The organism is Neorhodopirellula pilleata (assembly GCF_007859915.1).
Taxonomy (GTDB): Bacteria; Planctomycetota; Planctomycetia; order Pirellulales; family Pirellulaceae; genus Rhodopirellula; species Rhodopirellula pilleata.
Map to the genome: position 1 here is coordinate 505,476 of NZ_SJPM01000003.1, position 57,671 is coordinate 563,146.

A 57,671-nucleotide genomic window follows, 5' to 3' on the forward strand; every position below is an offset into this window, starting at 1 on the left:
CCACGAACAAGCGGCCAGCGATGCGATCTCGCTCGAGTATCGTTACTGTGGCTATGACGAAATCGTGATGGCCGACGGAACCTATGATTTCGCGAGCATCGATCGTGTGCTTGACCAAATCGCCGGTCGCGGGCACCAAGCAATCTTGCGTTTTCGATTCGTTTATCCCGGCAAACCAACAACGGTTCCTGAATACGTACGTTCACAGCCAGGGTACCAAGAAACGATTGGCAAGAGCGAAGGCGAAAAAACCTGGTTTTGCGATTGGAGCCACCAGGGTTTGCAGGACTTCACACTTGAATTCTACACGCGATTTGCCGAGCGATACGATCGCGACCCGCGAATCGCGTTCTTGCAAACCGGGTTCGGGCTGTGGGCCGAATACCACATCTACGATGGTCCCCGGCAACTGGGCGCAACGTTCCCTGACAAAGCTTTTCAAGATCGGTTCCTTCGTCATCTCGATGCGACGCTGAAGTCATTGCCGTGGTCGATCAGCGTGGATGCCGCCGACAATGATTATTCCCCGATCGAAGACAATGAAACGTTATTAAAATTGAACTTTGGTGTCTTCGACGATTCGTTCCTCTGCAAAGAACATCCGAAGTACAACTCGGTGAACTGGAGAATCCTAGACATTGACCGCTGGCGGAGGGCTCCCGGCGGCGGTGAGTTCAGCTATTACAATCGCCGCGATCAAAAACTGGCGTTATCTGAGAATGGACCCAACGGTGTTTCGTTTGAAGACGCCGCAAGACAATTTCATATCAGCTACATGATCGGCAATGATCAACCGGAGTTTCAATCGATCCAACGCATTCGGGAAGCGTCCATGGCAACGGGTTACCGTTTTCGAATCAATCGGGCACAATACCGGCCAATTGGCTCTGATCAAGCGAGCGTGATGATCGAATTGACCAACGAAGGTGTCGCGCCGATTTACCGTGAAGCTTACTTGGCGGCCGGAAAGATTCGCTCGGCCCGGTCGCTACGAGGGCTATTGCCAGGCGAAACGCAAACCTTTCGAATCGATTCGGTTCCGCTGTCGGACGTCGATCAGATTACCATCCAAAGCGATTTCATCTTGCCCACGCAAACGATATCCTACTCCGCGTCAACGGAATGATGCTCATGAATCACAGACCACGGCTGGCGATCACGATGGGCGACGCCGCAGGTGTCGGACCCGAGATCGCACTGCGTGTCTGGCGTGATCCGCGAGTTCAGGCCGCCGGGGTCCCATTGCTCTTCGGTGATGCGAAGTTGTTCGCGCGAGTTGCCGACAAACTCGGTTGCGAAGTTCCTTCGGCTTTGTCGCTCGATGAACTGTCGACAAAGAACTTGAACCCATGCGGCCATGTGATCGATTGTGGATCGATCGATGCCGATACGGTTGTCGCAGGAAGTTTTTCGAAACAAACCGGCATCGCTTCTTACCAAACGGTTTGCGCGGCGATCGACGCGACGATTCGTGGTGAGGTCGACGCGATCGTGACCGGTCCGATTCAAAAGGAAGCTTGGTCGCTCGGTGGCATCGCCTATCCCGGGCACACCGAGTTGCTCGCCGACCGTGTGGCCACGCAAACGGGCGGCCAACCGGCGGACGTGCGGATGATGCTCGCCAGCGAAACGATCGCTTGCGTTTTGGAAACGATCCACGTGCCCTTGGCAGATGTGCCGGGTTTGTTGACGACCGCGTCGCTAACCCGCACGATCGAGTTGGCCGGCGAAACGATGCGTCGTCGTCGCGCCCGACGGGGCAGCCTATTGCCGCCTCGGATCGGAGTCTGCGGCCTGAATCCGCACGCGGGCGAGAACGGCTTATTCAGCCACGGTGAAGAACAACAAATCGTGATCCCAGCCATCGAGTCGGCTCGGCAGAAGGGCTGGGATGTTCAAGGACCGCTGCCCCCCGATACCGCGTTCACGCCGATGATGCGTTCGAAGATCGATATTTACGTTTGTCTGTATCATGACCAAGGATTGATTCCGCTCAAAGCGTTGTCATTCGACGACGCGGTCAATGTAACATTGGGATTGCCGATCATTCGCACGAGCGTCGATCACGGCACGGCGATGGACTTGGCTTGGCAAGGAAAAGCATCCTGCTCGAGCTTGGTCGCGGCGATCGAATTGGCATCCGAGCTGGTCGAGACCCGATGAAAGAACGTTCCGACGGTTTGATCGTGCTGACGATCGTGTCAGCGATCGTGGCTTTGTTTTTTATCGTCGCCGGCGATGCCCCGCCGGGTGTCAACGAGGCTCACTATCTCACCAAAGCAAAAAACTTTTGGGACCCCGAGTGGTGTCGCAAAGACCTATTCGTGACGTCGGGCAAGGCCCATTGGTTTTTCTACTGGACGTTCGGATGGCCGACGCTTTTTGTTTCACTGTCCACCACCGCGTGGATCGGCCGGGCAGTGGGTTGGGCGTTGATCGCATACGGATTGACTCGGCTGACTCGTAGTCTGCGTCTGCCGGTCGGCTATTCACTCATCATCGCGATCGTTTGGTTGGCCGGCATACAAAACGGCAACCTCGCCGGTGAATGGGTCGTCGGCGGAATCGAGGCCAAGGTGCCCGCCTATGGGCTGGTTCTATTGGGCCTATCGGAATTGGTTGCCCGGCGTTGGAACCGAGTTTGGATCTACTTTGGAACCGCAGCCGCGTTTCATGTTTTGACCGGTGGTTGGTCCGTCGTTGCCGGTTGGGTTGCATTCGTTTGGTTAGAACGAATCCAGCGAAATCCGAACGAACCGAAAGCCCGTTTTTTGACTCCCGCGTTGTTCGTCGGGGGCGTCATATCATTGTTGGGTTTGATCCCGGCGCTCGGGATGTCGAGCGGTGCCACGGCGGCGGAATCGGTTTCGGCGGCGAAGACTTACGCTTACTTTCGGATCTCACACCATCTGCTGCCATCCGCATTCCATTTTGATTGGTATGTCCGTCATGGGATCTTGACACTCGTAACAATCGTTTTCTTGGCGACGTATCTGCACCGCCGCAAAAAGGCGAGCCAAGAACTCACCGCAGTCGCCGCGTTCGCGGCGGGGGCGTTGTTCATCAGCATCGCCGGGTTGTTCGTCGGGATGTTACCAGCCGTTTCACCGGATTGGGGAGCGAGGCTACTGAGGTTCTATTGGTTTCGGCTGGCCGACGCGATTACACCGTTGGCACTGGCGTGTGCGGTGGCCGTTTGGATGCGGGCGGGCATCGAGGGCCGCAGTCGAAATGTGGCTCGCTCCCAATGGATCTCGCCAGCGATGATCACCTCCGTGTCTGCCGTTCTGATCTCGGTCTACCTTTTGGGTCAGAGCACTTGGCACAACGTAACCGGAGGCGTGCCGATCTCGGTCAGCAATCGATTGCTCGGACTGCATTCCGATGCGGACTATGCGACTCAGCGGCGGACGATGGCGGACTGGATCAAGGTGTGTCGTTTCGTTCGGGCCAATAGCGATCCAGATGATGTTTTCTTAACACCTCGGCACCAGCAGACGTTCAAGTGGTACGCCCACCGCGCCGAGGTGGTCAATTGGAAGGACATCCCCCAAGACGTTCTGTCATTGCGAGAATGGGGGAGACGTTTTGTCGAGGTCTACCCCGTCGAACTTTCTACGATGCGGGTCACGATCCGCTACGACCGGTTGCGGCATTTCCGAAAACGTTACGGGGTCGATTGGATGATCATCGACCGCCGCGTGGTCGGGCCTCACTTGCCGCTCGTTCAGGTTTACCCGAACGAAGACGAACGCAATTCGACCTATGCGATCTATCGATTGCCTTCGGTGTTGCCTTAATGAAAGTATCGAACGAGATTCCATACCGATTCAAACGCAAGCCACAATTCGCCCAACCTTCCGATTTCCACTTGTGCTCGCCGCTTCAAGCGGCGAGCACAAGTGGAAATCGGAAGGTTGTGAGGGCGTCGTTGTCTAGCTGGCGAACCTAATTCACCCACGAGACGAGCTCGTGGGGGTCAAAAAAATGTGACCTATCAAGAGGGTGAGAGCCTGGGATCGAGTGTCAACACGATTCACCGGCAGTTGCTAAGCGGGACGCTCGCGATAGCGTGCGGTTCCCGCGATAAGCCGCACGCTATCGCGTTGCTGGTGATGGCAGGTATGAGCTTTCAACTCGCCAAGGCGCGCGAGTCAACTGGGGTCGGCACCGCGGCGTTTGGGGCGATAGCCGGTTGAACTTCGTTCTCGCCGTTCCTTTTGCGATCCCTTCTTGGTTGGCGTGGCGATCGTGTGCACGTACTCGCCTCGGAACCTCGTGTTGGCGTCCTTGCGGCGGCGTTCGACCGCTTCCTTGGGTGGCCTGGATGGGATCAAACAATCGCAACCGTCGCCGATCAACTCGGTGCGTCCGACGCTGCGAAGGGCTTCGCGGACTTCGAAATAATTCTCCGGTTTGAAGAACTGCATCAACGCCCGTTGCATCTTGCGTTCTTTCATCGCTTTGGCAATGTAGACCGGTTCTTTGGTAAACGGATCCATCTCGGTGTAGTACATCGTCGTGGCCACATCGAGAGGTGCGGGAATGAAGTCTTGAACCGCATCGGGTTTGTAACCGTTGCGTTTGAGGAACAACGCCAGTTCGATCATGGCGTTGACGTCGCTGCCGGGATGCGAGGAGATGAAATACGGAACGATGAATTGTTTCTTGCCGACCCGCTGCGACTCTTCCTTGAAGACTTCCGTGAAGTGTTCGAAGTCGTCGTTCTTGGGTTTTCGCATCTTGTTGAGCGTTCCGGCATCGACGTGCTCCGGTGCCACTTTCAGCTTTCCGCCTACATGGTGCGCGGTCAGTTCTTTCAGATACTCCGGCGAGGTTCGCGCCAGGTCCATTCGAATGCCGCTGGCGACGAGCACTTTCTTCACGCCGGGCAATTCACGTGCTTCGCGCATCAATTCGATCACCGGGCCATGATCGACGCCGAGTAACTTGCAAATCTTGGGATGAACACAGGATTGACGCCGGCAGACCGCTTCGACTTCCGGCTTCGAACATTGCATTTGGTACATGTTGGCGGTGGGGCCGCCGATGTCACTGACGACTCCCGAAAACGATTTGTCTTCGGTCATCTTTTGGATCTCGCCCAAGATGGACGCTTTGCTTCGCGATTGAATGATCCGGCCTTGATGGGCCGTGATCGAGCAAAACGTACAACCCCCGAAGCAGCCCCGCATGATCGTCACGGAGTTCTTGATCATCTCGAACGCGGGAATTTTTTCTTTGTAACTTGGATGTGGCAATCGCGTGTAAGGCAATCCATAAATCGCATCCATTGCGGCTTCGGAAATCGGCAACTGGGGCACGTTGCAAACGATCGTTTGAGTATCGTGCCGCTGGAACAATCGCTTGGCGTTGTGCGGATTGGTTTCGTTGTGAATGATTCGTGTCGCTTCGGCAAAGGCGTACTTGTCCGCGACCACCTGTTCGTAGCTGGGCAACTCAATCGCATCGTCGGGAACCGGCTCGGAGGCGCCCAATGCGAACGCCACGCCACGCATGTCACGAAGGTCCTTGACCGATTCGCCCGCTTCGAGACGACGTGCGATTTCGACGATCGCGTTCTCCCCCATCCCGAAACCGACCAGGTCGGCTTTACTATCGAGCAGGATGCTGCGGCGGACTTTGTCGGACCAATAATCGTAGTGAGCGAGCCGTCGCAACGACGCTTCGACGCCACCGGCGATGACCGGCACACCCTTGTAGGCTTCGCGGGCACGCTGGCAATACGCCAAGGTGGCGCGGTCAGGCCGGCGACCGATCTGACCGCCCGGGGAATAGGCGTCGTCGTTGCGAACCTTCTTGTTAGCCGTGTAGTGGTTGATCATCGAGTCCATGTTGCCGGCGCTGATCGCAAAGAACAGTCGCGGGCATCCGAACGTTCGCCAAGCATCGCAATTTCGCCAATCCGGTTGGCTGACCACACCGACGCGATATCCGGCCGCTTCCAAAACGCGGCCCAAGATCGCCATCGCAAAACTCGGATGGTCGATGTAGGCGTCACCGGTGACGAACACCACGTCCAGTTCGTCCCAACCGCGTTTGTGGGCCTCTTCCATCGTCATCGGCAATGGATTGACCGCGATCGGTCCCGTGGGAACTCGCCCGCCCGCCGTCAGATTGGACAAATAATCGCGTGACATCGCCGGAGCGAGTTTTGCGGCGGCGGCGACGGCGGGGGAATCAATGACGGGCAATTGCATTGCAGAAGCGTTTCAATTCGAGCAGGCTCAACAAACAGGACACCTACATTGTAGGGTCCGTGTCGATCTGCGATAGCGAAAAACCTCGGCGATCCCGGCGGTTGTGGAAGCTTTCGCTGGGGGATGCTGCGAGATCTTCTCCGCCCACGTCTCCGAAAACGATCAACATCAGCTATTGCAGCGTTCGGTGTTTTTGAACGCAATTGATACAAGCCCGACGCGCGAGGGGCTGTCGACTTAATCGTAACCCGACGCGTGAGCGAGGGATAATTGATATCGGCTCATCCCTCGCTTACGCAGCGGGTTACGATTAGGGCTATAGCAATTAGCCGATGGGTGTTAGCCCCGGTTGGCGTCCGGTTAACCGCCGCTAACGGGCTGTTGATTTAGTCCTCATCGAAACCCGAAGCGTGAGCGAGGGATACATACAAAGGACTTAATGGTGATGAATCCCTCGCTAACGCTTCGGGTTACGATTAAATCAACACGCCGCTAACGCGGTACGGCTAATTAAATCAATGAGCCGAACCGCGTCGGGCTTGTATGTTGTCGGCGTAGCCGCCTTAAGATTTGGCGGCGAGCAAGGTGTTGTGCAGCAACATCGCGATCGTCAGCGGGCCGACTCCGCCGGGGACCGGGGTGATGGCCGAGGCGACCTTTTCGGCTTCGTCGAACGCCACGTCACCGACCAACGCGTCGCCGACCCGGTTGATCCCCACGTCGATCACCACCGCGCCTTCGCGGATCATGTCTCCGCGAATCATTTCCGGCCGGCCCACCGCCGCGATCAAAATGTCGGCCGTGCGACAGACTTCGGCGAGATTCGCCGTCCGGCTGTGGGCGAGCGTCACCGTCGCGTTGGCCGTCTCCGTGCCGCAACTTCCGTCCTTTTGAGCCAACATCATCGCCATCGGCTTGCCGACGATGTCACTACGGCCGACCACCACGGCGTGCTTGCCGTTGGTCGAGATGCCGGACCGATGAAGCAATTGAATGATCCCATGGGGCGTGCATGGCAGGAATCGAGGCCGGCCCTGCATCAACAATCCCACGTTGACCGGTGAAAACGCGTCGACGTCTTTGCGGGGATCGATCGCATCGAGCACCGCCCGCTCATCGACGCCCGTGCCGCCTCGCTGCACGCTCGGCAGCGGTAACTGAACCAAAATCCCGCTGACCGATTCGTCTCGATTGAGTTGGTCGATGCGGTCGAGCAGTTCCGCCTGGGTCGTCGAGGCGGGCATGCGGTCCAAACTGCTGGCGATTCCGGCCTTTTCACAGGCTCGCTCTTTGTTGCGAACGTAGACCTGGCTAGCCGGATCCTCGCCCACCAAAACCGCCGCCAATTTGGGGGGCGGATTGCCGGCCGCGACCCATGCCTGAACCTCTTGAGCCACCTCGTTACGAATTTCCAAGGCGATTGCCTTGCCGTCGAGTCGCGTTGCCGTCATGGGTTATCTTCGGTTGTAAAAAGGTTTAGGGGCACGCGGTTCGACGTAGTGAAAAAACCGCCTAATCGTTATAACTTCGGTGATCTCAACCGTTCGCCATTGCGAATCGTTGTTTTTTAAGCACTCACAGCAGCCCGGAGCACCCAACGACCGTTTGGGCTGCACGCAAATACACAGGATTTTCCTCTCGATGTCTACCGACGCTCAAGATTCGACTGCCCCGATCACGATCAAGCTCAGCCCGGTCGAAAAGATTAAGCAGGAAAGCCGGTTCTTGATGGGCACGATCGATCAAGAACTGGCCGATCCGATCGACCATTTCAACGACGACAATCTGCAATTGTTGAAATTTCACGGCACCTATCAACAGGACGACCGCGATCTGCGAACGGAACTGAAGAAGTCCGGAGGCGGCAAAGCGTATTCGATGATGCTGCGATGCCGCATCCCCGGAGGACGCATGACGGCGGACCAATTCGTCGCGCACTTGGATATGTGCGATGAACTCGGCAATTCGACGCTCAAGATCACGACGCGTCAAACGCTGCAACTGCACGGCATCTTGAAGCAAAACCTGCGGGAGACGATCAAACGGATCAACGACGTGGAACTGTCCACGCTGGCCGCTTGCGGTGACGTCAACCGAAACATCATGTGCTGCCCCGCCAAACGGGTCGGCGGCATCCACGCCGAACTGGAAAAGTTCACCGACGAACTGACCCAAGCGCTGGCCCCTCGCACGCCCGCTTACCACGAACTGTGGATCACCGATCCCGATACGGGCGAAAAATCACTCGCCGGCGGTGGCGAACCGGACGCCCGGCCGGTGGTCGACGAACCGCTGTACGGTCCGACCTATTTGCCCCGAAAGTTCAAATGCGGGATCGCCTTACCTGAAGACAACTGCATCGATATCTACACCCAAGATCTCGGTTTCATCGCCGTGGTCCGTGACGGGAAGATCATCGGGTACAACGTCACCGTCGGTGGCGGCATGGGACGCACGCCGTCGGCCAAGAAGACTTTCCCCGCGTTGGCGCAGCGGATGGCCTTCGTCACTCCCGAACAAGCGATCGATGTTGCCAAAGCGGTGATCATCGTTCAACGAGACAACGGCAACCGTACCGACCGCAAGACCGCTCGGATGAAATACCTGATCGCCGATTGGGGCATCGATAAATTCCGCGCTGAAGTCGAAAAGGTGTTCGGAGAGAAACTTGCCGATTGCACCGAAGACGACGTGCACGGTTTCGATGACCACATGGGCTGGCAAGAACAGGGCGATGGCAAATGGTCCTATGGGTTGAATATTGAAAACGGTCGGCTATACGACAACGATCAAATCCAACTCAAAGCCGCCCTGAGAAAAGTCTGCACAACGTTCGGCCGTGAGATCCGGTTGACGGGACATCAAAGCATCATCTTCTGCGACATCGACGAGTCGGAGAAAGAAAAGTTGATCGAGATCATCCAATCGCACGGCATTCCGACGACCGAACAAACCAGTACGGTGCGACGTTGGTCGATGGCGTGCGTGGCGTTACCCACGTGCGGTCTCGCGATCACCGAAAGTGAACGGCGACTGCCCAGCCTGATCGACGGCATCGAAGAACCGCTTGCGAAACTTGGACTTTCCAACGAACGCTTCACGATCCGCATGACCGGATGCCCCAACGGTTGTGCCCGACCTTACAACGCCGACATCGCCTTGGTCGGCAAAGCGGTCGGCAAGTACACGCTGTTCGCCGGTGGCGGATGGCTGGGCAATCGTTTGGCCTACATCTACAAAGACGCCGTCAAAGACGAAGACGTTGTCGACGAGATGATCGGCATTTTCGCCGCCTTCAAAGCCAACCGCGAAGGCGAAGAATCCGTCGGTGATTTCTGCGCCCGCGTCGGCGAAGAACGCTTAGCCGAACTCGCCGAACAGGCCCCTAAACCCTAAAGCGGCAAATCGAATTGCGTTAAGTTCTGCGGTGGTATTCGCTTCGCTCGACCACCGGCGAATGGCTAACAACGCCTTCGGCGTAAAGGCAAAGGAACGGCAGACCGGAACCACGCAACTTCTTCGGCCAAGAGCACGGAAAAGGGAGTAGACACCCGAAACGCCCCCATTCCATCTTCTTAGTTCTTTCAAATTTTACGCTAGACAAAACCGAAAACCCAGCCTGACACCGGCGCGAGCCCTCCTCCCATGATTCATTGCTGAAGTCTGAACGCAAAGTTCGCTGAGACGCAGAGGGCCGCAGATCATGATGCTCAACCTACGTCATCGAGCTCTGCGATCCTCTGCGTCTCAGCGTGCTTTGCGATCAAAAAATCAAGCGTCTGGGTGACCAGCTGCTACCGGCCGAATTGCGGTCCGGGAGGGCTCGAGCCTCCTAGTCAAAGAAAATGTGTCAGGACATTTCTCCGATGCAGGAGAGATGGAACGCACTAAAAAACAACGACACCGGTTTACCAAACGTTTGCACCAGATATTACTGACGCACTATTAGAGCGCACGCAACGGAATCGTCTTGCGACGTTGGGCTTGATTGTTTCGCGTTTCCTAGGGTTATTTTTTGGTGATTGGAACGCCAATGAATGCTCATCGGACCCTCAGAACGTCGCATTGTCTGGCAGGAAGATTGAACGCAGGAAGATGAACGGCACCCATATTCCTGCCCCTCATTTTCCTGCCAAAACGGACGCCCTCCCAAAAGTCCCAACGATTCTCTCCGGTGAACGGCACAAAAGGTGCCAGGACTCATTCCGAGAAAAGAGACCCGACACCTTTTCGGATTCCATGGTCAAAACCGAAAACCCAGCCTGACCCCGGCGCGAGCCCTCCCCCAATGCTTTCGCCGCTGGGCTTGATTGTTTCGCGTTTCCTAGGGTTATTGTTTTCTGGTGATTGGAATGCCAATGAATGCTCATCGGACCCTCAAGACGTCGCATTGTCTGGCAGGAAGATTGAGGGCAGGAAAATGTACGACCCCATATTCCTGCCCCTCATTTTCCTGCCAAAACGGACGCCCTCCCAAAAGTCCCAACGATTCTCTCCGGTGAACGGCGCAAAAGGTGTCAGGACTCATTCCGAGAAAATAGAGCCGACACCTTTTCGGCTTCCATCGTCAAAACCGAAAACCCAGCCCGACACCGGCGCGAGCCCTCCTCCAATGATGCATTGCTGAAGTCTGAACACAAAGTTCGCTGAGACGCAGAGGGCCGCAGATCATGGTGTTCAACCTACGTCATCGAACTCTGCGATCCTCTGCGTCTCAGCGTGCTTTGCGTTCAAAAAATCAAGCGTCTGGGTGACCAGCTGCTACCGGCCGAATTGCGGTCCGGGAGGGCTCGAGCCTCCTAGTCGAAGAAGATGTGTCAGGAAACTTCTCCGATGCAGGAGAGATGGAACGCACAAAAAGCAATGGTACCGGTTTACCAAACGTTTGCACCGGACGGTACTGACGCACTACTGGAACGCACGCGACGGAATCGTCTTGCGACGTTGGGCTTGATTGTTTCGCGTTTCCTAGAGTTATTGTTTTCTGGTGATTGGAACGCCGATGAATGCTCATCGGACCCTCAAAACGTCGCATTGTCTGGCAGGAAGATTGAGGGCAGGAAAATGTACGACCCCATATTCCTGCCCCTCATTTTCCTGCCAAAACGGACGCCCTCCCAAAAGTCCCAACGATTCTCTCCGGTGAACGGCACGAAAGGTGTCAGGACTCATTCCGAGAAAAGAGACTCGACACCTTTTCGGATTCCATGGTCAAAACCGAAAACCCAACCTGACCCCGGCGCGAGCCCTCCCCCAATGATTCATTGCTGAAGTCTGAACGCAAAGTTCGCTGAGACGCAGAGGGCCGCAGATCATGATGCTCGACCTACGTCATCGAGCTCTGCGATCCTCTGCGTCTCAGCGTGCTTTGCGTTCAAAAAAATCAAGCGTTTTGGTGACCAGCTGCTACCGGCCGAATTGCGGTCCGGGAGGGCTCGAGCCCCCTAGTCGAAGAAGATGTGTCAGGAAACTTCTCCGATGCAGGAGAGATGGAACGCACAAAAAGCAATGGCACTGGTTTACCAAACGTTTGCACCGGATATTACTGACACACTACTAGAGCGCACGCGATGGGATCGTCATGCGACGTTGGGCTTGATTGTTTCGCGTTAACTAAGGTTATTGTTTGCTGGTGATTGGAACCCCAATGAATGCTCATCGGACCCTCAAAACGTCGCATTTTTTGGCAGGAAGATTGAGGGCAGGAAGATGAACGGCACCCATATTCCTGCCCCTCATTTTCCTGCCATCTGCAGGGCATTTAAAAATACGCAAGAAAAAAGCCGATGACCGTTGACACCAACCCAGCGACCGGCCATCTTATTGCAAGTGGTTCGCATTAGCAGTTAGTGCAATCGCATTCGCTTGATCTAGCCAGCAAGGCATCCCGCCGCAACGCTCGCGTGCGTGGAAACCCAGCCAGCGATGAGCCGAAAGACGTCACCGACACGTGTCGATGACGTTGGACGTTTCCGTTGTCACTTTCCCCTTTGCTGAGGCTGGTCGAATGTCTTTGAGTCGTACGCGCCCCTTTCGTGGCGCCTTCACCCTGGTCGAATTGTTGGTCGTGATCGCGATCATCGGTATCTTGGTTGGTCTGCTCTTGCCCGCCGTGCAGGCCGCTCGGGCCGCCGCACGGCGAATGTCGTGCAGCAACAACATGAAGCAGTGCGGTCTGGCTCTGCACAATTACCACAGTACGTTCCAACGCTTTCCCGGAATCGGGCACGACAGCGCGTCGGCGTTTTCGATTCTCGCGCAGATCTTGCCATACGCCGAGCAGGCCGACTTGCAAGATCTGATCGATTTTTCGGCTCCGATTTACACCGGTACCGGCTACGCTTTCTCGATCCATCCGAACAACCTGCAGGCGGCGGAGACGCGGGTACCGATGTTTCGTTGCCCGAGTGATCCGCGAGAGGGCCGGTTCACCGAATTCGATTGTGACGCCGCCGCCGGTCAGAGTTACCAAGGCACTAATGTGGTTGCCTGCACCGGTTCAGGACGCGATCAATCATGGGACCTGCGAGCCAAAACAGACGGTCTTTTTTACTACGGATCCAGCACGGCGTTTCGGGATATATTGGACGGAACCAGTCACACCGTCGTGTTTGCCGAGACGCTCTTGGGTGACAATTCGACGAGTTCGACCGCGCCAATCCACGCCGAGGATAAGGTGGCCTGGACCGGTCACTTCACGGTCGACAACCCGGACGTGGAATCGTTAACCCGCGGGCCGGTATGGTCTTGGTTCGGCTATCGTGGTTACGCCTGGATCAGCGGCAAAGCTTACTCGAGTACGTTCAGCACCTACACGCCGCCCAACGCAAATCATTCCGATGTATGCCAGTTGGCATACGGTTGGTTTGGTGCCCGCAGTCATCATAGCGGCGGAGTGAACGTGACTCTGGCCGATGGCAGCGTTCGGTTCGTTAGCGAATCGGTCGACTTGGAATTGTGGCGAGATGCCGGGTCGGTGATGGACGGCGACGTCCCCGGTGAACTATGAATGTCATCACGAAAGGCCAGTCGCGTTGGCACCGGCATCGTTTCGGCGTCGGTGCCTGGGTCGTGTTGCTCGGCTTGCTGGCGGGTTGCCAGCGGAGCGACCGGACCGAGATCGTGCGGACCGAAGTGAAAGGACAAGTTTTCTTGGACGGTAAGCCTCTGACGTCCGGAGTGATCGAGTTCGAAGCCGTTGACGCGGGAGTCGCTGCCGATGCGGAAGACGCCGACTCACCCGCGGTCATTGCATTCGCGGTCGTAAGCGAGGGAGCCTATCACATTGACGCCGCCGAAGGTCCGGTTGTGGGTGTCAATCAGGTCCGCGTGCGGCCGGCACCTCTACCGCGCGAACAGCTCGAAGCGATGTTGGACGTGAAATCAACCTCCCGGCGTCGATCGCAACCGCTGGTGGTGCAAGAAATTCATCCCGACTACTGAACCGATTCCCCGATGCGGGCGGAACTTCAAGCCGAGCAAATCAACGTTCACGACGTAAGACTCAAGAGCGGGGGCCCCTGATCAAAGGGACGCTACTCAATCGGACGTTACTCAATCGGACGCAGCGAACGTTCTACCATTCCACTTCCATTACTCTCTCGTAGGTTTCAATCAGCATGACCATTCGACTTACCTTGTGTTTGTTTACCTTGATGCTAGCGTACAGCTCGCTGGCGTACGCCCATTTCCCTTTCGTCGCTACCGACTCATCGGGGCGTGCCGAGGTATGGTTCGGCGATTCGTTGACCGATCGCACCTACCCGATGCCGCAGTCGGTCGCCGGCGTTTCGCTTTACCAGGTTTCTTCAGATGAACAGCGGCCACTAACGACACAGCCAGCCGAGAGCGACGAACTCGTCGGTTTGCAGACGGCGGAGCCCGTGCTGCCTGATGGCGAGATCTTCGGATCGGTGGTCTATGGACTGTATCATGGAACCAAACTGACCTACCACGTCGAGCACTTGCCTTCGTCCAACGCACAGTCCTGGCCGACTAAGCCTCGTGACACGACGACCCCGCAGACCGTGATCACGCGACTCGACGATGGCGGTGTTCAAGTCTTGGTTCTACGCGGCGACCAACCGTTGTCGGGTGTGAATGTTCGCTCGTTGGCGACACCCGCGGGGTCAAAGGAACAAACCAAGACGAACCAAACGTTTACCACTGACAACAACGGCATCGTCTTGCTGAAAGCGAATCAAATCGCCGACGGTCTGAACGCCTTGCAGGTGCAGTTCAAATCCGATACCAAGGGGCAATGGCAGGAAGAAACCTATGAAAGCGAGACCGAAGTTTTGACCGCGACGTTCTACCATAGCGTGGTGGATGATTCGTCACCCGCCGACGAGACGGTCTCCGCCGAGGTGATCCCTTCGCAATATCCAGCATTGCCTGAAGAGTTAACTAGTTTCGGCGCGGCGGTAATCAACGATGCCGTTTACGTTTATGGCGGCCACACGGGAAGTGCTCACTCATACTCGACCGCCGAACAATCCAATCGGCTGTGGCGTTTGCAACTCGGTGATTCGCCGAATTGGGAGTTACTCAACGAAGATCAGCATCTGCAAGGTCTCGCGTTGGTTGCGCACAATGGTTCATTGATTCGCTTAGGCGGATTCACGGCGAAAAACGAGCCCGACACCGAGCACGATCTTTGGTCGCAAGATTCCGTCGTTCGGTTCGATCCAGCCAAACGCGAGTGGAACGAATTGCCGGCGCTTCCTGAACCGCGTTCGTCCTTCGACGCGGCGATGGTTGAAGACACCATTTACGTCATCGGCGGATGGCAGATGGCCGGCGAAGCCGACACGGTTTGGCACTCCACGGCGTGGTCACTGAACTTGGCCGACACGTCTCCGACTTGGCAAGCATTACCGGAACCTCCGTTTCAGCGGCGTGCACTGAGTGCTGCGACCGTTGATGGGAAGGTTTACGCGATCGGCGGTATGCAGGCGACCGGCGGCGCGACCACCCAGGTTGACGTGTACGACCCGTCAAGCCGAACTTGGACGACCGGACCGTCGCTACCCGGCGAACCCATGGCCGGTTTTGGAACTGCCGCGTTCGCTTGCGGTGATTCGTTGATCGCGACGACGATGGACGGAAAGGTATGTCGACTCAGCGGTGACAGACAGCGTTGGTCGATCATCTCGGAGCTTGAGCCGTCGCGGTTCTTCCATCGCATGTTGCCTTTGGCGGACGATCGTCTGATCGTCCTTGGAGGAGCGAACATGGAAGTCGGTAAGTTCACTGATCTACCGATCGTGCGATTGAAGCATTAACGATTGAACAGGCTTCCGCCGGACGAATGCGGATATCCCTTGATGCGTTCGCAATGACGACTTTGTCTCACGGGGATTCGTTTTGCCGTCGCAATGCCTTCCAGTACGCAGCCTGCAAGTAGATGATACCATTACTGGAAACCCGGTCCGGATCCACTCGCATCACCGCATCACGTAATGCGGTTTGCTGGGGTCTCGGGAATCTACTTGATTGGTCAATCAATTGTGCCAATGCTGCTTCGCCGGATTCGCGAATACAATACCAGACCGGTCGATACGATCCTTCGGCGGAAAGCCCTGCCGTCGATCGCCAGTCGGTGCAAAGCTTTGTGAGATCGAGCGACTCGCCGCGATTTCCGGCGGACTCAGCCCGCTTCGCCATCCGCAGGGTGATCGTCTTCATCGTGAGCGTGATCTTGGGCCCCAATGATCCTTCCTTTTCCAGACGCAGTAAAACTTCGAGAGACGCCTGCATCTGAAGGAACGCGTAGGTAGGTTGGTTTTCTTCGACGGTACACGATTGCTCGATGGCGGGTTTCACATATTCTTGATACCAGTCGTAGTACTTGCGGTCACCTGTGACATCCCATGTGGCGGCATAAATCATGGGCAGTCGTGCGGCTTCGTGACCGGCAACATTCCACATGCGGCTGATGCCGCGTGTGTCACGCGTTCCGTCCAGCCTCAATGAGTCGTAGTCGTTAGCTGCGATCACCTTGGCTCGCATGCGATCCGCAACAGCCGACATCAATTGCCTGATCTCCTGACGTGTTGCCGGATCACACAGCGGGCTGTGAAAATAGTGCCACAACCCGTGGATCGCATGCGTGTACTGATCACGAGAACTATTAGGATAAACGCTCTTGAGATCTTCGTCGCAGACGCCCCTTGCTAAAAATCCAGGGACGCCATGAGCGGTCGCGCACAATTGAACTCCCTTGAAAACTTGCTTGGCCCGTTCACGCAACCATTCCTCCTGAGTCACTGCGTGTCGATCGACGATCAACGACAACATAACCCCGGCCGAAATCATGCAATCTTCCATTCCGGTACCATACCCGCACTCATTCGGATCTTGGTTTTGAACCTCCGCTGCGGTTGGAAGATGATTCAGCTCGCGGCCCGATTCGTAGCTACTGAGGTAATCGTACACAAGGTGCGTTCGAGGTGAATAGAATCGGGACCAAGTCACCTGCCACAAACGTTCAATTCGTGTCGCAAGCTGGTTATCTAAAACCAATTCAACCGCCGTTAACTCCGTGGATTGCTGATCTGATTTCTCGTCTGAAAATACCAACGAAGGACCAGACGTTGCTACGACGCAGAGCCAAACACAAACCATATGAAAATCAGGCTTCCAACGAACAAAAAAAGGCATGGAAACGATCTCGAAACACGGTGGAGGAAGATGCGATGAGGATCCTCACATCATAACTCACGCTCTGCGTACCATGATTCACGTCACAGCGAACACTGCAACTACCGACTCCGACCGCGAAAGCGATCGGGGTCGATCGCTTGTCATGCCGGGTCGATTCTCACAACGAATACTGATATCCGAAGATCGCGTTGAAACCAGGACCGTCGACGCCACTGCCGAGAACTCGATAGTACTTATCGGTGAAGTTTTCGAGTGACAACGAAACACTGTGTTGGTTCGCATCTCCGAATGCACGCCCCGTTCGCACGTTGAGCGTCGCGTAACCGGGGGTGCCACCGGGCAAGAAACGGACATCGCCCAGGTTGGACGAGTTGTAACGATCGGCTCGATCGACCATCCATGCGAAGACGTCAACGTAGCCATGATTCGAGGGTTCGTTCCATCGCAGGCCCAAAATCCCTTGAGCAGGCGGGATCCGAGAGATCGGGTCGTCGTTCGTGGTAATCGTACCGTATGTGTAGAAGAAGTTACCGTACAGCGCGACGTTGCGACCGAGCAGGTACTCGCCCGTCAATTCGGTTCCATTGATCGAGGCTTGCTGGTTGGTTAGGAACAACTCACCACCGATTGTTTCTCGATTGATGTAGCTGTCAAACTCAGTCCAAAATTCGGTGACCTGCAGACGCAGACGATCGTAGTTGAACTTAAAACCGACTTCGTACGTTTGGCTATGTTCAGGACCAACATCGAGGTTTCCGATCAGTGGTGTGGATTGATTGTTTTGCAAGAACGTCTTGTTCGCCGTCAAGTCATCGATCGTGGGTGCTCGAAATCCTTCGTAGTAGCCACCGATCAAACGCAAGTCGTCCGTCAATTCGTATGACAAACCTATGCTGGCGATCCAATCTTGGTAGGAACGCTTGAAGAACGTGGGACCAAGCGTGTCGAAGTCCGGCGTGCCTGAGATGTTGATGTTCTCGTAGCGAACCGAAGTCGTCGCATCGAGTCGTTCGGTTAACGGCACGTACCAAGACGTATAGACGCCTACACGGTCGGCTTCAGAATCATCCGGGTACTGCGGATCGGTTGCGACAGGATTGGCTCCCGGTAGGGTCGGATTGTCAATTCGACTTCGCTGAGCATCGATCGACTCGCTATAAAAATCGCTTCCGTAGGTCAGCTTTCCGAAGTCGCTCATGTCTTTAACAAACGACATCGTGGTCCCCCATCCCCAATCATCAAACTCGCCGATTTCACGTCGCGTGGGGACGGCTCCCGGATTGTTGCTGGCGTATCGATCCACGATCGAAGCTTCCTTTGTCCGCATACCAGAGAGCGTGATCGAGTACAGGTCGGCAAAGAATACGTCGTCGGGCAGCAGTCCTTCCAAGCGACCGTACAGTAAGTCGCGTTGCTGTGGATCAAAAACCGTTGGTCGCTGCGTCGGGACGCTACCATCGGATGCCGGCCCGAGCACGAACGGCAAAAACCGGTCACTGCGTTTGAGGTCGTATTGTTCGAAGTGCTGCATTGCGACGGTCAACAGATGATCGTCACCGAGCATCCGCTGCAACTTCAAATCGCCTGCGTATTGGTTGTAGTCGGTGCCAGGTTGTCGACCAAGATCGCCACCGCGATCGATGTTACCCACATCGAGGTAGGACACACCGCCGGTCACACCGGTCGCTCCATACCAACCGCCGAAACCCGTTCGGGTATAGGATGAAGCTTCGGCAGTACTGTAAATCTGGCTGAAGTTTGGACTGAGATGGTCACCGCGTAGTGGATCGGCGCTGCGAGTGACAAAGTTGATTACGCCACCGATCGCGTCGCTTCCCCAGAGCGCCGACTCGGCACCGCGAATGACTTCGATGCGCTGGATCGAACCTGGATCGATCGTCGCCGCGTATTGGTTCGGTCCCGGTCGCAGGATACTCGTGTTCATTCGAATTCCGTCGACGAGAATCAGGATTTGCTGCCCGGTTAAACCTCGAATGAACGGTGAGAGCTGTCCATTGCCGGTTTGCTGAAGCATCACGCCGACTTCGTTTTGAAGGGCGCGATAGACCGTCGAGGCTTGGCGTCGGTCCAATTCATCCCGATCGATGATGGTGCCCAACCGAGGCGATTCGAACAGAGTGGTTTCTGAACGAAGCGCACTATTGAGCCCAGTGATGTCGCTCATCGTGCCACCAAACACTTGCTCGCTCAGCGATTCGAACGATTCGCTAAACGGCGAGTTGGAGTTATCCGAATTGCTCGAGGCGGTATTTCCGCCAGGAGGCAGACGACCCGACGTGCCTTCCAAACTTGGCTCACCTAGGGGAGAGACGATGTTCTCCGAAGGGACCGACTGACCAGGAGAAAGTAGGCTCGGCGTCGATTGACCGGCCTGTTCACTCGGTGCCGAGTCGGCATCTGAATCATTCGTTTCAGGAGGCCGGACCTCGATTTCAGGAAGCGTCGGACGATCGTCGTCTTGAAGCATCGATGCGAGCGAAATCGAGGGACGGCCGCTCATCGTGCTTTCGTCCGCCCAAGCGCCTCCGTCGAGAACAGGCAATAAAACCAACGCCAGTAATGAAGTTTTCCTCACGGTTTTCCCCAGGTCAAAACGTGAACGAACGAATGTGTCTCTCGCGATCGCGACCGAGCTAGGCCAGAGGATCGTTTTGTTCCGTCTTTTGCGTAGCATCGGAGCAAACCTCACGATCGCTTGATCTGTCAGAACAGGCTCCGGAAAGTCGGCCTAATTGGGAGGACAGGAACTCACGAGCGAAAACATAATGACCAAAATTCCGTCGATTGCGGTGAAGAACTCGCCATCTGATCATGTTCATGCCGCAAATTACTAAGCGTTCACGGCATTTGATGACCGGCATGGGGATTGCAAAAGGGCGACGGAATGAGCACCACACCGTCCGCCGAAAACGACTCCGACGATCAGGCAAAACGCAAGGACCAGATTCCACCACTTGTCATTCCCTCCACCGAAATCTTTCGCGGTCGATCCGAAGTCTGGATCGAGCACGGCAAGATCATGTACCGTCTTCGACTCACCGGCACGGGCAAACTATACTTGTGCAAGTGAACCATACGCACTCCATCCTACGCTCGACGACTTTTTCGATCGGACTTCATCTGACCGTCTTGGCGACGATCGCGATCGTTCCTTTGTCGTCGCTGGAGCGTTTTTCGACTCGGGGAACCCGGCAGATTACGGCGATCGAGTTGACTCTCACTTGCCCCACCCCGGCGGCCTCCGTTTCGGTAGTCACCATCGAAGTTTCTTCTCAGCAATTCGAATCGCAACCCACCGCGCGTCGCTTTGTCGAACAAGAAAAACTTCACCGCGAAGAAACGGCATCGCCACCTCTCGGTCTGCCTGAAATCATCGCTGATGCAGTATCACCCACTGAACCGTTGGAAATACTGCGAATGCAAACGCCCCCTGATCAACCAAAGGTGGTCGAGAAACAATTCGCTCGTCCGCGTCGCCCTGTCACGGTGAGCATGATTCCGCCGATGAACGTGATTTCGCCGATGAACATGCGCCCGCTCGAATCGTTAGCTGGTTTATCCGAAACGCATGTCGAATTCACTTCCAACCCACCGCCGAAGTACCCGGCGAACGCTGCCGTCAATCGAATCGAAGGGAACGTGTTGCTTAAGTTGTTCGTAAACGCTCGAGGAATTGTCGAACGAGTCGAAATCGTTCGCTCGAGCGGTCACGATATACTCGATGACGCAGCAAGAAACGCGGTTTCCCGATGGAGGGGCAAACCGGCGACCCGCCAGGGAAGGCCGGTTGCCTCGACCGAAGTCTTGCCCATCCGATTTCGATTGTGATCTCAGTGTCTCAAAACACGCTCGAGAAAAATTCAAATTCGCTGAATCAGGGCTCAATCGTAACCCGCGGCGTCACGGCGTGTTGATTTTGTCAGATTCAGCACTGCCACGATTAGCCGAAGGGCGTTAGCCCCGGTTAACGGTCGCGGGAACCGCCGCTAACGCGGTACGGCTAATTAAGTCAACACGCCGGTGAGCGAGGGATCAGCCCGAATTCCTCGCTCACGCTGCGGGTTACGATTGGCGGTTTCTTCTGCCAGGCTAGTTCATTCGAGCGTTGATTACCTCGATCCCCTCAAGCAACTTGCGATCAGAATCCTTGAGTCGGATGTCATAGAGGTACAGCTTCTTCAGACTCGGCATTTCCGAAACTGACTTTAGCAAGTTCTTGATTACCTCTGGGTTGCGATAAAGACTGTCCTTTTCCAGATTCAAATCAGGCCACCCGATCCAAAGTTCGTTTACATTCTTCACCTGCTTAAACGCCTGCAATTCAGCGTACTCGAGCGGATTGTTGGTAAGCTTGAGCACCTTCAGATTTGGCATCGCCTGAATCGCCGTCAGATCGGCCACCCGGCAATTGGAAACATCGAGATACTCGATCGCAGGAAAATTACGAGCAACAATTCGAAGAAGTGTTCCATCAACGACACCTTTACCAACTTGATTGGCGCCAATCGGTGCAAAATCCAGTTCTTTAGCCGTCGGTAAAGTACCACCGCAAAAAACTGCCTTCTGTAGCTCAAAGGCATCACCAATCGCATAAAAACCAAGACGCCGAATTAAAGGATTCCCCTCAGGACTTCGGCCTTCAGGTTGCCGAATAATCTCCCCACCCAAACGCACGAAATGGTCCATCGCCCCACTGGTTAGCTGACGTTCCATCGCCTCTTCCTGTTTTAGCAGCACCGCACTCGATGCGGCGTAACCACCGAAAAACGCACCAGCTAAACACGCCACCACCATCTGGATCCACGCAGGCCAAGAAGCGAGAGAGAATTTACCGGGAATATACTTTGCCGGGATCTTTGCCATCAAACCACCTACCCATTTGAGAAAAGCATGATTGAGCGAGATCAATCATCAATAAAAAGAACTGAGCAACGCCAATCTACACAAATCCCCCACCGGTGCTACACGGTTCTTGGTCGAAAAACAACCAAAACCGAGCGACAGGATGAATAAACAACCAGACACGGCTCTTTCGGAGGGCTCGCCACCCCTGCTGCCAATTCGGCATGCGGATAGAAAAACTGCGGTCCATGAGCCTCCGAAAGTTGCCAAGACTTTCTACGCTAGGAGGGTCAGGCAATCGTCCGAAGTCGTATTCCGAACCTGGATAATGCGAACTCCGACTCGTAACGGTGTGACGAACTAGTCGTAAACTGAATGACAGCATTCAGCCTACGGACCTAGCGGCTCGTTAACTTGTTGGTTTAGGCAATTCTCGTGAGCCGATGCCGCTAGCGGGCTGTTAAACTAATCGTAACCCGAAGCGTCAGCGAGGGATCGCCCGCCATTAACTCCCCTGTAGGCATCCCTCGCTCACGCTTCGGGTTACGACGCAACATAAATCAACAGCCCGTTACGCAGCGAGTTACGAAAAACGTGCAACTTCAAAATACGTGAGTGAGGGATACCTACAGAGGATCTAACAGCGTTCGCTTCTCAACTGACGCGTTTGGAAGATCCGCAATGCAAACCGAGGGGCAGGGAACTCGCATTAAACCGGGCTCTCGTACTCGTAGTCGTAGTCGTACTCAGCACTCGGCGGTACTCGTACTCGACAGCGTGTGTTTCGAGTACGAATAGCATTTCATTAAGTACGAGTACCAGCGCGAGCACGGGTAAACACACGGCTACGACCTTCCGATCAAAACGTACCGATGAATCACGACGGACCGACACGGGAACAACGGACAGCGCAAAAAAAAACCCTCCGATCGCAACCGGAGGGTTTTTAAAAATCTGGCAATACCTACTTTCACACTGGTATGCACTATCATCGGCTCACAAAGCTTGACTTCTGTGTTCGGGATGGGAACAGGTATAACCTTTGCGATATCGTCGCCAGAAAGACTTGCCGAAGGGTATTTCGCCTCCGACAAGCCAGATTGTTTGGTAGTTAACAAATGTTATTCACGCGGAAGCCATCCGATTGCACTTGAGTGCGGGATATCGGTGGCCAAACTTTCGCCCGTTAGTACTGGTTTGCTCAACACGTTACCATGCTTACACTTCCAGCCTATCAACCTGGTCGTCTTCCAGGGGGCTTTCGACTATTGTCTACGAATCCTCATCTCTGGGCGGGCTTCACGCTTAGATGCTTTCAGCGTTTATCCTTTCCGAAGTTAGCTATCCAGCCGTGCCGCTAGCGCGACAACTGGTACACCAGAGCTTCGTCCAACTAAATCCTCTCGTACTAAAGTTGAACCCCATCAAGATTCGAACGCCCACGGCAGATAGGGACCGACCTGTCTCACGACGGTCTGAACCCAGCTCACGTACCACTTTCATTGGCGAACAGCCAAACCCTTGGGAGCTTCTACACCCCCAGGATGTGATGAGCCGACATCGAGGTGCCAAACCGCATCGCCGCTGTGGACGCTCGGATGCGATAAGCCTGTTATCCCCGGAGTACCTTTTATCTGATGAGCGATAACCCTTCCATTCGGGATTACCGGATCACTAAGGCCTACTTTCGTACCTGCTCGACTTATGGGTCTCGCAGTCAAGCACACTTTTACCTTTACGCTCTACGTCTGATTGCCGACCAGACTGAGTGTACCTTTGCACTCCTCCGTTACTCTTTGGGAGGAGACCGCCCCAGTCAAACTGCCCGACTGCCACTGTCCTTTGCCCCGCTTCAGGGGATCAAAGTTAGAATTAAAATATGACCAGGCTGGTATTTCAACAACGGCTCAGAAGACACTGGCGTGCCAACTTCGAAGCCTCCCAGCTATCCTACACAAGACATATCTCAACCCAATAGCAGCCTACAGTAAAGGTTCACGGGGTCTTTCCGTCTAACCGCGGGTATGTGGCATCTTCACCACAACTACAATTTCACCGGGTCTGTGGTTGAGACAGTGCTCCAATCGTTACGCCTTTCATGCAGGTCGGAACTTACCCGACAAGGAACTTCGCTACCTTAGGACCCTCATAGTTAGGGCCGCCGTTTATTGGGGCTTCGGTCGCGAGCTTCACCGTGAGGCTAACCCTCTTCCTTAACCTACCAACACCGGGCAGGCGTCAGTCTCTATACATCCACTTGCGTGTTAGCAGAGACCTGTGTTTTTGATAAACAGTCGTTAGAGCCGATTTTCTGTGGCCTGTTCCAGCGTGAACCGGACCAGGCGCCCCTTATCGCGAACTTACGGGGCCATTTTGCAGAGTTCCTTAACCACAGTTCTCCCGAGCGCCTTAGAATTCTCATCTCGCGTACCTGTGTCAGTTTTAGTACGGTCACAGGGCATGTAACTTAGCGGCTTTTCTTGGACGTCCTTCCAACAACTTCGAGAACTTGGATGCTCTCGAGCTATGCCTTGGCTATAACCGGTCATTTAACCCCAGTCACCTCAGCTTTCGCTACGGACATATCTATTCGTACCGCTTGCTTTCTGGACGCCGTCCCCGCATCGAAATACCCATGTGGCGAAGGAATATTGACCTTCTGTCCATCGTCTACGCCTTTCGGCCTCGACTAAGGTACCGGCTAACCCTGGGCGGATTTGCCTTCCCCAGGAAACCTTACGCTTTCGGCGAACAGGATTCTCACCTGTTTTATCGTTACTCATTCCGGCATAATCACCCGATGACGCCAACACCGCTCGTTACCGTACGGCTTGTATCTCGTCATCGGCGCTCTCCTACCACTGCAGTAAACTGCAATCCGCTGCTTCGGTGTAAAACTTACTCCCGTTCATTATCGGCGCAGAAATGCTCGACTGGTAAGCTATTACGCACTTTTTAAATGGTGGCTGCTTCTAAGCCAACATCCCAGCTGTCACTGCACTTCAACTTCCTTAGTGACTAAGTTTTACTTCGGGACCTTAGCAGGCGATCTGGGTTGTTTCCCTCTCGACCCTGGAGCTTATCCCCCAGGGACTGACTGCCGAGGTAAGGTGAACCGGTATTCGGAGTTTGGTTCGGTGGGGTACCCCGGGAAGGGCCCCCATCCGATTCAGTATCTCTACCCCCGGTCACTAATTTACTCGACGCTATCCCTCAAGATATTTCGGAGAGAACGAGCTATCTCCTGGTTTGATTACACTTTCAGTCCTCCCCACAAGTCATCCCCTCAGTTTTCAACCTAAGTGGGTTCGGTCCTCCACGCAGTTTAACCCGCGCTTCAACCTGCTCATGGGTAGATCACACAGGTTTCGCGTCTGCAGCAAACGACAATCGCCCTATTAAGACTCGGTTTCCCTTGGGCTTCGTTCCGTCAGAACTTAACCAAGCCGTTTACCACAACTCGCCGGATCATTATGCAAAAGGCACGCCGTCACACATTAAAATAGTGCTCCGACCGCTTGTAGGCACATGGTTTCAGGTTCACATTCCTCCCCTAGCAGGGGTTCTTCTCACCATTCACTCACGCTACTGGTTCGCTATCGGTCGTTAGAGAGTATTTAGCCTTACGGGATGGTCCCCGTGGATTCAGTCTAGGTTTCACGTGACTAGACCTACTCAGGTGCTTCTAAGGTGCAATTAGATTTTTATGTACGGGGCTGTCACCCTCTGTGGCCGACCGTTCCAAGTCGTTCTACTAATCAATCACAATCCCATATTGAAGTCCTACAACCCCGCGAGGGAAACCCCCGCGGTTTGGGCTATACCGATTTCGCTCGCCGCTACTGACGGTATCGATTTTTCTTTCTCTTCCTCTAGTTACTTAGATGTTTCAGTTCACTAGGTTGTTACAAACACACCTATGTATTCAGTGTGCTGCGGTCGGGAACCCCGGGATCATCACTTGTGTGTCAATTCCCCCAGGCTTTTCGCAGACTTCCACGCCCTTCTCCTTCTAACGCCAAGACATCCCCCATGTGCCCTTGATAGATTGGCCACCGAAATCCCGAACTCAAGACAAGCCACATCGCCCGACAAAGTCGAACAACACCGCTGACCTGAATCGTCGATTTCAATTTAAATCTATTAACGATATCACATTCAAGAATCCAATCGAATTCTATGCCAACCCTCTCGTGGTAAACCACGCTCGAATTGGCAACGCTTCCGTTTGAACTTTTCTATTCAAACCCATCGTTTTGATGCATGCACTGACCCCGGAAAAAGGCCAGGCATCCACCAAAGAATGGTGTTTTTTCAGATGCCAACTACCAAACAACCAAATTGTCAAAAATCAGTTTCCCAGACCCTGCATTAACAGAAATCCAAGAGACGCTGCTGAAAGCAGCCGGTCAACTTCCTTCACTCGGAGGGAAGTCGGCCGGTCGTTTTCGAGCGAGCCGAGAAATTAGCGGGTGGCTAACTTCGGGTCAAGGTCACAAAGTTGAATTCTTTAAAAAGTTTTCAGCGTTGTTTCGCTTGAGTCCTGCAGGAGAAAAGGGAAGCTCGCGGTGAGGCGGGCGACCGCGTTTCTTTGCTGCGGGTTGAGAAGAATAGCGTTCTTTGGCTGGCGGTCAACGGCAATCGATCAGAAATTTTTCAGAATCTTGGCTTGCCCTTCATTTGCCGTCGCCACGACGCTCTTCCGAAAGGGATTTCGGCAGTAAACTGGGCTCGCTTGACGTCATTTTGCTAGGGCTTTGTCAAAATTCACTCTGAAGGTGGGAGCGTAGCGAATGTCGTCAAGGCTTTCGGCGAGTGGTTATCCTGCTGAAAGCTCCCCCATTCACTCTCCCAAAGACCTCGGAGTTCGATCATGTCTGCCTTTCCGCCCCCGGTCTCGCTCGGTCTGGATTTCGGGACCGAGTCCGCTCGTGCGGTTTTGATCGACACGGCCGGTTGTGAGCTCGGGATCGGCTCGGAGCACTATCAACACGGCCAGATCCTCGACGCGTTGCCCGGCTCGAACGTCAGGTTGCCGGATCGTTACGCGTTGCAATCTCCGGGCGACTGGATCCGAAGTGCCGCGACTGCGACGCGGCAGGCGATCGCAGCTTCCGGCATCGACGTGTCGCGAATCGTCGGGATCGGCGTCGATTTCACGAGCTGCACGATGCTGCCGACCCTCCGCGACTCGACGCCGTTGTGCGAGATCGACACATTCGCGAGGGTCGCCTTGGCGTGGCCGAAACTATGGAAACACCACGGTGCCATCGAGCAAACCGACCGGATGAACGACGTTGCCAAACAACGCAATGAATCGTTCCTGCATCGCTACGGCGGAACCATCGGGCTGGAGTGGTTCTTTCCGAAACTGCTTGAAACGATTGAAAACGCCCCAGAAGTCGCCGACGCGGCGGAGGTTTGGCTCGAGGCCGGTGATTGGTTTGTTTGGAAACTGGTCGGTTGCGATGCCGATCGGTTGCCGCGATCGACTTGCCAAGCCGGCTACAAGGCGCTGTGGTCACCTGAAGAAGGCTACGCATCGCCAGATTATCTCAGCGCCGTGCATCCGAAACTCGCCGAGGCGGCACGGTCGAAAATGCCCGGTGTGATGTTGTCGCCGGGCGAGCGGGCCGGATCCTTGTCCGCCGAGATGGCTGAGCGGTTCGGGCTGCCCGCCGGAATCGCGGTTTCCGCAGCCACGATCGACGCCCATGCCGCCGTCCCTGGGGTCGGGGCGGGCGAAGCGGGAACGATGGTGATGGTGATGGGCACGAGCAGTTGCCACATGCTCAATTCCGAACAAGGCAAATCGGTCGCCGGCGTGGCGGGAATCGTCGAGGGGGGCATTTTGCCCGGATTGTTTGGTTATGAAACCGGACAAGCGGCCGTCGGCGATGCATTCGCATGGCTCTTGAAACTGTTGAACCTGGACTCGTTCGAACGGCTCAGTCGTGATGCGATGGCGTTACCGCCGGGCGCCGAAGGCGTGTTGTGCTTGGACTGGATGAATGGATGCCGCACTCCGTTGATGGACGGCAAAGTGAAAGGGGCGTTCACGGGACTCTCGCTGGGAACCACGCCTGCCCATCTTTATCGGGCGTTGCTGGAAGGGTCCGCGTTCGGCGTTCGCTGGATCGTCGATGTATTGCGTGAAAGCAGTGTTCCGGTCGAAAAGTTTGTGGCTACAGGCGGTTTGCCGCATCACAACCCGGATCTCGTTCAGGTGTACGCCGACGTGCTGGGTGCGCCGATCGAAATTCACCCATCTGAACAAGGCCCCGCCGTCGGCGCGGCGGTGTTGGGGATGGTGGCGGCGGGTCAGGACAAGTCCGGATTCGCCGACGTGACGGAGGCTTCGAAAGCCATGGCGGCGGTGCCGGACGACCGAAAGCGAGTGATCCGGCCGGCGATGGACTACCACGATGCCTATCAAGTTCACTACAAAAGGTACCGGAAATTGGCCGAACAACTGAGTTAGAGAGCAGTTGATTTCGCCTGCATCGCAACCCGACGCGTAACGGGCTGTTGATTTAATTTGCGTCGTAACCCGAAGCCTGAGCGAGGGATTTATAAAGAGGTTTTAATGGCGTTGAATCCCTCGCTTACGCTTCGGGTTACGATGCAATCTCGACGAAGTACTAGCCAATCGGCCCGCCGTTTTACCCCAGCTTTTTTGGAAATCACTCGCATGTCCAACACCGTCACGCTGATCGCTTCGGGCGACCTCCGCGAATCCGCCAATCGAGTCTGCTGGCAGGCCCAGCAAGACATGGAAGCCGCTCTTGGACGAGCGTTCCAACAACACGGTTGGAACATTCAACGCGCCCACGCATTCGACGAGTCCGCCGGCCACGGCTTCATTTCGTCGCAAAAACAGGGGATGAACGTCTTCCGTGACATCGATCCGGACGCGCCGTTGGTCGTCGCCGAAGCGGTCTGGCAGTATTCGCATCACGTCTTGGCCGGTTTGATGAGCCATCGCGGCCCGATTTTGACGGTCGCGAATTGGTCAGGACAGTGGCCAGGTTTGGTGGGAATGCTCAACCTGAACGGTTCGCTGACCAAGGCGGGTGTGAAGTACAGTTCACTATGGAGCGAAACGTTTCAGGACGATTGGTTCAATCAAAGGCTCAAACAATGGCTCGATACCGGAGTCGTTGATCACGACACGTCCCATGTCCATGCGTTGGATACCGGGCAGCTCAGCGATGATGTGAAACAACTCGGACGAAACATCGCTCAAACGCTGCGGCGAGACAAAGCGATCATGGGGGTTTTCGATGAAGGCTGCATGGGCATGTTCAATGCCATCATTCCGGATCACCTGCTCAATCCCCTGGGCGTGTTCAAAGAACGACTCAGCCAATCGGCGTTGTATCACGAGGCGATGCAAGTTTCCGATGCCGAGGCTCAAGCGGTTCGCGATTGGCTCGACCGGGCCGGGATGACTTTCCATACCGGCCCCACGCATGAGACCGATCTCACGGATGCTCAGATCTTGGATCAGTGTCGCACCTACATCGCGGCGGTCCGTATCGCCGATGATTTCGGATGTGACTGCATCGGGATTCAATACCAGCAAGGCTTGAAGGACTTGTTGCCGGCAAGCGATTTGGTCGAAGGCATGCTCAACGATTCCGATCGGCCGCCGGTAAATTCACGAGACGGTTCGCGTGAGTTGTACGCGGGTGCGCCGGTGACACATTTCAACGAAGTCGACGAGTGTGCGGGCCTTGACGGCTTATTGACCCAGCGAGTCCATGCGGCGTTGGGTCAACCGGTCGAGAACACGCTTCACGATTTACGTTGGTCCGACAACGATCAATCCGGCACCGTCGAGGAGGAAGTTTGGGTTTTGGAGATCAGCGGTGCGGTCCCGGCGTCGCATTTCGAAGGCGGATGGTCAGCGGCGGAAGGTTTCCGGCAACCGCCGATGTACTTCCCGTCCGGCGGCAGCACGATTCGGGGAATCAGCAAACCGGGACCGATCGTTTGGTCGCGAGTGTTCGTAGAAGACAACCGGTTGAAAATGGATTTGGGTCGGGCAACCGTAGTCGAACTGCCCAGGGAAGAAACCGAGCGACGTTGGAACAGCACGACGCCGCAGTGGCCGATCATGCACGCGGTGCTGCATGGGGTTAGCCGCAATCAAATGATGGCGCGGCACAAGGCGAACCATATCCAAGTCGCCTACGCACACAGCGAAGCGGACGCCGACCGTGCCATGCTTGCGAAAGCCTGCGCCGCCGCAGAACTCGGGGTGGACGTGTCACTGTGCGGAGTGGAATGCCATCGGTCGTCGCAATGATGGTGATGGGATGGACACCGATCGAACTGATTTGCCTCGCGCTGGGTGCCATGGGAATCGGCGTCTCCAAAGCCGGGTTTCCGGGCGTGAGTATGTTGCACGTGGTGATGTACGCGTTTGTATTTGGCGCGTTCGAATCGACGGGCGTGTTGTTGCCGATGCTAGTCGTGGGCGACTTGTGCGCGATCTATTTCTTCGGACGTTCGGCGGATTGGAAACACGTTCGGCGGTTGCTTCCGCCGACACTCGTGGGGATCTTGATCGGCTGGGCGATGATGGACCGCATGGATGCCGATCAATTCAAGTTGATCGTCGGCGGAATCATTCTCGCGTTAACGGCGGTGCAAGCGTTTCGCACGTATCGGCCCGATGCGTTCGACGCTGTGCCGCATCAAGCCTGGTTTGCGATCATGTTGGGATTGCTAGCCGGAGTGACGACGATGTTGGCCAACGCGGCCGGACCGGTCGTGGCGTTGTACTTACTCGCGGTGATGTTGCCCAAGTGGGAATTGATCGGCACGAGTGCGTGGTTGTTTCTCGTGCTCAACGTTTTGAAACTGCCGCTGAGTTATGACTTGGGATTGATCGACGGCTCGACGTTATTGATCGGGTCAGGATTTGCGCCGTTGATCCCGATCGGGATGCTCGGCGGTCGCTGGTTGGTCAAGCGGGTTTCGCAGAAATGGTTCAACCTGATCCTGCTGGGCTTCACGGCGATTGCGGCGGTTCGCTTGATCGGCTGGATTTAAGTGCCTGTTCGAACTGTTCGAGCTGACGTTGTAGCGGTGGGGAATGCGGCATCCGTTCGCACGCCTCGGCTTGCATTTTCACCGCCGCTTCGAGATCACCGACGGCGAAATAACATCGGGCACACGTATCCATCAGTGCCGGCTGATTCGGAGTCAAACGCAGCGACTCACGGCTGTACTTGAGGGCTTTTTGGTAGTCGCCCTCGGTATTGCTGACCAACCAAGCGTAAGCGTTGAGTCGTTTGGCAACGCTGTTTTCGGACAACCAAGGCGGTACGAGTCGCCGTGGCGTGTTGACCGCCTCGTTGACTTCCGCCTCCGCAATTCCGATCTGTTCGGTGAGGGTCTTGCGAACTTCGTCTTGCCACTTCTGGTCACCCTCGAGTCGATACATCGCGATCAGGATGTCGATGTTTTCGCGATTGGTTTCGAAGGCACGCTTGAGAACCGGCTGCGCCTGCTCGGCTTGGCCTCGTTGGATCAACAACAAACCACGGTGAAAATCCAAGTTGCTGCGGACAATCGCGGAACTGAATTGGTCCGCGATCAACCGTTCTTCGAACTCGTTGTCTCTCTCGATTCGTTGATCCAAAGGGGTGAGCATTTCAATGACCACTTCGTGATGCTGCAACTCGCTGTGCATTTCAGCGGCGTACAATCTCGCTCGGGCAGCCATCGTGTGGTCGAGCGGCAATCGATCAATGACGAGCTGAAACTCCTTTTCCGCCCATCGGAACAAACCTCGCTGAGACAACTCGAACGCGATTTTGACATGAGCCTCGGCGTGCAATCGGATGACTTGCGGGTGAATGAACGGCTCCGCTTGATCAGCATTGTTGGGTAATGCGGGGTCTCCCGGTTGTTCGACCAACATCGGTATCGGATTGATCTCCAATGCCAAACCGGCAAGCCGATCGGCGACGGACGCTTGCTCCATTCGAGAATACGCCTCGGCGGCGGAATAAAGCAAAATCGGTGACTTTTCAAATAAGTCTAAATTCGCTTCGTACATCGCCGCGATGGAGGGATACAAAGAATGATCCAGGGCCCAACTCGTCGCCTGAATCAAATCGCGGGTTCGGGCCGGAATCAAGCCCACGTTGTTGCGGACGATCTCCAGTGCAGCGTCTGGTGAACCTTGGTCGATCGCTCGCTCGGCGGTAATCCAGACGAGTTGTAGTAATTGCCTAGCGGTATCGTTGGCCCCGGTATCACCGTGAACGGCGACTTGCCGATGCTCATCGAACAACACTTGCCATTGTTTGGGCGAGATTGATCCGTTTTGTAAGTCCTTGGCGTATTGCAACAACCATGCGTTGGCGATCAATTCGGGGTCTTTGATTTTGGATTGAATCGAATGCGCCTCGTCAGCCCGATTGGATCCGTCCGTGGTGTCCTGGTTCATGATCGCCAGCGCCGCCGACCGGGCCAAACCGGGCTCCGGCTCGAATCGCGCCAGGCGGAGCAGTGGCTCGAACGATTCACCGCGTGGCAATTCGGCCAGTTGCGTGATGCGATCTTGCCGCTCGGTGATACTGAGCGAACTGTATTCGAACAACAGCTCGCGAACTGTCGACGAATCGTCCGGCACGCTCCACTGGACCTGCAACCCGCTGGTCAACCGGCGAGCGACGATTGCCACCTCGCTGTCGGGATGTTCGCGGGCCTCGCGGAGTTGATCGAAAGCGGCCAATCCGATCCGTGACAAGCGATCGCGACAGCGAATTCGCGTGGCGTAAGAGTCCGAGGCCAGACCTTCGATGAGTTCGGCGATCTGGGCACGGCTCGCTTCGGCAGCTTGTTTGCCCACAAACCTATCGGAGTTTTGCTCGGCAAATGACGTCGTCGGCGGTCCCAAAAGGAGCCCCCACGCGAGCCACAGCACGTGGAACGAAACCAACGAACGAAAGGACACGTAGCAATAGCGGTTTGGCCAGACGAGAAACATAAGCGTGGTCCGCGAAGAGGAAACGCGACGGCGGAAAAGGTCGGTGTCGGCGTCAGGACCCCTGACGACCTTATTACTTTACCAACTTGGAAGCCTCGACGACGTAGAGAATTCCGCATATCCCGTTCGGATCGGCAGTTTTCACCGCAAATCCGTCGGCCGGACCGATCAAATTGTTTGCCACCGAGCCGTCGTTTGACTATCCTCCCAGGTCAGTCTTGATGACCTGCTTTCCCCGACCAAGGATCCCCCTTGCGATGAAATTTCGCTTTTGCATTCTCGCACTGTTCGCCTTTGGCGTGTTGACGGCCATGGTTCCGTCACGAACCCAAGCCCAATCGGCCGTCTTATCCGAAATTTACGGAAGAGGGGTTCACGCCTACCACTCCGGCCAATACCAACAAGCCGGTGAGTGGCTGAGCATGGCGATCGACAACGGATTCCGTGATCCACGGGCCTATTACTTCCGCGGGCTGGTCGCGGCGTCGGGCGGAAACATCTACGAAGCCGAAGCCGATTTCCAGGAAGGTGCGAAGCTGGAAGCAACCGGAACGTTTGGCGATTTGATCGGTCGGTCGCTGGCCCGGATTCAGGGTTCGACCCGTTTGAAACTTGAGCAAATTCGAGAAAAGGCACGTCTCCAAGCCCTGGCGACCGGCCAAGCTCGGTCCAACGTTCGTTATGGCGAACTGGGCGTCGCCCCCGGCCCCGCACCGGGCGCGGCCGCTGCGAAACCGGCCCCCGCCTCACCTCGAATCGCACCGCCGTCGGCTCCCTCGGCCGAGAATCCGTTTGCCGATGACATGGACCAAGATGCCACCGTGGAATCACCCGACGCGTTCAAAGACGCGATGGAAAATGCTGCTGAGCCGGAAATGGCGGGCGGCAAAGAACCAGTTGGTGGCGACGCGAGCCCGTTCGGTGGTGACGCGGCACCGGCCAATGACCCGTTTGGTGGCAGCGCCCCTGCGAGCGACCCCTTTGGAGCTCCCGGCGGTGGCGCCGATCCGTTCGGTGGCAGTGGCGAAGCGATGGACGATCCGTTCGGAGCCAGCCCGTTTTAGGGAACGCTAGGCCAAGATGCCCTGCACCAATTCGCCGTGAACGTCGGTCAGACGGTAATCGCGGCCTTGGAAACGGTAGGTCAGACGCTTGTGATCAAACCCGAGCAGGTGCAAAATCGTGGCGTGGAGGTCGTGGACGTGGACCGGATTTTCGGCGACGTCGAACCCGAGTTCGTCCGTGCTGCCGTAAACGGTACCGGACTTGAGCCCGCCGCCGGCCATCCACATCGAGAATGAATTGGGGTGGTGGTCCCTTCCGTCGTTACCGCCTTGGACCATCGGCGTGCGGCCGAATTCGCCTCCCCAAATGACCAATGTTTCGTCAAGCATTCCCTGTTGCTTGAGGTCCTTGACCAGCGCCGCGCAGGCTTGATCGGTATCGAGGCAATTTTTCTTGATGGCGTTCTTGAGTCCGCCGTGTTGGTCCCAAGATTCATGGAACAACTGCACAAAACGCACGCCGCGCTGCACCAAACGGCGGGCGAGCAAACAATTGTTGGCGAACGACATCTTGCCTGGTTCGGCCCCGTACATTTTTAACATGTCGTCGGTTTCGTCGGCCAGCGACATCGCCTCGGGTGCACTGGATTGCATTCGGAACGCCATTTCATACGAATTCACCCGCGTGGCGATCTCGGGATCGCCGACGACGTCGAGCCGTCGGCGGTTGAGTTCGTTGACGGTTTGCATCGTCGCACGCTGGGTCGCCTGATCGAGCCCGGCGGGATTGGAAAGATACAAAACCGGGTCGCCGCTGCTGCGGAACTCGACGCCCGAATGCAGCGTCGGCAGGAACCCGGAATTCCAATTACCACTGCCTGCGCTGGGGCCTTTGCTGCCGCTGTTGAAAACGACATAAGCGGGCAAATTCTCCGATTCGCTGCCCAATCCATACGTCAACCACGAACCCATGCTGGGCCGACCGAACTGTTGGGAACCGGTGCTCATCATCAACTGAGCGGGCGCGTGATTGAACGCATCCGTTCTCATCGACCGGATCAAGCAAATATCGTCGAGGATACCGGCGGTGTGGGGCAACAATTCGCTGATCTCGACGCCCGCGGAACCTTGCTTGGTGAACTGGTAGCGGGGACCGAGCAGTTTGGAATTAGGATTAATGAAGGCGGCGCGATAACCTTCGAGCAACTCAGGCGGAGGCAACGTGCCGTCGAGTCGCTCGAGTGCGGGTTTGTAGTCGAACATCTCGAACTGACTCGGTCCGCCGCCCATGAACAACAAGATCACATTCTTGATCTTGGCCGGGAAATGCGGCGATTTAACGGCCATCGGGTTCGTACCGATCGATTCGCCAGCGGTCCCATTTCGGGCGAGCAAGGAGGTTAAGGCGATGTGGCCCAATCCGATACCGCATTGTTGCATGAACCAGCGACGCCTCGCGAGATTCGTGCGGTCGTTAATGGCTCGATCGATGCTTGATTGTTTCATCATTTGGTAATCGTTTCATCCAGATTCAAGATCGCCCGGCAGACCGTCATCCAAGCGGCCAATTCGGTGGCGGGAGCGCCGGTTAACTGCAAACATCGATCGGCCGGGAGTCCGACCCACGATTCTCGCTGATCGCGACGTTGCTGATGTATCGGCTCACCGCCTGTTAGTTCACCTTCTCTTGGTTCACCTTCTCTTGGTTCACAATCGGCTACGTTCCAGTGCTCTCGTTGTTCGTTGAGCAGCTCGGCGAGCAGTTTGACTTCATCCGCATCGGGAAACCGGCTGGTACACCACCGGAACGCGTACCGGATTCTCGCGGCGTCGATGTCGTCTACGTGTTGGTCGTTCGAATTGGTATCAACCTCCCGCAACGTGCGGGCGGCAAGAGCACGGGCGGCGTCGACGAATTGTGGTTCATTGAGCATCACCAACGCTTGCAGCGGCGTGTTGCTGCGTTCGCGACGGACGCAGGCGGCGTCGCCTTTGGGAGCGTCAAAGACTTGCAGCGGCGGATAGGGGACGCTGCGATACTGGTGCACATAGAGCGACCGGCGATACTGGGCCGCGTCGTCACGGTGGTTCCAAATCTTAGGGCCGTAACTGGTCGGCGGCTGGAAAAGGAAGTCGGGCGCGGGCGGATAAACGGCGGGGCCGCCGACCCGGGTGTTGAGCAAGCCACTGACCGACAACGCCAAATCACGCACCATCTCGGCTTCCACTCGCACTCGTGGACCTCGCGAGAGCCACTGATTGGACGGATCGTTTTTCCATGCCTCGGCGGGCGCGGCGGAGGCTTGCCGGTAGGTCGCTGATTGAACAATCAAACGATGAATGTGTTTCAAACTCCACCCGCTATCGATTAATTCGCGGGCCAAGAAATCCAACAACTCAGGATGCGAGGGCGGCGGCGATTGAAAACCGAAGTCTTCCGGAGTCGTGACGAGACCGCGTCCGAAATAGGCTTGCCAAATTCGGTTCACGATGACCCGCGGCGTCGTCGGAGAGTCTTTGGAAACAAGCCAACGGGCGAACCGCAAACGATCCGGCTCGTTCGTATCGGGCAAGGGATTGAGAAACGCCGGAACATCGGGTTCGACCTTGTCGGCCGGACGCAAGAAATCGCCTCGGCTGTAAACAAACGTCTCTCGCGGTTTCGCGAGCGATCGAGCGACCAATTGCGTCGTGGTTTCAGGATAGCTTTGCCACAACGCCTCGATCTGTTGCACCTCGTTGGCGTAGGAGTCTTGGACTCGAATCCATTGGCTAAACAGCGCGTTCCATTGGGCCGCCGAACGCTCGTCCGCGGGCGTGTCCAAGATCGGCTCGATCGAAGTGTCGACGGTGCTGTCGGGAATCGTGTCGGCGTCGGTGATGCTGAAGCGATATCGTCCGATCAAGAAGTTTTGGTTGTCGTCACTGTTCCACCCGCCGTGCTTCATCGTCATCGTGAACGTCAACTTGGCGTCTCCGTCGATCACGATGGGCGATTCGGGAACGAAGATTGCATGCCGCGAATGATTGCGTCGCCCCGGATCGTTATCGGTCGTCCAAGCGGTTTTCACATCACCGTCGATGGCGTACTCGACCGGACCGACGACGCGGTCATCCTTATTCGGATCTTTGTCACGGTACTGTGGCTTGAGCGATTGATGTTTTGGATTGACGTCGGAGATGGCTCGAACGAATTGGACGTCGATCGGCTTGGCACCTTCGGCGGTCGGCTCGATCGTCATCTTGAACTCGGTCAACGCGCCGGTTCCGTCGATGCTGCGTCCGGGACCACCGCGTGGCAGTTGTGGATGGGTCAAGGCATCGACGCGCACGGCGGTAATCGTACCGACACGGGTTGTCAATGAAAACGAATTGTCAGCTTTGGTCGGTGCATAACTTTCGCTGACGACCGAACCGTCGTCGAGGATTTTGAACTTCTCTCCGACATATGGATGCTCGGTCGGTTTCATCACCTTCCAAGCGGGCAACGAAGCCGCGACTTCATCCGCCCAAGCGGCCACCTTCGATTTCCGGTCGGGCTCGGCTGTCTTTAGTTCATTTTCGATCGATCGGATCTGAGACAAAACTTGATCGCGCCGCTCGGCCTGTTCGGGCGTGTAAACCGAAATGCATGCCTCGTGAAAATCGTTCAACGCCGCGAACATCGAGTAGTACTCGTGGTGACTCAATGGGTCGTACTTGTGCGTGTGACATTGAGCACACTGCGTCGTAATCCCCAAGACCGCTTTACCGATCGCGTCCATTCGATCAAACATGCCTTCGACTCGGAATTGCTCCGGGTCCGCGCCGCCTTCTTCGTTCGTCATCGAGTTGCGTAAGAAGCCAGTGGCGACGCGTTGGTCTTGGGTCGCACCGGGCAACAAATCTCCGCCGATTTGTTCGATGATGAATTGATCATAGGGGAGGTCTCGGTTGAATGCGTTGACGACCCAATCGCGGTAAAAGTAAACCGACCGTTGCATGTCCTTTTCATAACCGGCGGAGTCCGCATAACGAGCCGCGTCGAGCCACCACCGGCCCCATCGTTCGCCGAAGTGAACCGAGGTGGTGAGTTCGTCGATGAGGTTCTCGATCACATCGCCAGCTTGTTTCGCAACTCGATCAAGTTGATCGATCGTCGGCGGCAAACCGATCAAATCCAACGACAAGCGACGAGCCAACGTTTCTGGCGTCGCGGGTGGCGAAGGCGACATCGATCGCTCCTCGAGTTTGGCCAAGACGAAGTAATCGATTTCGTTTCGTGGCCAAGTCGTATCGGCGACCGTGGGAAGATCGGGTCGCCGCGGCGGAACGAACGCATAGTGTTCCGCATAGGGAGCGTCGTCTTGAATCCAGCGAACGATGCTTTCCAATTCTTGATCGCTGATCGTTTTGCCGGTCGATGGTGGCGGCATGACGACGTCGGGATCGCGACTGGTGATCCGCGAAATGATCTCGCTTTCCGCCGGGCTGCCCGGCACGATCGCGGAAAAGTCGATGGCGTCCTCGCGGACGTCCAATCGCAAACCGGCTTCGCGGGTTTCTTCGTCGGGTCCGTGGCACAAGAAGCATTTGTCCGACAAGACACTGCGAATGTCACGATTGAAATCGACCGAATCGTCAGCCCGACAGGGGCGGACCGACGACCAGGCGATCATGATGCAAGACGCCAGTGCCAGATTCAAGAAACGCATGATTGGCTGCCACTTGGTCAAGAACATAGTTCGTTTTGGAAGGCGGATTCGAGTCGATCAAGATTTCGGCGGGTTGAGCAAACGTGAGATGGTCTCGTCATCGCGGTTGTCCATCGTCGCGACGTAGACACCGGTATCGGTGTAAGACTCGACTTGTTCGCCTTTGACGTGGGCGGCGAGTGTCTTGACGGCGAGGTATCCCATGCGAACCGGGTCTTGCAACACGATCGCGGCGATATCGCCGGACGACAACGCTTGTCTTAACGAATCGCTGCTGTCGAAACCGACGAGTTTAATTTTACCGCCCAAGCCACGATCCTTGATCGCTCGTAGCACGCCTTCCGCATTGGGTTCGCACACCGCAAAGATTCCATCGACTTCATTGCCGTAACGGTTGAGCAACGCTTGGGCTTTATCGACCGCCGATTCGGTGGTGGTTCCCGCGTATTGATCGCTGCTGATGACTTCGATTTGCGGGTACTTGGCGATGCCGTCGAGGAAGCCTTCTTCACGCTGGTGTGTGCTCTCGCTGCCCTTGTTGTACCGCAAGCAAATCACTTTGCCGCCTTCGTCACCGAGGCTTGCCGCCATCGCGTCGGCGGCGAGTTGTCCACCTTTGAAGTTATCCGTCGCTACATAGGAAACGATGTCTTTCTCATCGGCGTTGAGTCCACTGTCGAAGATCACCACGGGCACACCGGCGCGACCGGCCTCCTCGACCGGGCGGACCAATGCGTCAGCGTCCAACGGTGCCAAACAAATTCCATCCACGTTGGCGTTCAGGAATCCCTGCAGCACGTTGATCTGTTCGTTGCGATCGCTTTCTTTGGCGGGACCTTTAAAGGTGATCCGTGCGTTCTCTTCGGCACCGGCTTGCTCGGCACCGAGCTTGACCGATTGCCAAAAGATGTGCGTCTCACCTTTGGGGATGACTGCGAAGTGCAACGGGTCATCGGCATTCTTCGCAGACGGAGCGGTTTCCGCAGGCGGTTGACATCCGATGACTAAACATCCGATCAAACCAACGAATGATAACAATCCAACGATATTCAAACGCATCAGAATCCTGACCTAAGCGATGGGAGGGAATAAAACACTGTTAAGCCTATCCGAAAACGGTACCTGGCGGGCGTTCGAGGATACGAACCTTTCCAAGAGTTTAGAGCAATTTGAAACGACTTGAAAGTTTTTTCAAAACTGTCTTGACCCCGCTAAGCCGCCCCGGCTAAGTTTCCCTCATCAACGCGAGCGAGTGGTTTTGAACCCGGTTTGAAACGGTTCGTTTGCGGCGATTGGAAACATCCAAAGGATGCTTTTCGCACTGGTCGCATTTCGGATTTTTTCGAAAAGCGGCTGCGAAGATCCCGATACGGATTCGATCATGGATGATTGAAACGGATCGGCTAGGTTCTCTGATGTTTTTGAGTTCGAGCGTGCTAGCAAGGATGCGATGCACCGTCTCGGACGACACCATCCACCGGCTCCCGGAAAAGAAGCGCGTTGTCCTCCGCCCCCCTAGGACCTCGTACTTTCCGGGAGCTTTTTTTATGCGCCGACGGTGTCGGCGGGCTGTTGGCTTTTGGCTGTTGGCTTTTGGCGGTTGGCTTTTGGCGGTTGGCTTTTGGCTCACAGCTTCCAGTGTCCGTTGCCTGCCTCTTCAAACTTAAACTTAAACTTAAACTTAAACCTCCCCTCGAGGCGAGCATCGTTCGCGAGTCATCACCACCGAGTAACGATCAAGATGGCACAAGCCAACGAAGCCGCTAGCTGTCCGCATTGCCGGGTCTCCGCTATCGCTGCGACCCAGCCTACTTGGTGACCGATGTAGGCTGGGTGGAGGAGGCTTTGCGACGAACACCCAGCAATGCTAATAGCCCAAACAGCCCACTACTTTTGATTGAGTTGGCGTTTGAGACGTTCGACTTCGGCCCGCAAACGTTCGACCTCGGACATCGCTGGATCCACTTCTGCCTGGGGTGGCGGCAACAAGTCGGCCGAACCTTGACGCTGCGGTGCGTCGTCTTCGGGAAGAGCCAAGGGGTCCACCGATTCGGCTGCGACTTGGGCCGGTTTGTCGGTCGCAGGATTCGGCTTGGTCGCGGGTGGGTTCGCCGATGAATTCTTTGATGGCTCCTTCGGCGCAAACAGACCGCCGAGGGCCGCTCCCATGCCGCCTAGAATGCTGCTTCCGACGTCACCTTGCGCAGCATCGGATTGGTTGCCGGCGTCTTGATTGGCGGCAGTTGACGGAGCATTCTGTTCGGTGGCACCTCGGATCGGCTTGCCGCGTGGACCTCCCATTTCGATATCCAACTCCAGCATCGATTCACCCCGCACGACACCGAACCGCACGGATTCTCCTGGTTGGGTGACCGATAGCTCGCGGATCAAACCGTCGATGTCCTTAACCAGTCGACCATCGACCGAAACGATCCGGTCTTGTGGCTTCAGGCCTCCGATCACGCCTGCGGTTCCTTCGGGAGCGACGACGACCTCGATCCCGCGTTGGGGAGTCGCGTTGCGAACCTCCAAACCGAGTGACGATCGCGGCCGCGCGAGGGTGGGGCCGGTCGCCGGACTAACCGGCGGTTTGGCCGCCGACCTGGACGACGTGTCTGGTCTGCTGGTTCCCTTCGCGATCGAATCGGCGGATCGGTCTGATGGTTCGTTGGATTCGCCATCGGCCGCTGCGCCGTTGATCACGGGGACCGTCGTGCGATACAAACGTCCGTTACGAATGACTTGGATCTCAGCCTGCCGGCCGATCGTCGAGGCGGCCAAGGACCGCCCCACGTCGGCGAGCGAACGGGTTGGCTGGCCTTCAATCGAAACGATCACGTCGCCGGGCTGCAATCCCGCTGCGTTGGCTCGTGAATCCGGTTGGAATCCGAGCACGCGGAGCCCTTGATAGGGGCCGACCCGAGCGGGCGTGACATCAATTCCAAATGTTGGCGAACCAGGCAAAGCTTCGGCGCCCGACGCATCGGCGGGCTGCAAACCTCCTGCCATCGGCGTCGCCAGGACGCGGGGCGAGTTCCCGACATTGGGATTCACCGCGTTTGGATTTGCAGGGTTTGGATTCGCAGGGCTGGGAACCGGCGGCGTGGGCAGACGCCGGGCTTCGATCCTCGCCCGCATCCGACCAAAGAGGCCTTGAGCCGATGCTGTCGACGAGTCGACCAGCGATGCGAAGACCACAAACCCTAGCAACAAGCCGATCGTTTTCACGAGCACACCGGCGCGGCCGGCAGAATGACTCGAAACAATTGCGGGACAAAACAACATGAATGGATCTCGATGGAAATGTGATCAGAGGCACCGAAGCCACCCACAATCACTCAGCACGACAACTTAAAAAAACAGCGAACCCCCCGATCATAGAACGCTGCGTCTGGATAGCCAACCGAAGAAATCCGTTTCTCGTCGGGTTCTGTTACATTGTTGGGCTTCCGCCACCCAGCCATCCACTCAATTGTCACCGAAGTGAATACAACGGACCCATTCTTGAGCCCTGAACCGCTGTCGATTTGTGTACGGCCGCTTCAGATTCCAGAATTGGCGGCGGTCTTGACCGAGACGCTTGCACGACTGTCACCGGCACGCTTGAGCATTGTGTCGGATCAACTTCGAGCGATATTGAACTCGGATCGCCCGACCGATTTGATCGTTCGGTTCGCCGCACAGGATGACGTTTCGTTGGACCGAGGCGTCGTCGCGATCGCCGCTTTGCCCGAGCAGGGCGACACGGCAACGATCCTGCACGTCGATTGGACAAAACCGAGCGAGTGGGCCGCGTCGGTGCGGGTGAACGAGTCGCTCACGATCGCCGAACGATCTGCGGACGGGCTACGGGAAAAACTATTGGCTCTGTTTGCCACCCACCAAATCAAATTCGTGCAGTGGGCGACCGATCCGGTCAGTCAAGCTGAAAATATGATCGACATCCCTTGGTGGCCTCGACACATGGGTTTTGCTCAGGTCGGCACGTTAGATTACCTCGCCATCGACGCCGACGAATCCACAGGAAATTTCGGCGGCACGGTTTCAGAACCTGTCCCGCCGATCACGCTCGAAACGGTCGCTCAAGCCGACGCCGCACAACGGGAGCGGTTCGAGCGGTTGGTGACGGAGACCTATCGCGGCTCGCTGGATTGCCCCTCGCTGGAATCCTACCGCACGACCGACGAGATCATTCAGTCTTATCGGTGCGTTAGCTCGTATGCCCCCGACCTGTGGTTCACCGTTCACGTGGACGACTCCGAACCGGTGGGCTGTTTTATGCTAGCCCGGCACCGGAACTCGCAAAACGACGAACTCGTCCTGGAGTTGGTTTACATGGGTGTCGTGCCGCAGCATCGCGGACACGGTTTGGGCCGCCGAATCATGGACCAAATCGCCCGCATCGGCCACGATCAGAATGCCGTTCGGCTGGTCTTGGCGGTCGACCGCGACAACCATCCCGCGCAAGACGCGTATCGTCGTTTCGGGATGAAACCGCTGTTCCAAGAAACCGTATGGGCGGCGTCCATCTAGGGGCCTGACCAAGTTGGCCTCTGTTTCGTTAAGTTGTGCGTGGCTTGACCGATGTTTCTCTTGATTTCTCAACCCCAACACTGACCCTTTGGCCGATGCTCGATCGTAAATTCATTTTGCAAAACGCGGATTTGGTCGCCAAAAATGCCGCCCGTCGTGGTGTGGAAGTCGACGTGGAGTCGATCTGCACGCTCGAGGCCCAACGTCTCGAGGCGTTGCAACAATCCCAAGAATTCAACCGTTTAGCCAACGAGATCAGCAAACAAATTCCCAAGGCAGCCGACAACGAGGCCCGGCAAGCGATGATCGCCGAAGGCCGCCAGCTTCGTGAAAAGAAAGACGAAGCGGCGAACTTGCAGGACGAACTCGAAGCCAAGATCGTCGAACTGCAAACCGTCCTGCCGAACATGACGCATCCCGACGTGCCCGACGGCGGGGAAGAGGACGCGAACGAACTTGGCTTCGGCAAAACCCCCAAACCGGCGATGGATTTCAAACCGCTGGACCACTTGGAACTGGGCGAAAAGCACGACTTGTTCGATTTCGAAGGCGGTGCCCGGGTGGCCGGTTCGGGGTTCTACTTCCTCCGCAACGCGGCCGTGCGTTTGGACCTCGCGTTGCAACTATTCGCAATCAGCTTTTTGAGCGATCGAGGGTTCACGCCGGTGGCCACGCCCGACTTGGCGTTGACCAGCGTGCTGCAAGGAACCGGCTTCAACCCCCGCGGTCCGGAGACCCAAATCTACAGCATCGAGAACACGGAACTGAACCTCGTCGCGACGGCCGAAATCACTTTGGGCGGGATGCTCAGCGGCCAAACCCTGGACTTAGAATCGTTGCCGATCAAGCTGTGCGGTTTGAGCCATTGTTTCCGAACTGAAGCCGGCGCGGCGGGTCGGGCCTCGCGCGGTTTGTACCGCGTCCATCAATTCACCAAAGTCGAAATGTTCGCGTTCGCGAGTCCCGATCAAAGCGACGCGTTGCACGAAGAAATGCGTGGCCTCGAATGTGAACTGTTCGACGCCCTCGAAGTTCCCTACCGTGTGATCGATACCGCCGCCGGTGATCTCGGTGGCCCGGCATATCGCAAGTATGATTTGGAGGCCTGGATGCCCGGTCGCGGCGAAGCGGGCGAGTGGGGCGAAGTCACCAGTACCAGCAACTGCACCGACTACCAAGCCCGACGACTCGACGTCCGATACAAGACGCCTGGACAAAAGGGAACCCAATACGTCCACACGCTCAACGGAACCGCCGTCGCGACCGGCCGGGCCATGATCGCCATTTTAGAAAACCACCAACGAGCCGACGGCTCCATCGCGGTCCCCAAAGTCTTGCAACCCTGGGTCGGCCAAGAATCCCTCACCCCCCAACCAACTCGAACCTAAACTTAAACTTAAACCTAACTCCCAAACCACAGCACTTCCCCTACTAGCAAGCTAGAAACCAAACCACCGGTCCAGCAATCAGCCGCAACGCGCTAGCGGGCTGTTGATTTAATCGTTTAACGGCAAGCCGCAGGCGACAGAGCTTGAGAACGCAGACGCCTGCGGCTTGCCGTTAAACGAAAACGCCCAATCGTGCACTCAATCAACAGCCCGCTAGCGTGCCGTTAGTGCCGCAACAGCCCGCTAGCGGCGTGTTGATTTAGTCGTATACCGAATGCCAACAATTAGCCGATGGGCGTTAGCCCCGGTTGGCGTCCGGTTAACCGCCGCTAACGCGTTACGGCTGATACGGCGGCGAATCGAAAATCGGGTTTAGGTTCAAGTTTAAGTTTAAGTTTAAGTTTTTGACAATTTGAAATTGGCTATATCTACTCTTTCCATTATCCAACATGAAAACCGACGAACTGCGTGAAAAGTACCTCGACTTTTTCGTTTCCAAGGGCTGCTCGCGACAACCCAGCGATGTGCTGGTGCCGGCTTGGGATCCGTCGGTGCTGTTCACCCCGGCGGGAATGAATCAGTTCAAAGATCACTTCCTCGGCAAGGTCAAGTTGGAATACACCCGAGCGACCACGTGCCAAAAATGCTTGCGAACCGGCGACATCGATAACGTCGGACGAACGGCGTTTCACCACACGTTCTTTGAGATGCTGGGTAACTTCTCGTTCGGCGACTACTTCAAAGAAGAAGCGATCGAATGGGCGTGGGAGTTTCTGACCGAAAAGAAATGGTTGAACATTCCCAAGGATCGATTGAACGTGACCGTCTACAAAGACGACGACGAAGCGTTCGACCTTTGGCACGAAAAGATCGGCTTGCCGACCTCGCGAATTTCGCGCATGGACGAGGACGAAAACTTCTGGCCGGCGTCGGCTCCGAGCGAAGGTCCCGACGGCGTCTGCGGGCCTTGCAGTGAGATCTATTACCAACTCGACGACGGCAGTGACGTCGAAATCTGGAACCTCGTCTTTACCCAATTCAATCGTGACGGCGCGCCGCCGGACAACCTGCGTCCGCTGCCGAGCAAGAACATCGATACAGGAATGGGGCTGGAACGAACCGCGAGTGTCTTGCAGGGTGTGCCGACTAACTTCCACATCGACAGTCTGTTGCCGATCGTCGAGGCGGCCGCCGAAGTCGTGGGTGTGAAGTACGAATACCAAAGCGACAACGGTCGCCGGTTGCGACGGATCACCGACCACGTTCGAGCTAGCGTATTCGCGATTCACGAAAACGTTTATCCGGATTCCAAAGAGGCCCCCTACGTCATCCGCCGCTTGATCCGCCGCGCGGTCTTGGACGGTTATCAAATGAATCTCCGTGAGCCGTTCTTGCATCAGTTAACGCAAGCCGTCGCGGACGCATCGAAGGCCGCCTATCCCGAACTCGGCCAAACCGTCGCACGGGTCAGTGAAGCGATCGAAGCCGAAGAACGCGCGTTCTTCAACACGATCGGCGGCGGGATGAAACGCATCGAACGATTGTTCGAACAACTGCAAGCTGAATCGGCGGAGATGATCCCCGGCAACGAAGCGGCCGATTTACAAACCACCTATGGCGTCCCGCCCGAGCTCGTTCAAACCCTCGCCGCCGAACAAAACCTGACTTTTGATTGGGACGGATACCGGGCCGCGATGGATCAACACGCCCTCGACAGCGGTGGCGGACAAAAGGTGCTCTTTCAAACCGGACCTTTGGAAACACTCAAGGAGTCGCTGCGAGAAACTCCGTTCGTCGGCTATGAAACGACGCAGTCGACCGCCCTCGTCAAAGGCATCATCACCGGCGATGGTCACGACAAAGGCGACGAAGGACAACTGCTCAGCCACCTGGATCGACCCGGTGACGCGGTGCATCGATTGGTGCTCGATCATTCCCCGTTTTACGGCGAATCGGGTGGCCAAGTCGGCGACACCGGCGTGATCGAAAACGAGCATTTCGAATTCCAAGTCATCGATACTCAAAAGCACGCGTCGCTGATCGTTCACCATGGGCGTTTGGTGCGTGGCAAGATCAGCGAAGGCGAAACGTGTACCGCCAAGGTCGACATCGAGAATCGTAAGGCGCTCGCACGGGCGCACTCGGCGACACATATTCTGCACCACGCCTTGCACACCCACGTCGGCCGTCACGCCGAACAACAGGGCAGCAAAGTCGAAGCGGACCGGTTGCGATTCGACTTCAAGAACCCCAAAGCGATCGACGACGAGACGCTGGTCAAGATCGAACAGGATGTTCTCAAACTCGTCGGTGCGTCCGAAGAAATCCGCTGGGACACGGTCTCGTTGGCCGACGCCCGGCAAGCCGGTGCGATGATGTTGTTCGGTGAAAAGTACCCGGACCCTTGCCGCATGGTTTCAATGGGCTCATTCAGCCGCGAACTTTGTGGCGGGACTCACCTGAACAACACGTCGGAAGTCATCGCGTTCGAGGTCGTGGTCGAAGAAAGCGTTTCCACGGGCACCCGCCGGATCGAGGCATTGACCGGACAACGAGCCAAAGAACACCGCGATCAAACCAACGCACTCCTTTCGACCGTCGCTTCAACGCTCCATTGCGATCCGTCGGTCGCCGCTGCGGCGACCGAGGCGCTCATCGAAGAGGTCCGTCAACTCAAGAAAGACCTTTCGGCCGGAAAGGCGGGCGAGCACTCATCGGAGTTTCGTTTCGACGGTTCGAAAGCAACTAAAACGAACGTCGAGGACTACAACGAAGTCCGCGCGGCGGTTCGTGGTTTGACGCGTCGCTTGAACGTTGCGATCGACGACGTACCGTCACGATTGGAATCATTGTTGGCCGATCGTGCGGACTTGGTCGAGAAAATCAAATCTCTCAGTGAAAGCAGCGACATTTCCGTCGACGATCTGATCGCCTCCGGTGCAACGATTGGTGACACGCTGTTGGTCGTCGCCGAAACGCCCGGAGCCAATTCCAACATGATGCGTGGCTTGATCGATCAAATCCGCAAGAAGAGCAAAGGTCCGACGGCGGTTCTGTTCGGTGCGACCGAGGGCGACAAAGTCGTCTTAGTCGGCGGACTCAGTCGCGACTTGGTCGACCGGGGTCTCAAAGCCGGCCAGTGGGTCGGCGACACAGCCCGCATCGTCGGCGGTGGCGGTGGAGGGCGGCCCGACATGGCTCAAGCGGGCGGCAAAGACCCATCCAAACTGCCCGAAGCAATCGAGAAAGCCAAGGCGTCGATGCAAGAACAACTCAGCCGTTGAGCGGCGACGCCGCTGTTGGTGTTCGGTGGGGAGGCGTGTGCCGGGCCGGGCTAGTATTCCAGCTCACCTTATTTTTCGGGTAGACCGTAGTGGATCTTGTTAAAGATCCCATGCTGAAAGGATCTTTAACAAGATCCACTACCCGAAAATTGAACTGCAGAGGAATACTAGATTCTCCTGGAAGAGGCTCGCGACGGCGTCAGGTTAGGTTTTTCGGTTTTTGCGAGTGAGTGATCGCACTGTCGAGACGAAGAAGGACACGAGTTCGATCAACAGAATCGAATGAACCTTAGACCTGAAAACCGAAAACCCAACCTCACCCTGGCGCGAGCCCGTCCGCAATTGATCGCTGCAAGCTATCTCCGCCACGGTTACTACTGGTACGTGACCGGCAAGATCCCAAACGAAAAACCACCGGAACGAGTCGATCAAAAACTGATCGCAAAGTACGGAATTGACATTTCCGAATGGCAGAGATCGAAACGCCGCAAGTCTGGACTCGCTAACGCTCAGTACCTTCGCTGCGGCCAATGGTTCATCCTGATGCTGACCGAAGGCCACCACTTACTTCGCCAGCCAACCGAGAAGGGTGGGGAGGGTGAACACATCAAAGACTGCCGCCGAATTCCAATCCGATTTGCTGGATACTCGATCTCATATCGTCGGAGCGGAGTCGCCCAGCCGACTGGCCAGTCCACGAAGTGGCATGCTCACGTGCGGCTCGATTCTGAAACCTATGCAGAACTGAAAGCTCACTTCGAGTCAATTGCAGTTCACCGTTCAGTTGAGAATCTCGTTGCCGAGTTTGCCAAAGTTACTTACGCCCGATATGCCCCCATCCGTCGTCAACTTCTCAATATCCTTCGTCAAGTCAACAATCTCCGACAACGTCAATCGTTCACCAAACTACCGCACACAGTGCTAAACCTGCGCCGTTCCGTCGTGAAGGTTTACGCAAATGTTGACCAGAAAGTTGAGAGTAATACTCGGCGTTTTAGTCACAGGTCCTCTAGCAACAATATGGCTAGAAGGATTGGGAAGTCATTTTCTCGCTAATCCTCAAACCATGATTCAGGGCTAGTCTTCACGATCGCCCTACTGCAAAATGAGTGCTTGTTGACGAGCATCTGAGGTTGATGTTTGGTATCATTTGACTTGGAGATGTCATTTTCTAGTCCGATAGGGATCCGTCATGAACCGACCGAGAGTACTTTTTCGTGGTTTTACGCTGGTGGAACTGTTAGTGGTGATCGCGATCATTGCGGTGCTGATCGGCATCTTGCTGCCAGCAGTGCAAGCCGCCCGTGAAGCGGCGCGGCGGATGACCTGTAGCAACCATCTCAAACAAATTGGCTTGGCGATGCACAACTACCACGCCGCCTACAACCAACTACCCGAGCACATGGGAGGCACGAAACACGGCTATTACATTCACGGAGGACTGATTGGATACACCCGCAGTAATTACCGCATGTTGAGCGTGTTTGTTGGTCTACTTCCTCAGTTAGAGCAGCAGGGACTTTGGGAAATGATCAGCCACGAACTGGTGGCATCCAATAATTCCGCTATCACTTTTCCACCCATGGGACCGTTTCCAAATCGAGAACTTTCGGACTATGCTCATTCCTACTACGAACCCTGGATGACCGAAGTTCCGACGCTACGATGTCCGTCGGATCCTGGTACCGGTCTTCCTGCGCGAGGTCGTACCAACTATGCCGTCTGCGTTGGCGACTCCGTGCATCATTCCGTTAAAGGATTTCAGGATGACCGTGGGAGCACAGTAAACTCCATTGTTGAAGGTTCCAAAGCAGCACAACGAGGCATGTTCGTGGCTAGGCGTGCCACGAAATTTCGGGATGTAAACGATGGCCTTGCCAGCACGATCGCGTTAGCAGAGATTGCGACAGAGTTGGGAGATGCTGACATTCGCACTTGGCCCGCCATGGCAGCCGCTAATGTCAGTTGGGATGGCTCTGGCATGGTTCCAACAGGGCGAGCACTGATGTGTGCCCCTTGGATTAACCCTCAGCGTCCGCGTTTTTGGTCTACAACGGTCCCAAATTCAGTCGCTTTGCTCAACGGGAATGTCGCCGCGGGTATGTCTGCCTTTTTTGGGCAGTTCAGGCGAGGCTACAGTTGGGCTTCAGGTAGCATTATTGACAGCGCATTTTTTACAATCCTACCTCCTAATCGAGAATTATGTTGGAATGTATACAATTTGGGACCAACAAACGCGCCTGGTTTGGCTCCACCCAGCAGCCAACACTCAGGAGGAATCCATATTCTGATGGGTGATGGTGCCGTAAGATACGTTACCGATTCCATCGACTCAGGCGATACAAACAGTGCGATGGTCTCCATCGCACCGGGTGGCCTGCCACCGGGCAGCCCTAGTCCCTATGGCGTGTGGGGAGCTCTCGGTACCCGAGCATCCGGCGAACCCACCCACGGCGATTGGTGAAACCAATCATGGGGCGTGTGTTAATCACATGGGAACTGGGGGGCGGTCTTGGTCACCTGCTCTGCCTGAAACCGCTTATCAAACGCCTGCAATCCTGCGGTCTTGAATTATTCTTAACCGTTCGAGATGTCGCGAACGCCAAAGACGTGTACTCAGATACCGAAATCACGATTCTACAATCCCCCATTCATCGGTCCTCAGCACTCTCTCCTTTTCGCGACGCGCGATCGTTCGCCGAGTTGCTGCTGGCGGAGGGATTCGCCGATAGAGACGACCTGTATTCTCGGTGTCTTGCCTGGCGCGAAATTGTTGCTCGGATTGATCCCGATTTCATTCTGTTTGATCATGCACCCACAGCAATTCTTGCGGTGCGTGGCATTGACATACGTACGGCAACGTTCGGCAATGGATTTTTTGTCCCGCCTTTGATATCTCCAACTCCGGATCTACGCCCGTGGCTTCCGCCTGACCCTGAGCGTACGATTCAGTCAGAACAAATTGCTGTCACTCATTGCAATCATGTTCTTTCACGTTTCCGCTCGCCGACAATCTCTGGCATTGGGAATCTGTATGCTGGCATTGATGAGCATTTCCTAACGACGTTCAGGGAACTCGATCACTTTTCTCAACGCACAAACGGGCGATACTACGGCATACCTCCCGCTGGAGTTGGAGTGCCTCCGTGCTGGCCGGACGGAGTCGGCAAACGTATCTTTGCATATTTGCAGCCATCTCCTTTCACACTGGAGTTGTTCAAGCAAATTGCATTACTGCGCATGCCATCAATCGTCTTTGCACCAGGCGTGTCTCCCGATCTTGTTGACTATTGCCGATCGAACTTTCCGCAAATACGGATTGAAACAGAGCCAGTCGATCTTTCGGCTGTGTCAAAGCAGTGCGACGTCGTTGTTCATCATGGCACACATAATACTGCAGCAACTTTTCTGTTGGCTGGGATACCTGCGCTGATTTGTCCGATTCACCTCGAGCACCGTCTAACAGGCATGATGATTCAGGAACTCGGCGCGGCACATGTTGTTGATCCGTACGATACGTCGAAGATTATCAACGGATTGCATCAACTACTGGTATCGACTGCTATCAGCCAATGTGCTCAAGAGTTTGCAAGTAGATACCAGCGGTGCAGCGCCATCAAAAACATGGATTGCATCGCCGAGAGAATCTTGAAAAACGATAAGTAAAACCAGGATTTTTCTTGACACGGCAGTTTGAGTGCACTCTGCTGGCCGACTCGCTACAGAACCTGTAGCGATCTTTCTTCCCTTTTGAATTTATTTTGGGGCAATTCACAATGAATGAGCGAGTCAGGAATGATCGTCATCCACGTCGGTCTAAACCAAACGAAAACCCCTCAACTCCTTTAATAAATCGAAAGCGATCTCAGCTTGTCTCGACATTGAATGAAACGTCCGGTGATCGCTCGGGCCTTGACGATCTTGCTTGGCTAAGCGTTCGTTCGCTGGTCGCTTGGGCCGCGAAAGCCACCTGTCTTCTGGTGCAACATCACACAGCGATACAAAGCAAAAGGCGGTCACGGAAATCGTCTGAAAGAGTTGCACCACGTCGCTCACGCGTTGAGTCACTCGAAGCACGCGTCGTTCTTGCTGCACCCTCGATCGCGCCGCTGGGATTGGTCAATGACACTGGGATTGTTGGCGATTCGATCACCAGTGACGCGAATATCCACGGTACCTTTGTTGACGCTGACAACGACGCCTATTCCAAACGTGTTGAAATTGATTGGAACTCGGACGGATACGTTGACAACACTCTCTATCTCTACGGAAGCAATGATTTCACGTTCGACGGCAATTGGAGTTTGACAGAAGGCAATGCAAGCGTGTCCTTTCGCGCCATCAAAGATGTGCCCGATAGCGGTGGCTATGGAGGAGGAGGCTATGGAGGAGGAGGCTATGGAGGTGGTGGTTATGGAGGTGGTGGTTATGGAGGTGGTGGTTATGGAGGTGGTGGTTATGGCGGTGGTGGTTATGGCGGTGGTGGTTATGTCACCACGGTGGGGAATTGGCAGGTACTTTCCTTCACCTACATTTTGCCGGAAATCGGTTCTGGACCGGAGATCAATCTGGATTTGCATCTTGATACGAATATTGCAGGAGATGCGATTACGTTTGATCCGCGAGTGGATGTGAATCTGATTGGCACCAGTTCCTATTATTCTTATCCGAGCGTCGAATTTGACTTCGATGATGACGGGCAAGCGGATGATTCGATGTCCTATTTAAATACAACGCCGACTCCGTACAACCCGGTTTTGGAGACTTACTACGGCTATTCAACAGGTATGAATCGCTTCGATTTCGGTTTGATTGAATTCGCAGGTCGCTCGGTCACAACCGATCCGTATTACCGAACGGTCTACGGTCCGTGGGTGACCATCAGCTACCAGTTTGAATCGGTCCTTGACCATGTTTCTTTGATGTCGACCGATTTGATCGCGACCGAAGGGGGAATCGCTCAGTTTCAAGTCAGTATTCCTGGTGATTTTGATGCGTCAATCGTTGGCCAAGCAACCGGTGAAAGTGACATTGACGAACCTTTGCCCGCGGGTTTTACATACACCCCGACAAGAATGGGACTCGACTGGGATTTCTGGCAGGGGCCTGCTGCATCAGCCGCTGGCGACAGCACACTGAGTATTCCAATGCGTACGCTTGAAGACAACGTGGACGAATACGATGACGAGGCATTCCAAGTTGATCTTGAACTAACGACCAGCGAACTTTATTACGACTATCGTGCGTTGGATCGCCGTCTTCTTACGATTGTCGACAACGACACTCAACCCACTTTGAAGCTCATTCCATACCAAGATCCTGGCGATTACTACGGAAACTCACTCGCTCCAATCGGACCATCGCCAGCTCTGCCCGACTTCCGCGTTGCCGTCCGTGAACCCGACGGACATGTTTACCTCGGACTTGATCTATCTCATCCCAGTGAGAAAGACATCACTTTTGACATTGCCGTCACCGATGGAACCGCGATTGGAGATGCTTACGCTCCGATAACCTGTCCTGCCCCGCCGGGAACAGGTAGTTGCCTGGAATCCGACCCGTATGTACCAGTAGGCGATTTCATGTATCTCGTTCCTGCTACACGGTTGTTGGTTCCTGTTGAAAATCTTGATTACCCATGCATGGATTTTTGTTACCCAGAACAGAAATTCTTACCACTGGAAATCGTCATCAACAATGACGAGTGGTTTGAAGGTTACGAGGATTTCTCGGTGAACTTGGTCGCCGCCAACAACGCAATATTGGATACGACCAACCCGACAACAGCCCAAATTGAAATTCAAGACATCGAAGATCTCCCCGTTCCAGACATCGTTCCCTCAGTGATTCTTGAATCGTCCATCAATGCTGTCACACTGGCGAATTTTGGCAGCAACCGTGTCTATCCAATGACTTTTGAATTCGAAACCGTTTCAGCAGATAGCTACGATTATTACTATGGCTACTACGATTATCCTGCGACACCCATCGAAGACTTCGACGCCGAGATCATCGAGCTTAACGTGGCACCAAACCAATTCACTCAGAATATTCCGATTGGAATCGTCGATGACACCAGTTGGAATTGGCCCACACCTGCCGAAAATACTCACCCCTGGGCACCGCATGAGTATTTTCATATCCGTCCAACCGGCATCTGGTTCACCAACGACACCACACAGTACAACTGGTTAGAAGCATTCTTTGAGACTCAATATTCCTACAGCTATTACAATCAATACTTCGAGACGGTCACGATCGAAGACGAGGCTGCGTTTCCTGTTTTCGATGTCGATCCTACCCAGACTGTGAACGAAGGCGATACGGATGTTGACGTCGATTTCTCGCGACTGTTTGAAATGACAACCGAGCTCAATTACTGGATTGATGTCCAACCGGTGGGGAGCAGCTACGAGTCAGTGCAGGTGGGTGCTGGTACGTTGCAGTTGAACGCTGACGACGATTTGACTCAGTCCCTGCCATTTTTCTTCAATGCAAACGGGCTGCGTGATGAACCACGTGAACTGCGGATCGAGTTGTCCTGGGCCGACTACGACACCCGCCTGCTGGAATCACAATACGGAAATTTTGACGACTTTTATGACTATCAGCGGCGCACGTTTATTGTGCCATTCGGTGACGACACCGACCTCCCTGAATTTGTGAGCTTCGTCTTCGACCCGGCAAGCATTCGTGAACCGGAACCTGGTGAAAACTACGTTTCACAGACGACAGGTACGATCACGTTTTCTGATGCATGGGCAGACGGACATAGCTTCAACCTAGCCCTGGATGTGGCCAGCGTCGCTGGTGAGGCTGATTTCAGTAGTATTCCCACCACGGGGTATCTCAATGCAGGTGAAACTCAATTTACATTCACGCTGGACGCCATACAAGATAATTTAACGGAACCCAGTGAAGGCTTCACATTCGTCGCGACATCGAATTGGGAAGGAGTCACGGCCACGCTGACAAGCACCGGTGTAATTGATAACGGTAATGGCGGGCGACCTGTCGTCAATCCAGGTCAGGAATTTACCATCGTTGAAGGAGCAAATGTGGGAGATATTGTTGGCATCGTGACGGCGACGGATCCAAATACACCGCTGACAGAGCTGACAGGTTGGGATTTCGTAAACCCCGACGGTCTTTTTGCAATAGACCCTCTGACAGGTACCATAACCGTTAACAATGCAAGCTTGACTCCACAGACACTAAACTACGGTGTAGTCGTTAGTGATGGGGTCAACATATCTGACCCTGAACCAATCACCATTACTGTCATTCCGAACGATCCCGATGGCAACGATCCACCATTGGCATTCGATCAGGTTGGAGATTTCGTATCCTCAGGACCACTGCCGCTGGGCAGCTATCTCGGACGCCTACCCGTGTTTGATCCCAACGGGGATGAGCTTTCCTACACATTGACAGCAGGCAGCAGTGAAGCGATTTCGGTCGATCCGAAAACTGGCGATTTGTATCTTTACGACACGACACTACTCGGCACGGATGCGACCGAACACACCGTCGAATATTCAGCTACCGATCCTCTTGGCGGAACTCTCGCCGGTAGTGTGATCATCACCTTACCGCCAAAACCAGATTTTTTCAGTGATGCCTTCCGCGATAGCGGGTCTCATCGCGAAGGAGTGACGTTTGACCTCCGTCCAACAAGCGTCTCCGCCGCGGGAGAAACGTTTTACACGACCTTGCTCGCTCCTGACGGAACGCCGCACGCACCCGGCACCAATACCACCATTGATGCCTATGGGACTTTTCACGTACTCGACAATGGTACTTTATTCTACCAGCCTAACGCCAATCTATATCAGAATCATTCCAGCGTATTTAGTGCTACCAGCATCGATGGCTTGTCGGTTCTCGCGCTCTCTGGGTTTAGCATCGGCTTGATTGCCCTCCCTTCGTTGAACTCCCCTGTAGCTGGAGCCGCAGTGCTGGCATACCGTTCTGCGCAAGTGAATCTTACCAATTCTCAGCCGGTGTTAATCACTGACGCTTCTCGTAGCGGAACATTTGAAACCCAACCCGTTTTTGCCAAGCTCGATGATCTTTTCATCGTTGATGTGAGTCAGTGGTATGTCGATCCCGATGGGGATGAGATCGTAGCCACCTTCCTATCTGGTGCCAGCAGTACAACAGATGTTCGGATCGCAACCGGCGACGCATCCAAGGTCGTGATTGACGTGGTAGGAACCAGTGGATTTCCGCCAACATTTGATGACGCATCCATTGAAATCACTATTGGTGATCATCTAACGGCCGCGAATGAAACGCAGACGCTAGAAATCAAGCTTCTCGACTTTGATAGTTTTCAGCGTTTTGACACGCCAATCGGTATCGAGCGGATCTCCGTCGCAGATCGGGATGATATCGAATCGAACAGAGATCGTTCGACAGACTACGAACTATGGCATGACCGACTCGCCCAATGGTCCCTTTCGAACCTGACGGTTGGAGAGACGGGCAGTAGTGATAACTCGATGTCGACGACATTCGGTTCGACTCGCGTGGATCTGACCACCGGTCAGGCCACTCACTATCAATCGCTCGGACTCGCGTCCGCCTTCGATGATCTCTCGGTGCCGCTCGGCGGATTAGTTTATACGGCCGATCAAGTCGATCATTCTGCCATCGCGCATCTTGTGATTGACCGTCCCATTGCCGAGACTCGTGACATAACCTCGTTCGAGGTGACGATCGAAATGCTCGACCACTTCACCGGTGGTGAAGCTGGAAATTCGCCAGTCATCGCATCCCGAATAGAGATGTTTGATACGGATGACTCGACAGCCGAACGCTATGAACTGACCGTTAATATCTTGGACGGTTTTGATGTGCTCGACAGTGGCGTGGTCCGCTACCAAATTCACGTTCGTCCCGTGTTCGATACCTCCGCTGCCTCCATTGCTGAATACGACATTACGCTTTCGACCAGTGGCCGAGTCGCCGTCATCCGGGAAACCGAGATTACAACTGCCGATTTCCCCGCATTCGATGCCGCCAGCTATTCCAACACGCTCGCGACATTTGGTAACGGATGGCAACTTGCAGGTTTGCCACGTTTGATCTTCGACCGTGGTGACATCCAACTTCCATCAGGCGGCAGTCCTATCGAAATCGCTCAGGTTCAGATTCTACTGCAGATGCCAGGCAGTGATTCTGTCTCTGTCTTTGAAGGTGGCAACCCCACCGTCGGCAAACCATATGACTTGATCCCTGCCACCGAAGGTGAGGTATTTCAACCCATTGATCTTCGTACCGGTGGCCCCGATCCGCATGAGTACGGGACGTTGCAACTCTTCGGCGATAATCGGTTTACCTACACCGACTCGGTAGGCACCCAATACACATTCCAGCGATTCAATCCTCCCATCGTTGCTGGCAAGAGTGGTGACCCGACTCCTCAGTACCGCGTTACGGAAATCCTGCCTGCCGACGATTCAGGAATCGTGATCTCGTATCAAGACGACACGGGCCTCCAAGTTGCTCCGTCGGTCAACAGCGTCGGCAATGCGTTTGTCGGTCAACTTCGTATCCGTGACATCACCACCACGCGAGGTGTCGCTGACCCCGGATCACTCACCTTTCATTACGCCACCCCAACGGCCAAACAAGCCAACAAAATTGTGTTTGGTGACGGACGCGAAATTGAATTGGAATACGTCGCTGGAGAACTGACGAAAATCACACGACCCGCTGCCGTCGAGCATGTCTTCACATACACCGGGACTGCGGATGGTTCCGGAACGAGCAAGCCGCTGCTGCATACCATCACTGATCAACACATAGTGAACACGACCACCACCAAGACGGACGCCGTGCTCACACTCGACTATGAAGACGGAATCATCACCACCGTCACTCAGGGTGACGCAGCCGCCAACCCCATTGTTTCCAAACTCGGCACGCTCGCTCATCGAGCCGTGGAAACCGCACCAGGCGTCCACACTGCAATGGCACTTGCTTCGCCTGACGCAGTGTTCCCAG

The 57,671-nt window shown here is 55.4% G+C and carries 29 protein-coding genes and 2 rRNA genes (2 of these 31 cut by a window edge); 19 read left to right on the forward strand and 12 right to left on the reverse strand.

Going from position 1 to position 57,671, the window contains the following annotated elements; all coding sequences use genetic code 11:
• The 3 genes in view from Pla100_RS10685 to Pla100_RS10695 are tightly spaced (at most 5 nt apart) and all read left to right on the forward strand, a layout consistent with a single transcriptional unit that may run on beyond the window.
• On the forward strand, positions 1-1,126 hold the 3' portion of the coding sequence (locus Pla100_RS10685) for a DUF4832 domain-containing protein (RefSeq protein ID WP_197167829.1). It extends 167 nt beyond the left edge of the window; only the last 1,126 of its 1,293 coding nucleotides appear in the window; the start codon falls outside the window, past its left edge; the stop codon is at positions 1,124-1,126.
• 5 nt (positions 1,127-1,131) lie between these two features.
• The gene (gene pdxA / locus Pla100_RS10690) at positions 1,132-2,163 is read left to right on the forward strand and encodes a 4-hydroxythreonine-4-phosphate dehydrogenase PdxA (protein ID WP_146577668.1); all 1,032 of its coding nucleotides are present in this window, start codon (positions 1,132-1,134) and stop codon (positions 2,161-2,163) included.
• Positions 2,160-3,800 carry a DUF6798 domain-containing protein gene (locus Pla100_RS10695; RefSeq protein WP_146577669.1) on the forward strand — a complete coding sequence of 547 codons (1,641 nt, stop codon included), beginning with the start codon at positions 2,160-2,162 and terminating at the stop codon, positions 3,798-3,800. Before pdxA ends, Pla100_RS10695 begins: the two co-directional genes overlap by 4 nt.
• A 354-nt stretch (positions 3,801-4,154) precedes the next feature.
• Here the strand turns inward: Pla100_RS10695 and Pla100_RS10700 are convergent, their stop codons facing one another.
• Together Pla100_RS10700 and folD are read right to left on the reverse strand one after the other, a co-directional pair.
• On the reverse strand, positions 4,155-6,221 hold the full coding sequence (locus Pla100_RS10700; protein ID WP_231602935.1) for a YgiQ family radical SAM protein: 2,067 nt from the start codon (positions 6,219-6,221) through the stop codon (positions 4,155-4,157).
• Between the two features lie 563 nt (positions 6,222-6,784).
• Positions 6,785-7,672 (reverse strand): bifunctional methylenetetrahydrofolate dehydrogenase/methenyltetrahydrofolate cyclohydrolase FolD, encoded by an 888-nt coding sequence (gene folD / locus Pla100_RS10710; RefSeq protein ID WP_146577670.1) that lies wholly within the window; start codon positions 7,670-7,672, stop codon positions 6,785-6,787.
• A gap of 190 nt (positions 7,673-7,862) precedes the next feature.
• Between folD and Pla100_RS10715 the strand changes: the two genes are divergently transcribed.
• The 4 genes from Pla100_RS10715 (at position 7,863) to Pla100_RS10730 (ending at position 15,505) form a co-directional block, all read left to right on the forward strand.
• Positions 7,863-9,617 (forward strand): NADPH-dependent assimilatory sulfite reductase hemoprotein subunit, encoded by a 1,755-nt coding sequence (locus Pla100_RS10715; protein WP_146577671.1) that lies wholly within the window; start codon positions 7,863-7,865, stop codon positions 9,615-9,617.
• Positions 9,618-12,228: 2,611 nt separating this feature from the next.
• Complete coding sequence (locus Pla100_RS10720; protein ID WP_197167830.1) at positions 12,229-13,230, forward strand: DUF1559 domain-containing protein; 1,002 nt, start codon at positions 12,229-12,231, stop codon at positions 13,228-13,230.
• Entirely contained in the window at positions 13,227-13,664 is a 438-nt protein-coding gene (locus Pla100_RS10725) for a hypothetical protein (protein WP_146577673.1), read from the forward strand. Before Pla100_RS10720 ends, Pla100_RS10725 begins: the two co-directional genes overlap by 4 nt.
• A 176-nt stretch (positions 13,665-13,840) precedes the next feature.
• A complete protein-coding gene (locus tag Pla100_RS10730; protein ID WP_146577674.1) occupies positions 13,841-15,505 on the forward strand; it encodes a Kelch repeat-containing protein in 1,665 nt (554 codons plus the stop codon).
• A gap of 67 nt (positions 15,506-15,572) precedes the next feature.
• Here the strand turns inward: Pla100_RS10730 and Pla100_RS10735 are convergent, their stop codons facing one another.
• Positions 15,573-16,883, reverse strand: a complete 1,311-nt coding sequence (locus Pla100_RS10735; RefSeq protein WP_231602936.1) for a hypothetical protein — start codon at positions 16,881-16,883, stop codon at positions 15,573-15,575.
• A 160-nt stretch (positions 16,884-17,043) separates the two neighbouring features.
• Positions 17,044-19,407 carry a TonB-dependent receptor gene (locus tag Pla100_RS10740; protein ID WP_197167831.1) on the reverse strand — a complete coding sequence of 788 codons (2,364 nt, stop codon included), beginning with the start codon at positions 19,405-19,407 and terminating at the stop codon, positions 17,044-17,046.
• Positions 19,408-19,791: 384 nt separating this feature from the next.
• Here Pla100_RS10740 and hemP point away from each other — a divergent pair, with 384 nt between their 5' ends.
• A complete protein-coding gene (gene hemP, locus Pla100_RS10745; RefSeq protein WP_146577676.1) occupies positions 19,792-19,977 on the forward strand; it encodes a hemin uptake protein HemP in 186 nt (61 codons plus the stop codon).
• Positions 19,974-20,735, forward strand: coding sequence for an energy transducer TonB (locus Pla100_RS10750; RefSeq protein WP_146577677.1), 762 nt, complete (start codon positions 19,974-19,976; stop codon positions 20,733-20,735). The genes hemP and Pla100_RS10750 overlap by 4 nt, the downstream gene beginning before the upstream one ends.
• 261 nt (positions 20,736-20,996) lie before the next feature.
• Here Pla100_RS10750 and Pla100_RS10755 read toward each other — a convergent pair whose 3' ends face one another.
• The 3 genes from Pla100_RS10755 to Pla100_RS10765 all read right to left on the reverse strand — a co-directional run bounded on the left by Pla100_RS10755 (position 20,997) and on the right by Pla100_RS10765 (position 25,803).
• Entirely contained in the window at positions 20,997-21,815 is an 819-nt protein-coding gene (locus Pla100_RS10755; protein ID WP_231602937.1) for a leucine-rich repeat domain-containing protein, read from the reverse strand.
• An 886-nt stretch (positions 21,816-22,701) separates the two neighbouring features.
• Positions 22,702-22,810, reverse strand: a 5S ribosomal RNA gene (gene rrf / locus Pla100_RS10760).
• A gap of 106 nt (positions 22,811-22,916) precedes the next feature.
• Positions 22,917-25,803, reverse strand: a 23S ribosomal RNA gene (locus Pla100_RS10765).
• An 819-nt stretch (positions 25,804-26,622) separates the two neighbouring features.
• On the opposite strand from Pla100_RS10765, the gene Pla100_RS10770 reads away from it, so the two are divergent.
• From Pla100_RS10770 to Pla100_RS10780, 3 genes are all read left to right on the forward strand, one after another.
• Positions 26,623-28,230: a ribulokinase gene (locus Pla100_RS10770; protein WP_146577678.1), complete on the forward strand. Its 1,608-nt coding sequence runs from the start codon at positions 26,623-26,625 to the stop codon at positions 28,228-28,230.
• A gap of 210 nt (positions 28,231-28,440) precedes the next feature.
• Positions 28,441-30,060 (forward strand): L-fucose/L-arabinose isomerase family protein, encoded by a 1,620-nt coding sequence (locus Pla100_RS10775; RefSeq protein WP_231602938.1) that lies wholly within the window; start codon positions 28,441-28,443, stop codon positions 30,058-30,060.
• On the forward strand, positions 30,039-30,809 hold the full coding sequence (locus tag Pla100_RS10780; RefSeq protein WP_231602939.1) for a sulfite exporter TauE/SafE family protein: 771 nt from the start codon (positions 30,039-30,041) through the stop codon (positions 30,807-30,809). Before Pla100_RS10775 ends, Pla100_RS10780 begins: the two co-directional genes overlap by 22 nt.
• Here Pla100_RS10780 and Pla100_RS10785 read toward each other — a convergent pair.
• Positions 30,769-32,619: a tetratricopeptide repeat protein gene (locus tag Pla100_RS10785; RefSeq protein ID WP_146577679.1), complete on the reverse strand. Its 1,851-nt coding sequence runs from the start codon at positions 32,617-32,619 to the stop codon at positions 30,769-30,771. The genes Pla100_RS10780 and Pla100_RS10785 overlap by 41 nt on opposite strands.
• 395 nt (positions 32,620-33,014) lie before the next feature.
• Here Pla100_RS10785 and Pla100_RS10790 point away from each other — a divergent pair, with 395 nt between their 5' ends.
• Positions 33,015-33,821: a hypothetical protein gene (locus Pla100_RS10790; RefSeq protein ID WP_146577680.1), complete on the forward strand. Its 807-nt coding sequence runs from the start codon at positions 33,015-33,017 to the stop codon at positions 33,819-33,821.
• 6 nt (positions 33,822-33,827) lie between these two features.
• Here Pla100_RS10790 and Pla100_RS10795 read toward each other — a convergent pair whose 3' ends face one another.
• The 4 genes from Pla100_RS10795 to Pla100_RS10815 all read right to left on the reverse strand — a co-directional run bounded on the left by Pla100_RS10795 (position 33,828) and on the right by Pla100_RS10815 (position 41,740).
• Entirely contained in the window at positions 33,828-35,270 is a 1,443-nt protein-coding gene (locus Pla100_RS10795) for a DUF1501 domain-containing protein (protein WP_197167833.1), read from the reverse strand.
• Entirely contained in the window at positions 35,267-38,455 is a 3,189-nt protein-coding gene (locus tag Pla100_RS10800; protein WP_146577755.1) for a PSD1 and planctomycete cytochrome C domain-containing protein, read from the reverse strand. Before Pla100_RS10800 ends, Pla100_RS10795 begins: the two co-directional genes overlap by 4 nt.
• Before the next feature lie 57 nt (positions 38,456-38,512).
• Positions 38,513-39,514: an ABC transporter substrate-binding protein gene (locus tag Pla100_RS10805; RefSeq protein ID WP_146577681.1), complete on the reverse strand. Its 1,002-nt coding sequence runs from the start codon at positions 39,512-39,514 to the stop codon at positions 38,513-38,515.
• A gap of 828 nt (positions 39,515-40,342) precedes the next feature.
• On the reverse strand, positions 40,343-41,740 hold the full coding sequence (locus Pla100_RS10815; protein WP_146577683.1) for a PDZ domain-containing protein: 1,398 nt from the start codon (positions 41,738-41,740) through the stop codon (positions 40,343-40,345).
• Between the two features lie 198 nt (positions 41,741-41,938).
• On the opposite strand from Pla100_RS10815, the gene Pla100_RS10820 reads away from it, so the two are divergent.
• From Pla100_RS10820 to Pla100_RS10850, 6 genes are all read left to right on the forward strand, one after another.
• Positions 41,939-42,988 (forward strand): GNAT family N-acetyltransferase, encoded by a 1,050-nt coding sequence (locus Pla100_RS10820; protein WP_146577684.1) that lies wholly within the window; start codon positions 41,939-41,941, stop codon positions 42,986-42,988.
• A gap of 95 nt (positions 42,989-43,083) precedes the next feature.
• Positions 43,084-44,376 carry a serine--tRNA ligase gene (gene serS, locus Pla100_RS10825; protein ID WP_146577685.1) on the forward strand — a complete coding sequence of 431 codons (1,293 nt, stop codon included), beginning with the start codon at positions 43,084-43,086 and terminating at the stop codon, positions 44,374-44,376.
• A gap of 449 nt (positions 44,377-44,825) precedes the next feature.
• Positions 44,826-47,660 carry an alanine--tRNA ligase gene (alaS, locus tag Pla100_RS10835; protein WP_146577686.1) on the forward strand — a complete coding sequence of 945 codons (2,835 nt, stop codon included), beginning with the start codon at positions 44,826-44,828 and terminating at the stop codon, positions 47,658-47,660.
• Positions 47,661-48,852: 1,192 nt separating this feature from the next.
• Positions 48,853-50,124 (forward strand): DUF1559 domain-containing protein, encoded by a 1,272-nt coding sequence (locus Pla100_RS10840; RefSeq protein WP_146577687.1) that lies wholly within the window; start codon positions 48,853-48,855, stop codon positions 50,122-50,124.
• A gap of 8 nt (positions 50,125-50,132) precedes the next feature.
• Complete coding sequence (locus Pla100_RS10845) at positions 50,133-51,326, forward strand: glycosyltransferase (RefSeq protein WP_146577688.1); 1,194 nt, start codon at positions 50,133-50,135, stop codon at positions 51,324-51,326.
• A 449-nt stretch (positions 51,327-51,775) separates the two neighbouring features.
• Positions 51,776-57,671, forward strand: the 5' portion of a protein-coding gene (locus Pla100_RS10850; protein WP_146577689.1) for a phospholipase effector Tle1 domain-containing protein. Its footprint extends 5,105 nt past the window's final position; 5,896 of the gene's 11,001 nt are visible here — the first part of the coding sequence; the start codon lies at positions 51,776-51,778; its stop codon lies off the right edge, out of view.

Coding starts and splice junctions, on each gene's coding strand:
- alaS (WP_146577686.1), top strand. CDS start 44,826: ATGAAAACCGACGAACTGCGTGAAAAGTACCTCGACTTTTTCGTTTCC.
- folD (WP_146577670.1), bottom strand. CDS start 7,672: ATGACGGCAACGCGACTCGACGGCAAGGCAATCGCCTTGGAAATTCGT.
- Pla100_RS10840 (WP_146577687.1), top strand. CDS start 48,853: ATGAACCGACCGAGAGTACTTTTTCGTGGTTTTACGCTGGTGGAACTG.
- Pla100_RS10845 (WP_146577688.1), top strand. CDS start 50,133: ATGGGGCGTGTGTTAATCACATGGGAACTGGGGGGCGGTCTTGGTCAC.
- Pla100_RS10715 (WP_146577671.1), top strand. CDS start 7,863: ATGTCTACCGACGCTCAAGATTCGACTGCCCCGATCACGATCAAGCTC.
- Pla100_RS10720 (WP_197167830.1), top strand. CDS start 12,229: ATGTCTTTGAGTCGTACGCGCCCCTTTCGTGGCGCCTTCACCCTGGTC.
- Pla100_RS10700 (WP_231602935.1), bottom strand. CDS start 6,221: ATGCAATTGCCCGTCATTGATTCCCCCGCCGTCGCCGCCGCCGCAAAA.
- Pla100_RS10790 (WP_146577680.1), top strand. CDS start 33,015: ATGAAATTTCGCTTTTGCATTCTCGCACTGTTCGCCTTTGGCGTGTTG.
- Pla100_RS10695 (WP_146577669.1), top strand. CDS start 2,160: ATGAAAGAACGTTCCGACGGTTTGATCGTGCTGACGATCGTGTCAGCG.
- Pla100_RS10770 (WP_146577678.1), top strand. CDS start 26,623: ATGTCTGCCTTTCCGCCCCCGGTCTCGCTCGGTCTGGATTTCGGGACC.
- Pla100_RS10775 (WP_231602938.1), top strand. CDS start 28,441: ATGTCCAACACCGTCACGCTGATCGCTTCGGGCGACCTCCGCGAATCC.
- Pla100_RS10800 (WP_146577755.1), bottom strand. CDS start 38,455: ATGCGTTTCTTGAATCTGGCACTGGCGTCTTGCATCATGATCGCCTGG.
- Pla100_RS10740 (WP_197167831.1), bottom strand. CDS start 19,407: ATGAGCGGCCGTCCCTCGATTTCGCTCGCATCGATGCTTCAAGACGAC.
- hemP (WP_146577676.1), top strand. CDS start 19,792: ATGAGCACCACACCGTCCGCCGAAAACGACTCCGACGATCAGGCAAAA.
- Pla100_RS10795 (WP_197167833.1), bottom strand. CDS start 35,270: ATGATGAAACAATCAAGCATCGATCGAGCCATTAACGACCGCACGAAT.
- Pla100_RS10730 (WP_146577674.1), top strand. CDS start 13,841: ATGACCATTCGACTTACCTTGTGTTTGTTTACCTTGATGCTAGCGTAC.
- serS (WP_146577685.1), top strand. CDS start 43,084: ATGCTCGATCGTAAATTCATTTTGCAAAACGCGGATTTGGTCGCCAAA.
- Pla100_RS10815 (WP_146577683.1), bottom strand. CDS start 41,740: ATGTTGTTTTGTCCCGCAATTGTTTCGAGTCATTCTGCCGGCCGCGCC.
- Pla100_RS10735 (WP_231602936.1), bottom strand. CDS start 16,883: ATGCCTTTTTTTGTTCGTTGGAAGCCTGATTTTCATATGGTTTGTGTT.
- Pla100_RS10780 (WP_231602939.1), top strand. CDS start 30,039: ATGCCATCGGTCGTCGCAATGATGGTGATGGGATGGACACCGATCGAA.
- pdxA (WP_146577668.1), top strand. CDS start 1,132: ATGAATCACAGACCACGGCTGGCGATCACGATGGGCGACGCCGCAGGT.
- Pla100_RS10805 (WP_146577681.1), bottom strand. CDS start 39,514: ATGCGTTTGAATATCGTTGGATTGTTATCATTCGTTGGTTTGATCGGA.
- Pla100_RS10725 (WP_146577673.1), top strand. CDS start 13,227: ATGAATGTCATCACGAAAGGCCAGTCGCGTTGGCACCGGCATCGTTTC.